This is a genomic window from Paenibacillus sp. J22P51 (genome assembly GCF_059692215.1).
On the sequence record NZ_JCAUAZ010000011.1, the window covers coordinates 57,672 to 115,342 of the forward strand.

Sequence of the window (57,671 nt, forward strand, 5' to 3'; positions counted from 1 at the left end):
GTTAATTTCCTGAATGAATTCCGTTATTGATTCGTTCAAGCGTGTGGAGATTTCATCATCCAGAATCGCTTGCCCTTGGTCGCCCCATGTTACTTGTTTATCAAGAACATACACACCTTGCAGAATGTTCTGTGCGCCTAGAACAGATAATACTGGTTTGAGAGCATAATCGATGGCCAGCAAGTGTGCGTAGGTTCCCCCAACCGCTAGTGGAAGTACGATTTTACGCTCGAGTCCTTTTTGCGGCAACAGATCCAGGAATGCTTTCAATACGCCTGTGTAGGAAGCTTTGTAGACTGGCGTAGCTACGAAAACAGCGTCAGCTTCTGTTACCCGTTTACTCGCATTGACAATAGCCTCACTGTCAAACTTAGCATACAACAAATCCTCTGCTGGAAGGTCGCGAACCTTAATCCAGTCTACTTCAAGACCAGCTTGCAGAAGTTCGCTTTTGGCGACTTCGATCACACCATGCAATCGGGAGGTTGGGGTTGGACTTCCTGAAATGATTACTACTTTAGCCATGTGATTCACTCTCCATTTGCAATGTGGTAAAAAAAGAGACTCCGCTTCCTTTGTTCGCTACAAAGTGGGAGTCTCCTGCTGTTGGGTCGACTTTTTTAATCCATAGTGTTTCACTTGGGATTATATTACCATGGCTTATTGGGGACGTCAATGCGTTCGGCTCAAAAGAAATTCCAGCCTGGCATCCACCGTAAAAAGAACGAGTATTTAGACGGTATGATCATTCCCGATAGAATTGGGTAAAACAGTGCGAACAGCACGAAGACGGCGGCAAGGTAACCGTACACCCATCTTCTTTTGTGCAGAGTACCTTGCTCCAGATAGTCTTTGATGTAATAAGTTAAGATCAGAACTAGGAACGGTACCATAGCAAAATAGTGATAAATAAACGTCAGTCTGGGTACCAACATCCACGGCAAATACTGTGAGCAGTAGCCAATTAACAGCATTCGCAGTAATTTATCTTTGCGTATGATTGCGATATAGAAGGACATCACCACCGCTATAAAGCCTGGCCACCAAACAAGCGGGTTACCGAATGAAACGATGCTCGAGAGCATGCCCTGCGGCATAAGCTTCGCTTGGTAATACCAGATCGGACGCAGCATCATCGGCCATTCCCACCAAGGTGAGGAGAACGGATGCGTTGCGACTAAATCCTTATGGTATTTGTACATATGAACTTGGTAGGTCACAACATCCTTCAGATTATGTCCTGGACCCGGAACCATCATAAAAGGAATATAAGATAGCGTATAGACACCCAGCGGTACGATGACAAACATGAGTACACACCAGAGTAAGGTGAGTAATGTATTTCGGACGAAAAGCTTTTGCACACGTTGGAGCTTCGTAGATTCGGCTTCGGTGAGATCGATACTTTCCTCTTTTGCATCAACTACATCTTCACCTTCTATTTCACCTTCGGGCTCATCTCGCCTGTTCAACAGTAATCGCTTGGCAAATAGGTACTCTCTGTATCTTTCCCATAACGAGATGAATAATAGCACCGCTAAACCAGCACCGCCGTAAATCACAATCCATTTGGACGCAGCGCCGATACCGAAAAACAATCCGGAAAGTCCAAGTGGAATTAGCGTCGCCCAAAGCTTTTCTCGGTAGAAGCTCAAAGTTGTGTAGCGATACATGAAATAAAACATCAGCATGATGAAAAACACACCATACACATCAATCGTGGAAATTCTCGTCTGCGCAAAATGCATGAAATCAAAGCTAAGTAAGAAGGCAGCAATGAGTGCATATTCAGAACGCCCAAACATCCGCTTAGCAAACACATACATAATAGGAATCATGCCGACGCCGAATAAAGTACCGATAACCCGCCATCCAAACGGATTTAAACCGAACACGTAAATACCGATGGAAATCAGTATTTTGCCTAGAGGGGGATGCGTGCTTTCATAGGGTTCAATCTTGTGGAGATGCTCATAGGCCGTTCTTGCATGATAAATCTCATCGAAATACGTGCCATTCATATACGTAGGTGTATAAGGGACGACACTTGCTTCATCAAATAAATGAGCTGTTTTCCCCTCATCGGAAGCGTTGACATCTAGTTCCTTCACACTGGCGATCGGTAATGGTGTCGTACCTCCATCTCCGAATATCCCGATTTCATGAAGATGCAGCTTGGCACTCTCTTGCGCGTCGATCACAATCTTCACATACCGTGCTTCTTTATTCGCTTCAACGGTATGCCAAGTGAACACCTTCGTATGGTCAGATTTTACCGCCATGGCATCTTGCCACTGCTCACCATCTTTGGAAAACCAATACGAATAAGCACCTTCCCCAACACCAGCAAAGCTATTAATACGTGAAATCTGATGCGTGCCACCGAGATCAGCAATAACCGACTCTCCTGCACTCGTTGGTTGCCAGAACGTCGTCGGATCCTTATGCCCGCCAAGATGGAACAATGCAATGATCGCATAGACCACCACAAGAGCGCCTAAATACATGGCATCCTTACGCGAGAAGAAGCGTCCGCGCTTACTTCGTTCTATATGATCCTCCGCAGGCAGGATAACCGCCTTCCACAGAGAGGTCTCTCTTACATTCGTTGCTTTTGCTTGAGGCTCATCTTGCACTGGAAGCACTTCAACATTTTCATTACCTGGAGGTGTTGTCTCCTCCACAGTCCCGTCTTGATCTGATTTCACGAAAAGCCTCCATCCCAATATACATGCATAGACAAACATCATAACGTTGATCGCCGAAACCGTCAGCAGCAAAGGATTATAACGCGGAATGTGATAGTCCTGATGAAAGCTGCGCAAAAGCACATCGCCGATATTGATAAAATGCGTGATGCTGAAGCCTATAAAAAGCCATAAAATCCGGCGATCCTTCATATAAATGAAGCTCGTTAAGGCTAGCAATAAGCCATAGTGTAAATAGCGCTCGTGCATTTTGGTCATACACATAAAAACGGCTGTGATAAATAAGAAGGAAATGTATAATACAGCACCTCGTCGATGCTTACCCATCACATACAGGAAACAGACATATAGAATGGACAGAGACATCAATACAAGTCCAATTAATTTATAAGACAAGTGCCCAAAACCGCTGTTCATGTCCACGAAGTTTCCGCCGAGAAGTGAAAACAGATTAAACGCGTTGAGCGACGCATATGGATAGGAAGCTAACGTGCCCGAATACAAATCGATCATCCACCCATAGCCTCTGCCAACTGCAAAAGGAAGTGAAAGAACGACCATTGTAGCTACGCCAGTCAAAACGCTTAGCAGCCATACCATCGCGTTGCGTGCCCGTATGACATCGATCAATAGAAATACGCCAAACAGCAGCGCTTGAGGCTTAAGTAAAAGAGCAAGTGCGATAAAGAAGGCCGCTTGAGGTAGTTTGCCCTTCATTTGCAGCAACAATGTCGCAACAATACAGAGCATGAAAAAAGAATCCACCTGTCCCCATACCGCAGAATTCGCCCAAATGGCTGGGTTAAAGGCAAATAAGGCCGCAATCCAGAGCGCCTGCTTCCAGGTACGTGCACCCTCTTGTTTGCTAATCGCTAGACGGAATAGCAGATAGACGGTCCCGAGATCCGCAAGAATTGCGGGCAGCTTAAGGATGATTAAGGAGCTCCCACTCTCCCAAGGAATTGAGAACTTATGATGTAAGAAGCCAACAACGTATAAGACGTACATATAGCCAGGGGGATAATCCAGGAAATAATCTTTGGCATTCGTATATAAGTCCTTTAAACCTACCGTATAGGCGCGATCCGCCCATGCCATGAACGTTCGCACGTCCGTATCATAGCCTACCCACGTGGGGGCCAAAACTAGTCTAAGTATGAGGGCAATCAAAAGCATGATTCCTAAGAGTAAGAATGAGTAGGGAGCCAATCCCCGTTGTTTGAACCAACTTAGCATGCGACATCTCCTTAGCATTAAACTCTCCCTATTATACCTGTCCACACGCATCCAGAAAAGGAAAAAAGCACCGACGCTAAGGTCAGTGCTTGGGTTCAATCTTTTCAATGCGCTCACATATGTCATGCAACCAGTCATAGTCCCCTGTCATAGAGGCGCAGAGCGATAAATTTTCTAGTTTTAATCGGTTCCATACATAAGTCGCGTTAGCTTCCATGCACAGCATTAATTCCTCTTGCTCGCCTCGAGTTAGCTCTCGGGCTCTGCGTAGTGTCCATAATTCCGCCATACGTTGATGAACGGCTAACATGGTTCTTAGCCCCCTGCTCCGTGGAGTCGCTTTCATTATGTAGTATGGACAAAGTAAAGGGACTCGAAACAGAAGGCTTTTACGGTAACAGGAAAAAGTTCTAGACCCCATGCGTTTATTTTCTTATAATTAAACTAATATAAAGGCAATGCTACCTAACAGGTACAACCTCGGATTCGAATTTTTCGAATGCAGGTCAGTACCTGTTTTTTGCGTTTACTTTTACCACTACCCAGAGGGGGCTTAATTTATGTCGATGGTCATTGAAGCGGTCTATCACCGCCCGAAATTAAACTGGTCTTATGCCTATGATGACAAAACCGTACATATCCGAATTCGTACAAAGCGCGATAATGTGAAAAAGGTTTATGTGTACGCTGGGGATAAATATGCTTGGGAGCGTACCTCCGATTATTTCGAAATGCGTATTTTAACAAGTGATGCGTTATTTGACTATTGGGAAGCAGCCATTCAGCCGCCTTATCGGCGCTTACGATACGGGTTTAAGCTGCAAAACGGGAAAGAAAAGCTCTGGTTAACGGAGCAAGGCTTTTTCCCTAAGGAGCCGGAGGATTCCAACGGAATGTTTGAGTATCCTTTCCTTAATCCCGTAGACATCCTCAAGCCGCCAGCTTGGGTGAAGGATGCTGTGTTTTATCAGATTTTTCCTGAACGTTTTGCAAATGGCGATCCAAGCTTAGATCCTTCCGATGTTGAACCTTGGGGCGGTAAGCCGACTCCTACGAATTTCTTTGGTGGGGATTTGTTAGGTGTGCAGCAGCACTTGGATCACTTATCTGAGTTAGGCATTACTGCGATTTATTTCACACCCGTATTCGAAGCGACGACCAATCATAAGTATGATACTAGGGATTATAGGAATGTAGATCCTCAATTCGGAACCAACGAGACATTGAAAGCATTAATCGAAGCTTGCCATAGTCGGGGGATCCGCGTGCTGCTTGATGCAGTATTCAATCATTGCGGGCATACCTTCCCACCGTTCGTTGATGTCATGGAAAAAGGAGCCGACTCTGCCTATGCAGACTGGTTCCATGTCAGAGAATGGCCGCTTCGTGCTGATGACAACGGTATTCCGACTTATGAAACATTTGCCTTTGAGCCAATCATGCCCAAGCTTAATACAGAGCACGAAGAAGTCAAAGCCTACTTGCTGGAGGTCGCTGAATTCTGGGTAAAAGAAATCGGTATCGATGGCTGGCGCCTCGATGTTGCCAATGAAGTCGATCACCACTTCTGGCGTCAATTCCACGACAAGGTGAAGCGCATCAATCCGGATGCTTATATCCTCGGTGAAATTTGGCACGATTCCATGATGTGGCTGCAAGGCGACCAGTTCGACGCTGTCATGAACTATCCTTTCACGACGGCGGTGCTCGACTTCGTAACCACGGGCAAGCTCGACGGCTATGGCTTCGCTAATGCAATCGGTGCCCAGCTGGCCAGTTATCCGCAGCAAGCTAACGAAGCTGCGTTCAATCTGCTGGACAGCCACGACACACCTCGCCTGCTCACGCAGTGTGGCGAGGATAAACGCCGGATGAAGCTGGCCGCGCTGCTTCAGTTCACTTTCCCTGGGACGCCGTGTATTTACTACGGCGACGAGGTAGGGCTTAGCGGCGGCGGCGACCCCGATTGCCGCCGCTGCATGGAGTGGGACGCGTCCTTGCAGGACCGCGACCTGTTCGAGTTCTACCGCAGGCTCATCGCCCTGCGGCGCAGTTCCGAAGCGCTGCGCACCGGCGCATTGCGCTTCCTGCACGCCAAGCCGGGCGATGCGCGGCTTGTGCTCGAGCGCGTTAACGAAGATGGTGAGCATCTGCTCATCTTCGTTAACGCAGGCAGACGCTCTGCGCAGCTGAGCGTCAAGGTCGCCTGCGAGCGCCGCTGGCGCGATGCGCTCGCGGGCGGCGCCGCGGCCGAGCCGGTCGGCGGCAAGCTGCGGCTGCAGCTGCCGGCGTACGGCTACGCCGTGCTGCGCGCGGAGTAGCGTATGCTGCTAAGGTAGCTACGGAGATTTACTGAATTTGCACCTCTCCCCCCTCTGTAAACTGAGGGTGCGATAGAGATGCCCCATGTTCGACAGTTAGAAAATGTGAACACTCTAATGGACAGCAAGGTCGTTATTTGATCAGATACATCACCATGCAGATACTATCGGACACAGCTGCCGTTATTTTGACCTTTAACGATGATTTCCGCCTGATTATCGCTTAATAGCGTATTTGGTGTCCGATAAATAATCAGGATTATTGATTTCAGCTATTTAACGTCGTCTATGTCCGTTAGGCACCACCGCAACACAAAAACCCCCTCACCGCACAAAAAGCGGGGCAAAGGGGGCTCCTATTCTCTACTTCTTCAAAATCACACTCGAATAAGCAGGCACAACCAGCTTATTCCCCTCAAGCTTCCAACCCTTAACCGTGAACCGTTTTACCTTTGTAAAACCGGTATTCACTTGATCCACACTCAGATCCAGCACTTGTTCCTTACCCGAGAGATTATGAACAACAAGGAGCGCTTCCTTGGACTCTCCTCTCACATAAGCTGCGATGTGCTCATTACTCGCCTTAAACTCACTGATCTTCCCGCCTTGCAGAGCAGGCTCCTCATTTCGCCATTGAATCAGCTTCTTATAGTGATTCAACAATGAACTCCCGTCTTTCAGCTGATCAGCGACATTCGTTGCACCTTCTTTATTGTAGCGCGGAGCTTCCCAAGTGGTCTGCCCAGCACCGCCCGCAGCGGTCCAATGCATCGGCTCACGCAAGTACTCGTCCGGCTTCATTCCGAGCATGCCGATTTCCTCGCCGTAGTAGAGAAACGGGTTGCCTGGCATGGTGAGCAGCAGGGCTGCCGCCATTTTGGCATGGTCCACATTGCCTTGTAACGCACTCATCACCCGCGTCTGGTCATGATTGGACAGGAATGGCGCATCAATGAATTTGCCGCCAGAGGTTTTGTCATATAAGCCGTATGCCCTTTCAAGGGTAAACGCGATGTTCCCTGCGTTCTCGGAATTCGCCGAGCTAATCAGTGTTTTCGCCAAATCGAAGTTAAACCCCGAATCCAGCGCATTGTCCAAGTAAGGCGCAATAACGGCAATACTATCCCAAATTTCTCCGACTACATAAGCATGATCTTTCACTTCCCGCAGACCCGCACGGAATTCTTTCCACCAAGCTACATTTTTCAGCGAGGTTTGAGGATCCTTTTTGGAATCAGTGAAATCTTCATAGACATGCTTAGCAGCGTCTAATCGGAAGCCATCGGCACCTTGCCCAAGCCAGAATTGGCCGACCTTGATCATTTCCTTGCGAACATCCGCATTGTCAAAATTCAAATCCGGCATGCCTTCCCAGAAAATACCGAGGTAATGGCTGCCATTCTTAAGATGCCACGCCTTGTCTCCAGCGGCGCTTTGCCCTGAAGCAGGTTTGCCTTGATCCTCGGCCCACGTATACCAATTGCGATAAGGACTGTTTTTATCTTTTGCAGCTTCAATGAACCAAGGATTCTCGGAACTAGTATGATTTACGACCAAATCCATTATGACCTGAATGCCGCGCTTGTGCGCCTCTTTGGTTAATGCCTGAAAATCAGCCATCGTACCAAACTCAGGATTAATTTGATAATAATTCGTCACATCATAGCCGTGATAGCTAGGAGAAGTCATGATCGGCGTTAGCCAAATCCCTTTGATCCCCAGATCCTTTAAATAGTCGAGTTTGGCCGTAACCCCATTCAGGTCACCGACCCCATCGCCATTCGAATCTTGAAAAGAACGAACAAAAATCTCATAAAACACGCCATGGTTTTGGCCGCTCGCCTCGTTCCCCATGTCTTTCGAGCATCCTGTCACCATCAGCACAAGAGCCATCCCGAGCATCCAGATCAGATTCAGCCTACGAAATCTACTCATCCTTTGGAAGCTCCTGCCGTTAAGCCATCAACGAGGAAGCGTTGCAAGAATACGAATAGTATCGTAATCGGTAAAGCAATTAAGACCGACCCAGTCGCAAATAGGGCAAAGTTACTGCTTTGTTCCTTATCCACTAAATCGAACAAGCCAACAGCAACGGACCAGTGATCTTTGGAACGTAATACGACTTTTGCCAAAATAAAATCAACCCACGCACCTGTAAAGGACATTAATGCGACATAGGTTAGCATTGGCCGGGACAACGGCAACATGATTCTTGTGAAAATTTGCAGGTTCGATGCGCCATCAATACGTGCCGATTCCTCCAAACTCCGCGGAATGGTGTCAAAAAATCCTTTCACCACAAAAGCTTGCAGCAAGCCCGCTGCCGAATAAATCGCCACCAGCGCATAAATGTTATCAAATAATTTGAGCTGCAGCAGTAAGACATAGAAAGCGGTTAAGCTCATGAACGTTGGAAACATGCTTAAAATGAGTACACCCGTCATGATTGTTTTTCTGCTTTTGAACCGGAACCTGGACAGGGAATAACCACTGATCGTCGTTAGAATCGTCGAGAAGATCATCGTCAATGTGGCGATTTTCAGCGTGTTCCAATACCAGGTTGTAAATTTAAATCGCGTCGAAGTTAATAGCTCGTGGTAATGGTCTAAGGTTAAACTTTTCGGAATCAGAGTTGGACTATACAGCGCAGCACCAGGCCGGAATGAGGCTAAGACGACCCAAAGCGCGGGATAAATGCAACAAATCGCTATAATAACCAGCACGATATAGCTTAGAAGCAGGCCGAAGGTGAATTTGGATTTTTTGCGAGTTGTAGTCATTGGATCATATCCTCCTCTTTGAATGAGCGCGTCTTCCGATAGCTCCAGATGGAAAGCGAAGCAATCATAAAGAAGATGATAATCCCGACCGCTGCCGCGATATTGTACTTCTGTTGATCCAACGTCAGCTTATACAGCCAAGTCACTAGCAAATCTGTACTTCCGCCATATTGGAATTTACCGTTAACCGGATCTCCTTTGGTCAGAAGAAAAATAACGTTGAAATTATTGATATTTCCAGCGAATTGAATAATGAGTAGTGGCGCTGTTGTAAATAAAATGAACGGCATCGTGATGAGACGGAATTTCAGAAATGAGGACGCCCCATCCACTTCAGCAGCTTCATATAGATCTTTGGGAATCGCGGTTAATACGCCCATAATTAGGATCATGGAAACCGGAATACCAACCCACATGTTGACTATAATTACCGTAATCTTCGCCATCGTGGGATCTGTCAGCCAAGGAAGCTTACCTAAGCCGAAATAGCCCAAGTATTGATTAATCGGTCCAAACTGTCCGTTGAACATATTTCTCATAACCAACAAGGAAACCAGCTGTGGGATCGCATACGGAATGATAAAAATCGTTCTCCACATGCCTTTTAGGCGAATGCCTTTTTGATTCACAAGTAAAGCTACCAGAACCCCGCCCATGTAAGTAGTAAAGGTTGCAACAACTGCCCATATAATGGTCCATCCTAAGATATGGAAGAAGGAGTAGCTCCATGTTTTGAACATAATCAAATCATGAAACGTTCGGAAGCCGACCCATTTCAGCACCTTCGCAGGCGGTAGATTATCGGGGCCTGAATAATTGGTAAAGGCAATCAATATCGTGAAAATAATCGGCAAAATCGTAACGAACAATACGCCAATAATCGGGATCGAGAGGAAAATCTCAGGAAATCTCTTATCAAGCACATACCGTAATGACTGCGCGATATTCGCGGGTTGCTTTCCTTCTTCCCGTTTCTTCCCCGTTAAGTAAGCATCTTTAATATTCATCACATACACGACAGCGAAGAGGAAAAGCAGCAGCAGTGTAATCAATCCACCCAACATTAAGAAGATGGAATGATCCCCTTTCACTGTTTTGGCAACACCATTTATAGTTTCAAAATGTGTTGGAGTTTTACCCAGTGTAAAGAGCCCCCAGATCGCGTGACTCAGGTTTTTGACAAAATAATTGATTCCTACAACTTCGATGAGAAGCAGGAGGAGTCCCTTTATATACTGCCGATTATACAATTGTCCAAGGCCAAGACTAATCACAGATAAAGCAGCCGCCATGCGACGATGAGTACCCATTTTCTTCAGCCAGCTCCTTCCGTATCCTAGAATGGAATCACCCGCCGATTCCTCGACGGGTGTCCGCTACCTATACAAGTGGTATTGCAAATCTTTATTTTGTTGCTGCGTTCGTATCTTTAATTTGTTTTACCGCATTGTCTAGTGTCGCTTTAGGATCTTTGCCATCGTTCCAGATGTCGCCAAGTGCTGCGCCCATTGGTGTCCAGATATTGCCCATTTCAGGAATGGATGGCATCGCTTGGGATGTTTTCAATTGTTGCAGGAAGCCGTTAGCCAACTCATCGTTTTTCACGCTAGCATCATCAGCTGCTGCTTTATTAGAAGGAAGCTGACCGGAAATTTTGAAGTTTTCCAATTGCGCCGCTTGGGAAGTTGCAAAGTGCGCGAAAAGTTTAGCTGCATTCGGGTATTTCGTATATGCGTTAACGCCTAGAATTTTGATACCTGCAAAGGAAACAGCTGGCTTCCCATTAATTGTAGGAATAGGTACTACGCCAATGTTGATTTTTGCATTTTTGTAATCAAGAATGGTCCATGGTCCGTTCAGATCCATTGCGAGTGTACCGCTTGTGAAGAGACCTTTTTTGATGTCATACGTTACATCACCGGATTTAACAGGTAATACATCCTTTTTCAAAGAAGCAAAGAACTTCGCTCCTGCAACGGCACCCTCATTGTTAAGGCCGATATCCGTTTTGTCAGTACCATTTTTACCAAATACATAACCACCAGGACCCGCTAGGAACGCATAGTCAAAATAGAAATTGCCGATATCAAACATGAAGGCGAATTTGTTTTTCCCAGGGTCATTGTACGTTTTTGCAAAAGCAACAACGTCATCAAATGATTTTGGAGCCGTTTTCACTAAATCTTTGTTATAGATCAAAGCGTAAGTTTCAACGGATTTCGGGTAACCGAATAGTGTATTATTGAAGGTCGCTCCTTGTACAGCAGCTTCCGCGTTGTCTTTTTTAGTTTGATCTGCGAACACATCATTCGGCAGATACAACCCAGCAGATACCATTTTACCTAAGTTATCATGCGGGATTACAGTTACGTCAGCCGCTACACCAGCTGGACCGTCTGCTGTTAATTTAGCCGGTTGATCCGGTGGGTTAACTTCTTCGAATTTAACAGGTACTTTATATTTCGCTTCGAATTGCTTCGCAACGGATTCGATGAATGCTTTCTGATCTGGTGCATCCCATACTACTAATTTGGCACCAGCTTCTGGTTTAAGTCCCATGTCGTTATCAGTTGTTGCTGCTGCTGTCGTTGCCGCTGCAGTAGCTTTAGGCGCTTCTGTTGCTGCAGCCGCTGAAGGCTTCGCTGTTTCCTCTGGTGCGGAAGAACATGCCGTAACAGATAAGGCGACAACGGATACCGCTGCAATCATGGATAGTGATTTTTTCATTTTTGTAAAACCCCTCTCATATTAGGTAAATAGTCAATCTTAGCGTAGTATTGCTGGAGTGCGAATAAATGTAAGCGACCTCATAAACTTGTGCAAACGTTTGCTCAATTTCGTCTAAGAGTAGCTTTACGACTTCTATTTCATCGAATAAATGCTTTACATTTATGAAATCATTCTTTGCAAGCGCTTTATTCATGAGTAATCATACAACACAGTTCTTCATTTGTAAAAACGTTTGCACAGATTAAAATAGGCCATTTTTCCGGATTTATAGTATAATATCTTCTATTTACTCTTATTTTCGAAGTATCTCAAAATAATTATGAATGACAACTCTCAATATTTTGCACAGTACTCAATGCAAATTGCACAGTTGTTATACGAAGCTAGCAGAACTAAGCTTTTCTGAGACATCTACAAGTTACAACCTCTAGGTATCCCCACAAAGTAATTGGAGCTTGTTTCAGAGATTATGTTCATCTTCTGAGGTAGAATAGCGGTCGTTCATTGACGAATGACTTAGATAAAAGCTATTCTCATACAAATGATTTACTTTTGCTTTAGAAATAGCTAACATAGAAAATAACGCATCACGATCCGTGAGCACAATCGTTTGCACTGGAGGTTCGGACCATGTCCGTTACGATTATCGATGTCGCCAAAAAAGCAGGAGTATCTCCTTCTACCGTATCCCGTGTTATATCCGGACATTCTCGTATTAGTTCTGCAACGATCCGCAAAGTGAAAGAAATTATGGACGAATTGGGTTATCACCCGAATGTGATGGCTAAGAGTCTCGTATCCAAAACTACGCAAACGATTGGTATTCTCCTGCCTCGTTCTGCAGAAGAGCTATTCTTAAATCTCTTTTTCTCCGAAATCATCCGCGGCGTCGTGACACAATCTACGCGCAGCGGCTATGACCTGATGATGACCACAGGTACATCTGAGCGTGAAGAAGTCGAAGCGATTACGAGACTTGTCAAAGGACGCAGAGTCGACGGCATCATTCTGCTCTATTCTCGTAAATCCGACCCTGTGATCTCCTTCTTGCAAGAGATGAAATTCCCATTCGTCCTTGTGGGTAGAAGCGAGGATTTCCCTGAGGTATTATCAGTTGATAATAATAACGTACTAGCAGCCTATGATGCGACGCGGCATCTGATCGCCCAAGGCCATAAGCGCATTGGCTTCGTGAGCGGTCCTCCAAATCTCATTGTTTCACGAGATCGGATGGATGGATATGTACAAGCCATGCGTGAAGCCAAGCTGGAGATTCAATCCGAGTGGATTGTTGAGGGTGAATTCCTCCAAGAGAGCGGCTATCGCGCTATGTCTTTTTTCATGAATCTGCCTGAGCGCCCGACTGCGCTTGTCGTCATTGATGATATCGTGGCCTTCGGCGTCCTTCGCGGGGTGACCGAGCTTGGCTATAAAGTACCATCTGACCTGAGCTTGGTCGGTTTCAATAATATTCCTATGTCTGAGCTATCCTCTCCACCAATCAGCTCTATCGATATCGGCATCTATCAGCTCGGTTATACAGCTTCACAAACCTTGATTAAAGCCGTGAAGGGGGAACCGATTCATCACAATCACATCATCATTCCACATCGATTGATGACAAGAGAATCGTCTCTTCATTCCATTCATAGTTGATGTGATTACTAGTCTTATACGAAGAACAATAAGAAAGCAAGAGAGCTCGTCCGCTCTCTTGCTTTCTTATCTTACATTTTGGTACGAATATTAAGGAATATGAACGACAGAAATTTTATCGATGGCAACAAAGAAAACTGTACCGTTATTAGATGCTAGAACAGCATTTCCATGTTCAATACCAAGAAATCTACCTGTATGATTCGGTTGAGTACCAGCATGAACTGTGATGACCGTACCAAGTCCGATGCGAGCCAAAGTAGCAAATACGGAGCAACTCATTGTATTTTCCTCCCTTCAAGCTTTATATGATATCGTATGCTAGTTTTATACTTTTGATATAGACGGATGCAGAAGTGGATGCGTATATTTTAAGAGTCTGTCATAATAACACAAAAAAACCTTTCTATCTCTCAACTTCCATTGAGATAGAAAGGTTTTCCGTGTCTCCGCTTATGCGGAGGATACTTCTTCGGAATCGCTAGCTGAATCCGTGCCTTCAAGGAAGAATTGCACGAGTTTCACATGCTTTTTCAACGATTTCTCGTGAATGAGATTGATTTTGCCATTATCCAACGAGCCGAATACATAGATCAACTCTTCATTATCATGTGACCAATCGAAGCCATCTAACAGCTGTAAGGACTGCGTCCACTCTTCGTTATATTCTCCATTTGGGAATAGGAAGCGATTCGCATATAGCGCAATACTCTCCTGAATCACGCGATTCGCTGATGTATATTGCGCCAACCCTGGCTGTTCTGGCATCATTGGCAGGATGGTATTGAAAAACTGATGCAAGATTTCAACATACGTTGATGGATCATGTCGAATTTTACGCTGCAGCTCGTAAGAAGGCTGCATTCTGCCTGAGAACAGCATTGTCGCCGTCGCATACAACCAGCTGAAGCATGTAAAATTACGGTTAAAGGAGGTCAAATTACTGCGTCTCTCCACTCCTGCTGCCTTCAGGTACACATTGTGATCCACAACCTGTTGAATAACCAAATTAAGCGGATCAATGGAGTCGAAGGAATGTCCGAGTTCCTTACTAACAAGCTGTACCTTGGAGTTGATGTCGCCGAATAGCTGCTGCTCTTCTTCTTCCGTCAAACCGATATAGATTTGCACAGCAAGCTGTGTTTCCATGAGGTCTAAGCGTCTTCCCTCAAGTTGATTAATCGTACCTTCTGTTTCCTCAACCTCTTGCTTAATCTCCGCATCATCACTAAACTTCCGTTGCTTAATCTTGAGCAGAGCCAGCTTCTTCTCAAAGCGTCGTACTTCCTTTTGCATCTGATCATTCACATAACCAAGAGCTAGAATACGATGTTGGCCATCAAGAATCGATAGCTTCGAGCCATGACGTAAGAGAAACTCTTTCGCCCCTTTGGAAAGCTGGTTCACCTCGCGCAGCGATAGCGTAACAGGGCCGAAGAAAACATGATCCAACTCACGTTCTTGCAAATAAGTTGAGATCTTCCGGCGCTGCATATTACTCAGCTTCCGTTGAACCATAGGATCGATCATTGTATAGTTCAGCAGGTCCTGAACGCGTAAGGCAACAGTCGCTAGACCGAACCTTTCGCAGAAAGGATGGATGGTCATTTTCAGGCGTAATCCTTCCATTAGCTCACGTCCTCCTTATTCGCAAAACTAGCTTTGTAGGCTTCTGCGTCACTGATCAGGAACGCATTTTGCTCTTGATAGAAGTTCTTAATATGGTTGTAAGCCTTCATGATACGTGTACGTCTTGGCAAACGATCCTTCTCTTCTCCTGCGTAAATACTATTCCAATTGACATGCGGTAATATTTTCAAAGCATGCTCAAGCGCATAGCGATTGAAGCTGCCTGTTTTCGTTGCTTCTTCATGCATGAACAGGGCTAAGGCAATTTGGATATTCTCAGACCACACAATTTCACCCTTGGTCGGGGACGGCAAATGTGTCAATAACCCATTAAAATAGCCGCCTGCTAGAGAGATTAGCTCCTGCAAATCTTTGTCGGCATATTGATAGTTGTTATTACGAGCGGCAGATTTCATACGCCCTTCAAACAATCCCACTAGAATCTCAATTAACAAGTGGTAGGAGAACAAATACTCCGGCGATTTCCCGCGCTCTGAGAACATATCAACGGTTAGCTTCTGCATGGCAGGCGCTTTCGCCGCTAGCTCAGTCGCAGCCACATGATAGAACCGACGCTGATCGCGAAGTACAGCCAAGTTACCTCCAAGTTTACGAGGAAGCTTATTAATGTCGGAGAACAATTGACGCTCCTGACGTGCATTGATATCCAGATACGTCATGGTTGAGATTGGGAAAGCATATAATCGGCGCAGCTTTTCCGTAATTTCTTCCATTTTGTCGTATTCCCGACGATCTTTCGCACGTGCCATCTGGCTTTGCAGCGTTTCCATAATCCGTTGGAAAGCAGCTAATCTGTGCTGACCGTCAACAACGTACAATTTCTCAATCGGCTGTAATCGAAGGGCTTGATGCTCCTCATCGTAATGCCCTGCACCTCTTGCTGAGAAAATAATGCCAGGGAAATAGATAGGTTGGCGATCCTCTAAATATAAATTCACATAGTCAATTAACTTGGAGAGGTTACGTGGAATAATCGCACGTTGTACTTCTAAATCAACCTCAAAAATAGAAAATAGTTTGCTAATAGGTAATGTAGCAGCTATAGTCGCTTGCCCGAACGTCTGTCCTAAAATTCCGGGAATTTCAACGAACGATGACGGCTTCTGATCAGCTAAAAGCTCAGATAGTGAAGAAATGGCATCCATATGCTTACCCCTTTCAACGTATAAATTTTCGTAAGACCTTACATCTACATATGTCTCTCATTCTCCTATTTTTACCAATATCTCTAACTTTCATTCTAAGGATCGTAGCCAATCTCCTATACGCCTTGCTGCCTCAAGTAATCGAGCCTCATCTTGCACTAAAGCAATACGGACAAATCCTTCTCCTTCAGCGCCAAATGCATCGCCAGGAATAACAACAACGCCTGTCTGGAATAACATTTCCCGGGAAATTTGTCGAGACGTCCAACCCTTGGGTATGGGAGCCCAAATAAACATCGTTGCTTTCGGTGGTGGAATGATCCAACCCGCATCATTTAATGCCGAAATAAATGCATTTCGTCTCTTCTCATAAATACTTGAGACAGTGTGATCGTTTTCCATGTCTTCTTCTAAAGCTGCAATACCTGCTGCCTGAATAGCACCGAATACCCCATAATCAATATTCGATTTGAGAGTCTTGAGAGCTTTGACCGCATCTGCATGACCGGTTAGAAATGCGATACGACAGCCTGCCATATTGAAGCTTTTGGATAAAGAATGGAATTCAACGGCAACCTCCTTAGCACCTTCAATTTCCAAAATGCTCATTGGCTTATAGCCGTCAAAAGCCATTTCGGAATAGGCAAGGTCGTGTACAACAAGCAAATCTTGCTTCTTGGCATAGGAAATCAAATGCTCAAAGAAAGCACGATCTGCAACAGCAGACAACGGGTTGCTTGGATAGTTAAGCAGGATGAATTTCGCCTTAGCAGCCACGTCATCTGGGATGTCCTCTAATTGGGGTAAGAAATGATTAGCTGCACGCAGCGGAAGTAAGTAGGGCTCAACGCCCGCTAACACGAGACTTGCCGAATATATGGGGTAACCTGGATCGGGGACAATAGCGATATCCCCAGGATCACAGAGTGAAAGCGCTAAGTGAGCAAGCCCATCTTGTGAGCCCATCAAGGTTAATATTTCAGTTTCAGCATTGAGCTCGACACCGAAACGATAGTGATACCATTTGGCTACTGCTTCGCGAAACGCTAGGCTCCCTTCGGATGTGGGATAACCGTAATATGATGGGGTGCGAACGGCTTCCGCCATTGCTTCCAAAATTCGATGAGAGGGGGGTAGGTCAGGACTTCCTATACCTAAATCTATGACGTCCACCCCTTGGTTCATAACCTCTCTCTTCCATTCTGCCACTTCAGAAAAAATGGCCGAGCCCAGCTGTTGCAGCCGCCTAGATCCTTTAAATGTCATGGATAACTTCCTCATTATGTAATTGTCATCAAATAATGCCGACCTGATGAACGAGTCTAATCATATACAGTAAAAATAAGATTAATACCAAATACGAAATACCGAACTTCCAGCGTGTCTTGACTGGCACGTCATAATAGTTCTCTTGCAGCCCTAGAGGGGAGTATTCCACTTGAACTTGGAGACCTAGGTGCAAGCCATCCTCTTTATTCATACGTTCCACTTTTACCAATTGGACTCTCTTGACGACCGCCTGTACAGGCAAATAAGCTTGCCCCTCAAATCCAATACCCTGCCAAGACATCGTCAAGGTTTGTCGGCCAGCGCCTGGGCCTTGTAATTCTGAGTATGTGATATAGTCCAAGTCACGCGTGTGACTCTCACCTGGGATCATATAACCTTGCTGTAATAAATGATTGGCTGGAAATTCAAATCGTGTAGCGACAGTAACGCGCTCTTCTTTATGTCGATACCGTACATATTTCTTATACAAATCCCAAGCAAACATCGCCCAGATGATAAAGAAAATAACTTTACTCGAAAAATAACTATCGATGTAGATAATAAATACGAGCCCGCCAATCAAACCAAGTAACCATAACCAGCGTGTTACCGCAGTCGAAATTCTCCCACCGTCCAAGGGATGAATCGGAAGTAAATTAATCAAATTGAGGTAAAAGGCAGCATAAGCAACAGATACGATTACAGCTGAATCGAAATACACGCCTACGCCAAAAGCGGCAACTCCCCCAAGGGTACCTAGAATAGGGCCACCAATTCCGATAAAAGCTTCTGTCGCCGCATCGGTTGGATTCTTCTTCATCGTGATTAGCGCACCGAGGAAAGGAATAAAGACTGGCGCAGAAACCGGAAGCCCTTTCATCTTCGCTGCAACCACGTGGCCAAGCTCGTGAATCAGGATCATGATTACGATGCCAATCGCGAACGGCAATGGCGCCAGAAAGGCGTAAGCCCAGATCGTGATGAACATCGAGATGACGGCCCCGCCAACTTTGCCAAGCTTCAAAGCGGCAAGCAGCAGCTTACCTTGTGATAAGAGGACAGCGATGAATCCGCCAATGGCTAGTGGTGACTTTTTGCGTGCTGGCTTCTGATTGTCTCCCACGAACACATCACCCTTTCGCCCATATATCCTCAAATACATCTTCTTTGAAGCCGACGGTAACTTTATGGCCATCCGTTACGATAGGCCGCTTGATTAATCGCCCATTTGAGGCTAGCAAATCAAGCATTTGTTCTTGTGACATGCCCGGCAGCTTGTCTTTCAAATTCATTTCTTTGTAGACTTCACCTGATGTATTGAAAAATTTCTTAATCTCAAATCCGCTTAACTTAAGCAATTCCGCTAGTTCTTTTGCTGTAGGCGGTGTTTCAAATAAAGGGACTTGATCTGTAATTTCAACATCGTGCGCTTTTAGCCACTTTACTGTACTCCGGCACGTCCCACATTTATCGTAACCATACACTTTAACTCCCATGTTGTAATAACTCCTTTATGCTGTATGATGCTCTCATAGAACTACTTAAAATTTTGGGCTAATTGCCTTGGAAAGTCAAGTAATTGCAAAGAAAAACCACCCAAAAATTGGAATGGTTTTTAATTATTTACCTCATATCGGTCAACCATTGCTCAAGTTCAGATAAATCTACAGGTAAAGGTGCATTAAATTCTGTCCATACCCTTGTGCCTGGATGCACAAAGCCCAATTTGTACGCATGAAGCGCCTGACGTTGCAACCGTTCGCTAGCTTCAAGTTCAGCCGCATAGCCCTCGAACTGAGGCAATGTGTACATTTTATCCCCCAATAGCGGGTGACCTAAGTGTCGCATATGTACGCGAATTTGATGCGTACGCCCCGTTTCCAGCCAAATCCGAACGAGCGCGGCCTTCTCGAATTGTTTCACAACCTCGTAATGAGTCACCGCAGCGTATCCGTCAGGCCTAACGATGCGCACATGAGGCTGATCGTCATCACGATCAATGGGCTCATTGATTGTTCCAGTAGGTGAGGTTACTTGGCCCCAGACGAAGGCAAGGTACTCTTTTTTCACCTGATGCTGAATCATTTGCTCGGAAATTTGCTGATGCACATAAGGTGTTTTCGCGATGGCTAGAACGCCAGAGGTTTCTTGGTCCAGTCGATGCACAGGGCGGAAACGGCACGTAATCCCCGCTTGCTGCCAATGGTACACGACCCCATTCGCAATCGTATTCACATAATGACCATGTGTCGGATGGACGATGATGCCCGCATCCTTAGCTAGGATGAGCAGATGCTCATCTTCATGAAGAATGTGCAGCGGAAGATCCTGAGGCAGAATATCCTCAGATTGCTCTTCCTCCATCCGAATTTCCACACGGTCGCCAGCCTTTACTTTGATATTGATGTACTGCCTTTCCCCGTTTACTGTAATCCCACGTTCAGTAAGTTTGATGCGGGATAACAATTTACGTGAGACCATCAATCTTTTTTGCAGCACAGTTTTGAGAATAAAGCCCTCTTCCTCTGGCGGGACAACGTACACTAATGGTTCATAATAGCTCATGATTTACGTTTAAACACCTCAGCACTGCGTATATATTCCACATCTGCAATCCCCTCACGGAAGTTCGCTGTGCGGGCAATCGTGAAAAAAAAGTCGGACAATCGATTCAAATATCGGCGTACCTCGGGATTAATCTCTTGTGTGCGAGCCAAGGTAACGACTAAGCGCTCAGCTCTTCGGCATACCGTACGACATACGTGCAAAGTCGATGACACGGTCCCGCCTCCCGGCAAAATAAAGCGCGTAATATCTGGCGTCTCTGCATCATATTTATCAATCCAAGCCTCTAAGGCATCCACCATGTCTGCCGTTACTTTATAGGGACGCAAATCCTGCTTCAGCAATGCAAGATCTGCACCGCAATCGAATAGTTCATGCTGAACCTGCAGCAAATCAGGTAATAAGTCCGTGTATTTCTGCGGATCCATGAAGCTCATCGCTTGACCTAGGAAGCTATTCAGCTCATCGGTCGTCCCATAGGCTTCGACTCGATCATCATCTTTGTCCACACGCCCCCCGATCACGCTGGTTTGGCCGGCATCTCCCGTACGTGTATATATTTTCATCTCAAAACCCCTCCCGTTTCGTAGGATGTGTTACTCCCATCATCGCATAAATTCGCTTCATATCCAAGTGAGCTCTTACATGCTCAGCCAATCGATCAAATGCAGCTTCCCGGCGCTCCTTATAACGAAGTCCTTGTGAGATTGGGGTTAAGCCCTTATGTAATCGAATCTGATTTAGCCAAGCTCTACGGAAATCATCATTGTGCAAAATGCCATGGATGTAAGTTCCCCACACATGCCCATCTAAGGAGACTGCTCCGTCATGATGAAGAGGAGTTTCGGTTTGAATGGAGGTAATTGCATTTGTTTCCGCGATTCGGAATGGAGCAACGATATCTTGCAGGTATTGCGTCCGCCCCATGTGGATTTCGTAGCCGTCGATGTTAAGCTCATATCCTTCTTCTACGAAAAGCGAGCTGACACCCTGTACCCGTACCGTTCGCTTATCCGGTGTAAATACTGTCACTGTCGGCAGCAGCCCTAAGCCTTCGAGCTCCGCATGCTCCGATTCGTACCGCCCAGGATCTGAAAGTGTGACACCCAGCATCTGATAACCCGCACAAATACCAACAATCCAACCTTTTTCCTCTTGGGCAAAGGAGATTAATCGGGCAGCCAACCCCGACTCCTTCAGGTAGTGCAAGTCTTCCATCGTATTCTTACTTCCAGGAAGTAAGACCACATCCGGCTCTCCCCAGTCAGTGAGATGCTCGATGTAACGAAAATGCACATCCGTTTCCTCTTCTAGCGGATCAAAGTCCGTAAAGTTAGAAAGGCGTGGAAAGCGAATAACGGCGACATCCAGTTGATCGGATTTTTTTCCAATACTGTTCGGAGACCTTCTGCTTTGTGTCCGTTTGGAATCGAGTGATGCTGAGTCTTCGTCCTCTATACCCAACTGCTGCAAATAGGGAATAACGCCGAGAACTGGCTTCCCTGTGCGCTCTTCCAACCAATCCAAGCCAGGCTTCAGCAAGCTGACATCCCCGCGAAATTTATTAATGATAAAGCCTTGCACCCGATCTCGTTCCTCTGGGGTCAAGATTTCAAGCGTACCCACAATCGAAGCAAAAACCCCGCCACGATCAATATCAGCAACCAGCAGAACCGGTGAATCTGCCCAACCAGCCAGTCGCATATTGACGATGTCGCGATCCTTAAGATTGACCTCAGCCGGACTTCCTGCACCTTCCAGAACAACCATATCATATTCGCATCGCAAGCGTTCTAATGCATCTTTCACGATCGCTTCCGCTTGCGACAAATAGGATTCTCTATATGTTCTTGCATCCAAATCTGCATAAGGCTTACCATGAACAACAACTTGGGCGACCATGTCTTGCTTAGGCTTGAGCAGAATCGGGTTCATATCTGTCGTAGCGACAATTCGACAAGCATCTGCTTGCACACCTTGCGCTCTGCCTATCTCTTTGCCGTCGAACGTGATGTAGGAGTTGAGGGACATATTTTGCGATTTAAAAGGGGCCGTCAGCCAGCCGTCCTGAACAAAAATACGGCATAGAGCCGCCGTAATAATGCTTTTGCCAACATCAGAAGCTGTGCCTTGAATCATAAGAACGGCAGACTTTGATTCACGCATGGTCTGAACCTCCATTCCTAGATAAGTCACTCATCATGTTGTGTAAGGCTTGGAGTAAACGCTCGTTATCCACCCGAAGTCGTATTGCTACGCGACAATACCGTTCATTCAGACCTTCAAATAACGAAGCATCCCGAATAAGAATCCCTTGATGACCCATATACAGTTGAGCTTGCTTAACGTTAATCCCACTCGACGCTGGAAATGAAAACAACAAAAAATTCACATCACTCGGTACAACTTCCAACCCTAAATTACTCAGTTGTTCAATAAGCCAAGGCTTCTCGACGCTCAGCCACTCCCTTGTGGACTGCTCAAAGGCCTCATCCTCCAGAACTGCTGAGCCAATACGCTGGGCGAGGTAATTCACACTCCACTGCACCTGTTGCTGTCGCAGTTGCTGAATGAGATCTGGGTGAGCCACCATAAAGCCTAAACGAATACCTGGGATCGAGTAAAACTTCGTCATTGAGCGGATCACGATTAGATCGTGACTTGTTGAAGCAAGCTTTAGAAGCGAATGCTCCACCTCCTGAGGAACAAAATCCATAAAAGCCTCATCAAGTACAAGCTTACGCTGACTCTGGAGCAAACTGCTTAACACGTGGCGAGGAAGTAGTTTACCTGTGGGATTGTTGGGATGACCGAGGAAAAACAAGTCAACAGCTGGTAATACTGCTTCGATGTCAGGCCATTGAAGTTCAAATTGGTTCTGAGGGTTTAACGGGATATTGGTTAGCCCACCACCCGTTTTGTGAACCGCTTCTTCATATTCGCTAAAAGATGGCCTCGCAAGCCCTGTCGCTCTTGGCTTCAACACGCGAATGATCAAATCAATCAGCTCTGCTGCACCGTTTCCAACTAGAATACTCTCGGGATCGATCTCATATTTCAGCGATAGTTTTCGACGTAGATCACGAACAGCAGGATCTGGATATTTGACGATATCACGCCAGCTCGCTGTCAGAATCTCTTTCACCACTTCGGGAGGTCCAAGAGGGTTCATATTAGAGCTGTAATCCAGAAACTGCTCCTTCGGCCGATGAAAAGCTTCCTCCGCCGTCCACAGATCGCCCCCGTGTCCATAACGCTCTAACATAATGGTCATTCCTTTCCTTCTAAGGGTTACACGCTATGCATTTGAATGACGATGACTCCAAGCAAGAGCACACTTTCCAGAAGCTCGTTTAAAGCGCCGTAAGTATCTCCTGTAAGGCCGCCTAGTTTGCTGCTGATGTAGGCCGCAATGGCTGTTCCTGCAAGAGTCGTAATGACAGTGAAGCCTAAGACAATGCTCCAGCTGGGCAACGAGGTTGGGTTAACGAAGTAAACAAATAGCGTAGTAGTCAGCAGAGCTACTATCAGGGAAAAGGTGACATACTTGTTGTTTACGCCACGGAACAAACTGCCTAACCCGGAATTCGGCCGTGCATAAGGCCAATTTTTAATCGCCGCAACCATGAACCAACGGCTCCAAATCGGGATAATGGCCAGCAGGACAAGCAGACTACCTCGTTCACCCAGTTGTTCCGCTTCCAGCAAGGTGTACAGAAATGAAAATTTGAGCAAAAGATGTAGAACACACACAATAACGCCCATCGCGCCAACGCGACTATCCTTCATAATCTCAAGCATTTGCTCGCGTGGTCTATGACTCAGAATGCCATCTGCTGTATCCATCAGGCCATCCAGATGCAGTCCGCCTGTTAGGACCACCCAAATTGTAAGCAGCAAGACAGTTGCAGGCATGGTTGGCATCACGTAGGAGAGCCCTTCTCCTGACAATAGGAGTAGCAGACCGATCACGAAGCCCACAAGCGGATAAAAGACCGAACTGCGTTGAATTACACGCTCCGTATAGTTAATCTGCACCGGAATCGGCAGACGAGTCAGAAATTGAAAGGCGGCTAGACCGGCTCCCAGCCAGTCTACCAAAGTACGAGTATGACGCACAGGAGTCCTCCCATCACGAGATAACTTACGCCGTAGAGCATGCTCACGGCGTGCACAATATCCCGCTGCGTCCGCGGACGCAGCGGCAAGCCTAGGCGGGCACGCTCACTCGCAGCGCCGCCATAGACGTTCAGCCCGCCAAGCTCGATCCCGAGTGCCCCGGCTACTGCCGACTCCGGGATCCCGCTGTTCGGGCTGGGGTGTAGATGCGCGAAGCGGCGAATCGCCGCCGCTGCGCGTGGAGCTGAGAGGCCCGGCTTCACCAGGGCCACGAGGATCAGCAAGATCCCGGTCAGCCGCGCCGGGATCCAGTTCATGGCGTCGTCCCAGCGGGCCGACGCGGTGCCGAAATGACGGTATCTGTCATTTCGGTAGCCGACCATCGAATCCAGCGTATTCGATGCACGGTAAAGCATCGTAAGCGGCGCACCGCCGATGAGCGCGTAGAACAAGGGCGCGATGACCGCGTCCACGATGTTCTCCGCGACCGTCTCCACGACGGCTCGCGTGAGCTCCTCCTCGTGGAGCGCATCCGTATCCCGGCCCACAATGTAGCCGGTGTACTTGCGAGCATCCGCGAGATTGCCTTCGCGCAGCGGATTGTAGACCAGATACGCGGCATCCTTCAGGCCTTTGATCGCCACCGTAGTGGAGATGAGCCAAGTTGAAACTGCGTACCCTAGCCATGGATGAATATCGTTAGCGAAATGTACCAGCACAAGAACCACAATAAAGCTCAATGTGATTGTGGAAAGAGTGAGCAGGATGCCTTTCATTCGAAGCCTTGTAGGATGTTCATCCTCTTTGTTGCTCAAAAAATCATTTCTTGGGTGTAGCCTATCCTCCACCCAGCGAATCCAACGACCAATGATAATAACAGGATGAGTGGGCCACTTTGGGTCGCCAAGCATCAAGTCCAATGCGATCGCAGCAGCCGTCATCCAGACGATTTCTTGCCATGTATATATCCACATAAGGGCTTCACCATTCCATACTTGACTCTCACTACTGGTAAGAGCCTGCAATTATACATCATTCACTTGTAAAACGCGTGTTAAAAGGGATATTCCTGCGATAATGCAGTTTTTTGCTTATCTCGGCAGTTTTCGGACTATTTCCGGTTAATTTCCTGCACTTTTGCAGGAATGGTGCTTCAGATTAAGTATTTTGCCACAAAATCCTGCACTTTTGCAGTTCTTAGCTTTTTTGACCCAGATACGGGATTGACTACCTATTTCGGGGTACGTGAGTAGTACTACTAGTCTAAAACATAAGCTCTACTCTTTAGTTCAATTGGGATACCAGCCGTAACCAGGAACACTTGCTGACAGACTTCAGCTAATCGCTGATTCATCCGTCCGGCCAAATCTCTAAATTGACGGCCTAGCGGGTATTCCGGCACAATGCCGTCACCCACTTCATTCGTAACCAGGATGAGTTGTCCACTGTAGGTAGACACGGCTTCCACAAGCTCATCAATTTGCTTCGTTACAAGCTGAACCGCGTCGCTAGCTTCTTCGTAATGAAGCAGCCAGTTCGTCAGCCACAGGGTTAGGCAGTCGACCAACACCACAGCCCCCTCGCCGCTCTCGTCCAGCTGCTCGAGGCAAACCCGCAGCGCATACGGCTCCTCCCGGATTTCCCAAGGGAATCCCGAGCGAAGCCTCTGCCGCTTGTGCAGACCAACCCGCTCCCTCATTTCCTCATCGTAGATGTGGGAGGTCGCGATGTAAACCCCTCGCTGGCAGCGATGCATCGCCAGCTTCTCCGCGAAGGAGCTTTTGCCGCTGCGCGCGCCACCCGTTACCAGAACCGCCATGGTGTCTCTCGCCTCCTTCTCTCTGCTTCTATCCGTTTGCTGCTTTGTTTGCAGCTTCGCACGTACTCGCATTACAGCTTCAGACTTGCCGCCACCACACTTAACCCCGCGATACGCCTGCGCTTTCGAATGTTGCCATTTCCTTCATGATCTTGCCTGCGGCATCGATCAAGTTGAATACAAGCACCGCTCCTGTGCCTTCGCCAAGTCGCATATCCATCTGCAGCATCGCTGCGAGGCCAACCGACTCGAGCAGCTTCGTATGTCCCTGCTCCTGCGATAAGTGCGAGGCGAGCATGTAGGACGCGCTTAGCGGAGCTAATCGGCTCGCCACGAGCGCAGCTGTCGACGAGATGAAGCCGTCGACGACAACCGGGCAGCGATGCTTCGCCGCGCCCAGGATCACCCCAACGAGTCCGGCGATCTCCAATCCGCCGACCTTACTTAATACCTCAAGCGCAAATTCCGCGCTTGAGCTTTCTTTTGCACTTGCACTTGCACTTGCACTTGCACTTGCACTTGCACCCGCACTTGCATTTGCACTTGCACCTGCTCCCGCGCAATCTCCCCGCCCGCGCAATCCATTCACATCCAGCGCCGTATTCACAACCGACTGCTTATGCAGCCAAGTCGCATCATCAATTCCCGTTCCACGGCCGACAGCAAGGCCAGCGTCCAACCCCGTCAACGCGCACAAAATCGCCGCGCTAGCGGTTGTATTGCCAATTCCCATTTCGCCCGTGGCGAAAAGTCGATACCCTTTTGCCACCAAATCATCCACGATCTCGCTCCCTGCTAGTACCGCCTGAATCGTCTCTTCCAGCGTAAGAGCCGCTTCCTTCGCCATATTGCGCGTGCCCATTCTTACTTTGCGCGAGACGAGATTCGGATGCTCCAGCTCCGCATTGACTCCCATATCCACACAAACCACATCAGCTCCGGCATGTCTAGCCAGTACATTAACAGCAGCACCGCCATACAGGAAATTGAGTACCATTTGGGGTGTCACTGCCGCAGGGAAGGCACTGATGCCTTCCTCACATACACCATGATCACCTGCCATGACGATAACAGCTTTTTTATCAAAAGTCGGCATCACCTCGCCTGTAATTCCTGCGACTTGGCGAGCAATATCCTCTAGCTTTCCTAAGCTGCCTTGTGGCTTTGTCAATTGGTTCAAATGATCATTGGCTTGAAACGCCACCTCCTGATGGATAGGCTCAATCGAGTTAATCAAGGTATGTAGTCTGTTCATCATTATCATCCTCCGGTTTTCAATTATTTCCCAGGTTGTAATATAATCTGCGGCACTTCACTCACAGGGTGCTTCAGTACAATCGGCTCTGTTCCGTACACGTCTGCAATTCGTTCACTTGTAATGATGTTTTCTGGCGTTCCTATGGCGGTTACCCGCCCCTCATGTACGATCATCAATCGCGTGCAGTATTGCGCAGCCAAATTCAAGTCATGCAGCACAGCTACAACCGTAAGCGCCGACTCTTGCTGCCAGCTTCGGATATAATCCATCATTTGTATTTGATAGCCGATATCTAGAAAGGTGGTTGGCTCATCCAACATGAGCAAGCTTGGCTGCTGCGCCATCACTTTGGCTAGCGCAACGCGTTGACGCTCTCCTCCGCTTAAACGCTCTATTGTTCGATCTGCGAGCGCTTCCAGTTCAAGCTTTGTAATAATCGCATCTATAAGTCCATCTGCTTCAGCCATATCCTCGCCAAGCCAATTCTGGAATGGATACCGCCCCATCTCCACGACTTCACGAACCGTGAAACCAATGGGGGGCAATGCATCCTGCTGAAGAACAGCGAGCCACTTAGCCAGTTCTTTTCGCGAATACGAGGATACCGTCTTTCCTTTTATAAGCACATTCCCCTGCCTAACAGGATCCATGCCTGAGAGGAGTCGAAGCAAGGTAGATTTACCACTGCCGTTGGGTCCAATAATCCCGAAAAACTCCCCCTGCCGAACCTCAAAGCTTATCCGATCCAGGACTTGTTGTTCCCCAAAACTCTGAAAGAGCTGCTCCACTTTAATCATCGTTATCAACCTCTTAACGTTTTCTTATCTTTATGGAGCAAGTAGGCAAAAAATGGTGCACCCAGAAACGCCGTTATAACCCCTAATGGAATTTCCGTAGGACTAAGCAGCGTACGAGCCAGGGTGTCAGCCCATAACACATAAATCCCTCCGCCAATCGCGGATAAGGGAATAATCAATCGATAATCTGGACCAACCAGCAGACGCACTAAGTGCGGAACGATCAGCCCAACGAAACCGATGACCCCTGCCACAGATACAGCAGCAGCTGTAATCAATGTTGAAGCGATCAGTACGATCAACTTCGTACGCTCCACATGAACGCCGAGATGGGCGGCTTGGCGCTCACCCAATGCAAGCAGGTTTAACGATCTGGCATAACTTAGCAGAACTACGAGGCCAATTAGGAGATATGGTGAAATCATATACGTATATGACCATCCTCGCATCGCTAGACTGCCCATGAGCCAAAAAATAATCTCATTTATCGTTTGGTTCGAAATGGAAACCAAGAACGACACGAACGCACCTAAGAATGCTTGCATCACGACGCCGGATAAAATCAGCGTTTCCATCTTCAGTTTCCCATCAATCATGGCCAGCTTCAAGACCAGGAACAGGGAGATTAGCCCCGTCACGAAAGCTACAATCGGGATCGACCATTGTCCAAACCAGGCAAATTGCAACCCGAAATAGATAAGAAATGCAGCCCCTACGGAAGCCCCTGAAGATACGCCTAGCGAGTAAGGATCGGCGAGCGGATTGCGCAGAACTCCCTGGAAACCAGCGCCTGCTATGGAGAGCACTGCCCCAACAAGAATACCCAGCAGCACACGTGGGATTCGTACTTTATTCATAATTTGTTCGGATGACTGCGGCCAGTTCACCTCGATGTGACTTCCTATCCAAGGTAGATGCTTGGCCAGAATCCCCACAATATGCGAAATAGGAAGCTGAGCTGAACCAATAGATAAACTCACCACAATAGAAAGAAGAAGGAGTATAACCCCTACTCCTCCCCCTAGCATCAATTTTCTTTTCATTATTTCACCAATTCAGGATAGATGCCTTTCGCCATTTCCAATAGACCATCCGTCAATCTCGGACCTGGGCGGCTTAGCGAGTTTTGGTCAAGACCTACCACACGTTTATTTTTCACGGCGTCAATGGCATCCCACCCACCGCGTGTACGAATAATTTCTTCTAAAGGTTTTTTGCTCTTGGTGTCGATGATGCCATTGGCGAATAGAATGACGTTCGGATTCTGCTGAATGATCTTCTCTTCACTGATTTCATACCAACCCGCTTTGTCGCCAGCTACGTTAATCCCACCTGAGAGCTTGATCAATTCATCCATGAATTCTCCGCTTCCCACAGTCCAACCTGGTGCAAACTCTATGTACACCTTTTTCTTGTTCTGTTCCTTCACGTCTTTCACTGCATCGACGACCTTCTGACGATCCGCTTTCATTTTAGCGACAACTTTTTCCGCTTGCTCCTGATGATCTGTAATTAGTCCAAAGGTTTGAATGTTATTAATGGCATCGTCTAGCGTTTTGGGCTCTACTTTAAACACATTAATGTTCAATGCGCGAAGCTTCTCTACGGATTCTGCACTCATGGAAACACCTGTGAACACAAGATTTGCATTGGAAGCAATGACTGCCTCCATGTTTGGTTTTGTGATGCTGCCTAGCTTCGGCTTTGATTTAACCGCTTCTGGATAATCATCGAAATCAGATACGCCCACGATATTCGCCTCAAGACCAATCGCAAACAATGCTTCTGTCTCTGACGGGGAAACCGAGGCTATACGTTCTGGCGCTTTATCGAATGTAAATTCTTTGCCTGTTGCATCCTTCACTTTCAAAGGATAGGTCGTCTTCTTCGCTGCGACAGGTACTGATGACGATGAGGTTGTTGTTGGCGCCTTCGTCGCCTCACCGCCAAGCTTCGATGGATCCGAGATTTCTGTTTCCTTTTTGGCACATGCCGCTAAAGAAATGGCTGTTGCAACCGCTAATGTTAAAATAAGACCCTTCTTGATCCTGCTTTGTTTCATCAAATAAACCCTCTTTCTTCATCATTTTTTTCGATCTCAAGCCAAAATAAAAAGTCCCCTTGTTCACTAGGAACGAAGGAGACGATAAATCGCGGTATTGGGCAACGAACCTACGTACGCTGCTTCCTGATTTAACGCGATCCTTTTCCTCGAAGGATGTTGTAACGGCACCATAGGCAGGTATCCTGACTCTCCAGACTTTCGCAAGCCTGAATTACAGTGGCGGGACCGTGCCGGATTTGAACCGACTTCCCCTAAACTAATAACCTTCTAATTGGAAGCTTACTAGTACCTATGATTGCTAATTATACGATCAAGCTATTTGTCGATTATAGACGTTCTCTTACTTTTGCGCAATGATTTTGAGGACTTTCAAAGCCTCGTCCATTTTCGGAGCATTCTGAGGAATGAACGCGTACAAACCTTTACCTTCATAGCCTTGGTCTTTCATCCATTTATTCCCTGCAAGTGGAATACCATATAGATGCTTTTCTGCGGCTTTGCCTTCTTCTTTGATTTCGATAACCCCTTCAGGGTAATCTGCCGGATTAATCGTGTTGTCTAGTGAAACGAATCCCGCTTGGTTACTCAAGCCTTTGAACTGCTCTTCACCCAAGATGAAGATCCCATTCCCACCAGCAGCTAGCTCGACAATCATTTTTTCCATTGAAAAAATAGGGGATGTATTCAGCTTCACAGTAGGTAATTCGCCTACCTTAGCTTTCAAGGAAACTTCCATCTTCTCTGCCGCTTCACTTGGAAAACCATTAGGTCCCATAATAAATACGGAAACATCTGCTTTCGGTCCACCACATGCAGTAAGCGCCAGCATCATGCCTAACAATACAACGAATAGCCATTTCGCCTTCATGTAAGTATTTCCCTCCGTCGTGTACTCTCTCTTATCGATAGTCGCCAGAAAAGTCGGTTTTCACCGACTTTTCTTTCCAGATGTCATATATTCATTTATTTTTCGATCCAGCAACGTGCTTAATTCTACAACTTCATCAGATGTCATTTCTCTGCCTTCCATGACCATCTGTTCCATTTTACGTCGCAAGGTGTTGATCTCTTCTTCTAGTAAAGTTAGGGAATTTTGCTTCTTGGCATGTCTGGTCAGCCAACGCTGTCCGAACTCTTGCTCGCGAATTTGAAATTGCTTCTGAAAGTTAGTAAGCTGATATTCCATAAAAGCCATGCTCATCCCTCCTTACTATTAGAATACCAGTTTTCGTTACCTATGAACATATGAATATATTACAAAAATTTATTGCAAAAGTCATAATTTCCTTAAGAAATTACCAATTCTCTCTAAAGCTTCATTAAGTTGGGAAACACTGTAAGCATAAGAGCACCGCAAGAAACCTTCCCCGCCTAATCCAAATACATCACCAGGTACAGCAGCAACCTTAGACTCGTACAAGAGACGCTGTGCAAATTCATCGGATGTTAATCCCGTAGCCACAATACTTGGGAACGCATAGAATGCGCCCTGTGGTTCATGACATTCGAGTCCAACCTCACGGAAGCCTTTGACAACCAATCGTCTCCGTTGATTATAGGATTCGATCATGCGATCTTTCTCTTCCAATCCATTCGTCAACGCTTCATGTGCGGCTACTTGCCCCATGACTGGTGCACACATAACCGTATACTGGTGAATCTTGGTCATCGCCGAGATTAGCTCTCGGTGACCGCAAGCATACCCCATCCGCCAGCCTGTCATTGCAAAAGCCTTGGAGAATCCGCTAACGAGAATCGTCCGATCCTGCATCCCTGGAACTGCAGCGAAACTCACATGCTTCTGACCGTATGTCAACTCTGCATAAATCTCATCGGAAATGACGATCAGATCGTGCTCTTCAACAACTTTGGCAATCGGCAGCCAGTCCTCATAGGTCATAATGCCGCCTGTTGGATTGCTTGGGTAGCAAAGAATTAATATTTTGGAACGTGGCGTAATTGCATCACGAAGTGCCTTTTCCGTTAGTTTGAATTGATCCTTAGCGAACGTTTCGATACCAACCGGCACACCACCACTAATGGCTGTGATTGGCGAGTAGGAAATATAGCACGGCTCTGGAATTAGAATTTCATCCCCCGGTGTAATCAGTGAGCGCAGTGCCAAATCGATAGCTTCACTGCCGCCAACCGTAACGAGCACTTCATTCGATGGCTCATATTTGACTTTAAACGAAGTATACAAATAGTTCGCAATTGCTTCGCGGAGCTCAGGAATACCAGAGTTTGGCGTATATTTGGTTCTGCCTCGCTCCAAGGAATGAACAGCAGCTTCACGAACGTGCCACGGTGTGGAGAAGTCCGGCTCGCCAACACCCAATGAGATAATATCCTCTTTGCTATTGCTTACGAGATCAAAAAACTTACGAATACCTGACGGTTTCATTTCACGTACAGCAGGAGCGAGGTAGTCCTGCATGGATTTTTTACTTGTTTGAATCGTAGTCTCATCCTTGATCATGGCGCTACCTCTCCCTTACGGCGAAACAAGCATTCGATGATCATCTTCCTGATCTTCGAAAATAATGCCGTCTTGTTTGTATTTTTTCAAAATAAAATTCGTTTTCGTGGAAAGAACTCGGTCAATCGGCGACAACTTGTTGGATACGAAAGAAGCAACCTGTTTCAATGAGGTTCCCTCAATCTCGACAAGTAAATCGTACGCCCCTGACATGAGATAAACCGATTTGACTTCTGGATATAAATAGATCCGTTCCGCAATCGCATCAAACCCGCGCCCGCGCTCCGGCGTAATTTGCACTTCAATTAGGGCGGTAACCTTTTCGTCATCTACTTTGCTCCAGTTTACGACTGTCGCGTATTTGACGATGACCTTATCCGCTTCCATCTCGCTTATCGCTCGCGCAACTTCGGCCTCCGCCGTTCCTAACATGGTGGCGATCAGATCCGCGCTCCTGCGGGCGTCTTCCTTCAGTAAATCGAGAATTTTAAGCTTCAAAGTATCCATGGTTAAACCTACCTTTCTGAAATATGTTTCATTCATCCATTCATCTTACAATGAATCACTGTCCTAATTCAATTACTGATCGCAGAAGAAAGGCAGAATATTTATATATATTTGAATATTCCACTTCCATTGGCAAAATAAAAAGCCACTGGATGACGCTCCATGTGGCTTTCTGTCTTCCTAACTCGCCTCATTGCGTAGTTAAAAAAGATCCATACTTAAATAGCGTTCACCCGTATCTGGTGCAATGCAAAGTACTCGTTTTCCTGCCCCCAGCTTCCTCGCAACCTGAATACCTGTCCACACTGAGGCTCCTGCAGAAGGGCCGACCAGGATGCCTTCCTTGCTTGCTAGATCCCTCATCGTTTGAATCGCATTCTCATCCGACACTTGTACAATTTCATCGTAGACGCTTGTGTTCAAAATAGCTGGAATAAAACCTGGACTTGTTCCAACCAGCTTATGAGGCCCCGGGCTTCCACCGGAAAGCACAGGTGATCCCTTGGGCTCTACGACATAAATTTGGATATTCGGCAGATGTTCCCGAAGCACTTCTCCAGTCCCCGTAATCGTACCGCCCGTTCCCGAGGTCGCTACGAATGCATCTAACCGGCCCTCCATTTGCTGCAAAATTTCTGGTGCAGTTGTTATCCGATGAATACTCGGATTTGCTGGATTTTCAAACTGCTGTGGAATAAAGCTGCCGGGAATTTGATCCCGCAGCTCCACAGCCTTGGCAATTGCACCTGGCATCCGCAAAGCGGCTGGCGTCAGCACGACTTCGGCACCGTAGGCCTTCAAGATATTTATGCGCTCTTTACTCATATTATCAGGCATTATCAAAATCGCTTTATATCCCTTAGCCGCCGCGTTCATCGCAAGACCAATGCCTGTATTTCCGCTTGTAGGCTCAATAATCGTCGCACCTGGTTGAAGGAGTCCTGACTTCTCAGCCTGATCAATGAGATTCCATGCAGCTCGATCCTTCACGCTTCCACTCGGATTGAAGTACTCCAGCTTCACATAAAGCTCAGCAGCTTCCGGCTCCAATAAACGGTTAATCCGCACTGCGGGGGTATCTCCGATTAGCTCTGTGATGCTGTTAACCATCTTTTTGGACATTGGTGCCCCCTCCTCATTCCACAATTCTGTTACTCACATTTTCATGTGGAAACCTAGTCCCTGTCAAGACTTGGCTGAGGGCAACTGATTTCTAATGAACACCCAAGAGAAGAAAGTCGAGCTTCCGATTACCAATAGCAGCACATTGATTACTATCGGCTCTTTGCTCCAAGAGATCACACATATAAATAACAGCACGCCGCATACGCGTCCCACATTCAGTGACAGCTCACGCAGGACAATGTATTCCTCTCTTTGCTTTGCACTCTCATCATCGGATCCGATTAAATCAAAGACAACTGAAATCATAGGTATTGAGTACATTGGGAAAAAGAGGGCAGACCCTATCCCAAACATCAGTAAAGTACTGTATGTTACCTTCCAAAAGAACGGCAGTATCACGAGAACTACCATAACCGAGCCAATGAACATACTCATTTTGCGGAAAGATGGCCGAATGAATCGACCTGCTGCCCAGAAGCTAACTAGCGCAACGGATGACGTAATTAGAGCGAAATTTCCTAAGCTTGCTTCACTTGACGTGGATATGTACACCAGTAACCCAATCATAAAACCAAATACACCCTCGCGTACTCCTTGAAAAAGTAATGCCAGACTTACTCGCTTCCAAGGCGTTTCAGGTTGTCTAAGTATACGCAGCGGCAGCAGCCATTCGTAAGTTCCGCTTAATTTTCTCTTTTTCAGAAAAAAACTAATCACAACGCCTAACACAAATATGCCTAGTGAAATTGAAAAGATGAGTCGATACCCTGCTCCATCGCCTAAACTAACAATAAGTAAACCTGAAATCCACGGAGCAATGATGCCCGCACCTGCGCCTAGAAGGCCAACCCAACCATTGAATCGATCTCGGTTGTCTGGATCCGTTACTTCAAAGTAAACGACGTTGAAGGCAATCCAGAACAAGCCTACGGAGATCCCTTGTACTAATCCCAGCCAAACGAAATAGTGGACGCTGCTCGTCCCCATCCAGAGTACCAGCATGTAGAAACACGCTGAAATGGAAACACCAATGCGCAAACAATTCATCTTGTTGTGTTCTTTCACCCACTTGCCTGCTAACCAAAAGGTAATCGCCATGGTCAAATGAGTCGTTAACGTAAACCAGCCAATTAGGGTAAAATCATTTTTGGCTTTCCACAAATAAACGCCGACAAATGTACCTGATAAAGCATTCGCTCCACCGAATAACGCATGAACAATAAGCAAAAGGATCGCTTGAGCATCCAGCTTCCCTTTGCTTTTCTTATTCGTTTGATTACTTTGCATACTCCTCCTCCTACCTTAGAGTGAATATTGGCTCTTGTTAAGCTTCCCCTTTGGAGTGAAAATATGAGGCGAGTGCACGCAAAAAAACCGAATCCATCAGGACTCGGTTCCATCTCAAACGTTATTATTCCGATTTGATTCGTTCCACCATCAGTAAACGGTCGGTATCCGAAAGCACTTTTTCCACCCGGAAACAGGATGGGCACACATAAACATCTGTCGTGAAAGGACCTGTTAGGAATGCACTTCCTAACGTCTTAGGAATACTAGGCGTGAAGGAAGCTTCACTCGTCACTTCCGTTCCAGCAAGGAGCAGGAATTCATGACAATTCGAGCACTCTGGCGCTTCTTCCTGTTCATCGGTCAATTGTTGAACCTTCTCGCCATACTTATCAAGCGGTTCATCAGAGTCATCCCAAGCCAATGATAAATCCTCATCGGATTCAGCGTATTCTTGTTCATTGAAACGCAGCTTTTGACCCGTCTGTTTGACCTTCAAATCTATACTGCGGTAGTCATTCAATTCATTAAAACAGTGTGGACACTCATCCTCAGGTCCGATTTCCGGATCCCAAACGATTTCTGTTTGGCACCACGGACACACAACTTCTTCATTGCTGCTCATTGCGAAATCCTCCACCTAATTGCATTCATGCATATTTCCATACATAATAAACCCCTGCTGATACAAACACAAGTGCGATAGCAAACAAGGTCCCCCACAGGTATTTCATTTCTCAAGCCTCCAAGACTATGTATGATACTAAGTTACACATGCTCCGACCACATAGGATAAGGAGACAGATAGCGTTAAGGACAGGAAGCCTACCGCGCGGTTATCTTTCTTAATTTCCTCATCTATTTTGAAGTAAGGTGTGAGGAATTCAAAAATAAAGTATGCAACCAACAACAGCACGAAGCCATAGCCAGCCCAAACGAGAGAGTGAATCATGGTGTCATTGTTTAAAATGGCAAAGCGGAACAAGTTACAGATCCCAAAAATTTTCCCACCCGTTGCCATGGCTACCGATAAATTACCTTTTTTAATTTCAGCCCAATCGTCATATTTCGTAACCATTTCAAAGATGGTAAGAAAAACAACTAACGCGACTACTGCTACAGCAAAAAATGCAAGCGTTGATAAATACGGGTTACTTAACAAGACATCCACCTCTTCGTTCATATCATCTCCTGCCTTCCTTTACACAAGTCGAGACTTTAATTTCGATTAAAGATCCCTTAATCCCTATATATGGTAGTAGAGACTGAGTATGACTCAGTCTCTCGCAGGTACAACTAGTATAACATTAGGATTGTTTTTTTTCAGCAAGCTTTGCTCTCATAGCTGCTAGCTCATCATCGATTCCGCTGCTGCTTCCGCCTAAGCTATCTAGCTCATCGTCTAAGCTGCGGTTTTTAGCACGAATTTCTCCGCTTGCTTGCGCTTCAGCTTCCATTTGAAGAACCTTTTCGCTCATGCGATCGAAGCCTTTAGCAGCGTTGTCAGTACCAAAGCCAGACATCGCCTGGTTGATTTGTTTTTGTGCTTTCGCCGTTTCAGCGCGAGCAATTAACAAATCCTTTTTGTTCTTCATTTTTGTGAACTCGTCTTTCATCTCAGTCAATTGCGCACGAAGCTGATCCGCATTTGTTTTGGCAAGATCATATTGGCGTTTCAATTCATCATAACGACCTTGATGCTCTTTCTTATCCTCAAGTGCGCGGCGGGCCAAGTCTTCATTCCCTGCTTCAAGAGCTTTCATAGCCTGCTCTGTACGTTTCGTTACCATCTCTTCAGACTCTTCAAATTGCAATTTGAATTTCTTCTCGATCGCAATTTGCTTCGCTACTGCAGCTTCCGCTTCCATGATATCTTCTTCCATATCACGTAAAAACTGATTTAACATTTTGACAGGATCTTCTGCCTTATCCAATAAATCATTGATTGAAGCCATAGTCATATCACGAAGTCTTTTGAAAATTCCCATCTAAAATTCCTCCTAAGGTTTATTACTCTTTTATACCTATTTCATACGTAACACCAAAGAATGAGTTTCAAAAAGGTTGAAAAATTTAAAACTTATTTCAATTCGACAACTGTAACCCCAGCTCCACCTTCATTGTAATTCCCCATCCGGTAGCTCTTCACATGCTTATGACGGCGCAAATAATCTTGCATTCCTGTTCTAAGCACACCTGTACCTTTGCCATGGATTAAATACACTTGCCCAAAATTACTCAAGAAAGACTCATCCAAGAATCGATCTGCCTCGATTAATGCTTCCTCCATGTTCATGCCGCGCATATCCAATTCCATTTTAACATTGTCATCACGAGTACGCTTAAGCGTGGTTGCCGTTTTTTGGGGTTGTTTGGCCTGCGGTGCGTTACCTGTTTTCTCTAGATTGGATAACTGCACCTTCATTTTCATAATGCCTAGCTGAACATTAGCTTCGGTTGTTCCCACCAGCTCGACAACGTGACCCTTTTGTCCCAATGAAATGACTCGCACTTCATCGCCTGCTTCAATCTGCTCTGGGCGCTTCTTCAATGCGCGAACTTGCTTGCTGCGCAGCTCTGGCGTCGCTTGATCAAGACGCCGCTTCGCTTCCACTAGGCGGTGGTCCTTAACCCCACCCGCTTCCTCTTGTGCCATGCGGCGCAAATCGCCAATCACTTCGTCCGCTTCGCGACGAGCTTTGAGAACAGCCTCGCGTGCGTCTCGTTCTGCTTTTTCTAGCAGCTTATCACGCTGCTCGTCGAATTTAAGCTGTTGGGCTTCCAGCGATTTGCGCATCGCTTCCGCTTCTTTTCGCAGCTCTTCTGCAGCGTTTCGCTCCGTTTCTGCGATCAGACGATTCTCCTCTAAGGAAGCAATCATGGACTCTACGCGTTGATCTTCCTCACCCACTTGTGTGCGAGCGTGATCAATAATACGTCGTGATAGTCCAAGCCGCTCGGCAATCGCGAACGCGTTACTACGCCCAGGTACACCAACTAATAAACGATAAGTCGGGCTAAGCGTTTGAATATCGAACTCCATACTTGCGTTAATCGTACCTGGCTTTTGATAAGCATACGCCTTAAGTTCGGAATAATGCGTTGTTGCGATGATGCGGCAACCAATTTGATGAATGTAATCCAAAATCGAGATCGCCAATGCAGATCCTTCCGCTGGATCCGTTCCCGCCCCTAGCTCATCAAGCAATACTAAGCTCTTAGGCGTCATATCCCGTAAAATGCTAATGATATTCGTCATATGACTGGAAAAAGTACTTAAGTTTTGTTCGATACTTTGTTCATCGCCAATATCCGCATAGATAGCATCGAACACACACAATTGCGTGCCTTCCTCGGCTGGAACAAACAGCCCCGACATCGCCATCAGACTTAAAAGACCAACTGTTTTAAGGGAAACCGTCTTACCGCCTGTGTTTGGACCCGTTACAATAATTTGAGAGAAGTCATTGCCCAGCTCCAAATCCAGGGGTACAACGGCATCGGCAGCAATTAGCGGATGTCTTCCTTTTTTAATTTTGATAAAGCCGCGGTCATTCAATCTTGGCATAGTTGCCTTTAACTCTCTTGCTAAACCCGCTTTGGCAAAAGTAAAATCAAGCTCTGTCAACTGATCAACATCCAAAACAAGCACTTCCACTTGTTCGGCAACGAGCTCAGTCAGTGCTCTCAAAATTTTCTCAATTTCAGCTTCTTCTTTAAATTTGAGCTCACGAATTTTATTATTTAATTGCACGATGGCATCAGGTTCTATATAAAGTGTCGCACCAGAAGCCGATTGATCATGAATCATCCCGCCAAAGCTGGAGCGGTATTCCGATTTCACTGGAATTACGAACCGGTCATTCCGAATCGTAATGAGCACATCTTGAAGCATCTTTTGAACAGAAGAATTACGGATCATCTGCTCCAATCTCTCGCGAACTCTTCCTTCACCAGTGCGAAGCTCACTTCGAACTCGCCCTAGTTCAGGACTTGCTCCATCAACAACAACCGCGTTTTCATCTATGCAGCTATTAATTTTATCTTCTAATTGTTTGTTTTCTGTTAGCAATTCCACTTGCGATTTCAACATCGGAATTGCATATTCCTCATGAGCAGCGAGAACAAATCTCTTTAACCTACGTGTTCCAAACATCGTCGTTGAAATTTCCAGTAATTCTGTAGGATTCAACATCCCACCAATACGAGCCCTATGTAAAGGAGAGCGAATATCTCTGATTCCACCAAAAGGGGCATTTCCTTTTAAGCGCTCTACATTCACAGCCTCGTCCGTGGCTTGCAGGCGCAGCTTGACGAGTTCAAAATCCCCTTTGGGCTCGAGCTTCTCCGCCGCTTCTTTTCCAAGTGATGTGGACGCATGATTAGCTACTTTATGTAAAATCTTCTGATATTCTAATGTTTTTATTATTTTCGGATTCAAAGTTCCCAACCTCTTTTCTCTACCCTATATTATAAACCAATTTGAACCCGATTAGCTATGGAGACAATGATTATATGGAAGATTCTGCCCACCATAAATATCACAATTTTGGATACACTAAGTTGTGCATCTACTCCTCTGCCAAAGGAATTGCAAATCGTCACTATCAAAGCAATTGCGTCAAAAAATCGATTCTTGTCAATGGATGCTTTTCCATGACAGAAAGAAGGAGGTTCACGGGACATGCATCTTCTTGGACATCTGGTAAGGTTTATTGTTTCAGCTTTGGTTTTAATGTTTGTAAGCTGGCTAGTCCCAGGGTTTAAGGTCGGTGGTTTTTGGAGTGCCTTTTTCTTGGCGCTGGTCATCGCGATCGCGGCTTGGGTCATTGAAGGGATCTTCGGCAAACAAATCACTCCGTTTGGCAGAGGTATCGTAGGGTTTATAGTGAGCGCACTAGTCATTTGGGCCGCTCAATTTGTAGTGACCAATGTGTCTACGAGCATGATAGGTGCCATTTTAGCTGCTTTAGTCATTGGGATCATCGACTTATTCATTCCAGTGAAAACCCCTTTCGAACAAGGGATCACGGGCAGAGAAGATCGTCGATAAACCTGTCAGTTTCTATAACTGACAGCCAAGGTAAAGCCCAAAAAGATCGGCCTGCAGCGTTCTTACTCGCCGGGCCGATCTTTTCTATGTGTATTCACCAGTTTGTCACTGTAATTTGGAAAAAGGTCGTGTACAATAATGAGGATATCATTATGTATACGGAGGGGTACCCATGAAAAAACTTACTATTCTTATGATGGGACTAGCAGTCATTATTGCCATCACAGCATGTGGAAACAAAGACTCCAAAACAACAGAAGCAACAACTACACCAGCTGCATCTGCACAAACTACTACAGCGCCAGCCGCGTCAACGACAGCTGCTGCTTCTCCAGCTGCGACAACGAAAGCCGCAACAGGTGGACAACAAGTCGTCCTAAAAGCTACAAATTTTCAGTTTGATAAGACCGAATATCGCGTCAAAAAAGGTGAAGCGGTCACAATTACACTCGATAATTCCCAAGGTGTTCACGGCGCAGCCATTAAAGAGTTTAACATTAACCTCAACAACGGTAATAAAACCGTTACCTTTACACCAGATAAAACAGGTTCATTCCCAATCAACTGCTCCATTATGTGCGGAAATGGTCATGCCAATATGAAAACAACACTTATCGTTGAATAATTAATATTTTTGTATGGAAAGCTTTATCACGAGTTTGGTGATAAGGCTTTTTTATATTCATTTGGCTTCATTGCTGTCAGACAACTTGAAAATATCGCAAAAAATGGGGATATAAATACACAGAGAAGAACGCATCCATCCATTTTCTAAACATATCTTGTTCAGCAAATCTAACGTTTCTAGCAGTCTTAAACAGGAACGTTGCTAAGATACTCGTATTCTTCTTCGTTTTGACGCTTTTCACTTCACTCTGCTGCTCTCCAATTGTTTCTTCCAAGGACCCTTCCGTTGGTTTTCCATGTTTTTTGTTACCCATACGTGCGTATTGCTTATGCAAAGCTAGTTGAAGCTTTTCTAAAATCAACTTAGCTGTTCGATAATTCACGCCTAGTAAATTTGCAAACGATGGAATTGAATAGGTCATTTCATCTTGAATCAACACTCGAATGGCTTTGAACCAGAGTAATAAAGGTAACTTAGATTTATGCATAACGGTACCAGCTGTTATCGATATTTGTGTACGGCACTCCTTACATTCCAGTAAGCTGCGCGTCTTCACTTTATAAAATGAATCATGGTCACATCTTGGACAAAAGAACCCATTAGCCCAACGACTTTTCATTAAGAACTTCTCACAATCTTCCTCTGTTTGAAAAGCATCGTCCATTGAACCTATAAGATGCATATCCATTCTCAGATCCACCTCACCTATAGAACTTATGTTCCTATAATTTATTATATCGAACATTTGTTTCCATGTAAAGAAAAAAATGGTTTTTGAGAGGGGCATTTCGAATTTTTGTAATTTCTGAGATAACTACAATTAACTTTGCGAATCGTTCTTTACTTGCTGCATCACTCTTTGCTTGTCCAGAAAAATAGCGGAGGAGTTCGTATTTAATACATGTGAGGGTTAACAACTTGCCATCTAAAATCAACCGGAAATTCGTTGGCTGGGCTAGGCTGATGCGTACTCAAAGTTGTAGTAGCTTGCGCTAAATTGGAGCTCGCGAGGAGCTATGTCGGTTTTTCGGAAGTGAGCACTTCAGCGGGGGACACAACGTGAGTACTTACTAGGACTTCTGGAATTACGGAGTGCTGGTTAACAAGAGCATTTGAGAGACTGTATATATACGGAGCATGAGCTCCAACAGGACCGATTGGGCATGTGCTTACAAGCGCATGCGAGGAACTATATTTTTGTACGGAGTAAACCTCAACTGGTCAGAGCTGATTACTATGGGTGTTGTAGATACTTCAGAAAAATTGTTTTGCGACATACTTGCCCCACTGCACCCTCGCCTACAATAAATAAAAAACTACCGCTTTCTTTTCGAAAGGCGGTAGTTTCTATAAGGAGATTCCTTGTTTCCACAGGTCATGGAGTTTACCCGCTACCTGCGGCAGCTCGTTAATCAAATAAGGAGCAAGGGAAGAGCTTGCTAATAGTTTCTGAGGGCCATCGGATGGAATGATGGTCATTACATTTACTGCAATTACAATGATAAGCAGCGCTTCTGCAAACCCCAATAATGCACCACTCCAACGATTAATGGCATTGAGTCCTGGCGTTTTGGCTAGAATATTCAATGCTCTGCCAATGATCATAAGCGAGAGCTTAACACCGAAGAATAGAAGTGCAAAGGCAATGGCATTTAAGATATAAGCCTCTAAGTTGAGGCCTTTAACGATGAATTCATATTTTTGATAATTTTGATACGTTGGTAGTGATATTGCGTTCTTCAATAAGGGAGCTAAGTCCTTGTAAAAATAAAAGGCAACGAGATAGGCAAGGATCATGCCCGAAATGGAAACGATTTGAGCGATAAATCCTCTAAAGTAACCAATGAGCAACCCTAAGGCTATAACCGACATTAAGACGTAATCTAGTGTATTCAATGTCACTTAGGGCTACCCGACTGGGCTATCAGCTTCTACAAGCTCAATCCATTCGTTATATTCGATTTGTAACTTGGCATATTCCTCACGTAATTTCCTGTATTCTTCTTTGACAGCGTGCAGCTCATCTTGGTGAGCTTCGTCGTTCATGCTCATCTGAAGGAGTTCTTCTTTTTCCTGTAGAGCTCGAGCTAAGATAAGTTCTTTCTCTTCTTCAAACTGTTGTGTACGTGTATTTCGCTCAGCCTGAATTTGTGCAAGCAACTCTTCTATTTTCCCTTGATAGTGCTGAATGATTGATGCTTTCTGTTCCTCAAGCTGTTGCTCGAATTTCGACTGTTGTTCTTGAACCTTAGCCTCTTCCTCTTCCTGATAAAGCAAAGCTAGTGAGTCAATATCCTCTTGATGTGTGCTAGCTGCAACCTGGAGTTCGGCTTGATGCTTCTGTTTAATAGCATGAACTTCAGCATGATGTCCACGTACGATGGCTGCGATTTCGTTATGATGTTTCGTCGTGTTAGACGTTAATTCGTTATGATGTTGCTCAGAGAGCGATTCCAGTTCGTTTTGATGCTTCTCTGAAATAGAGCTCAATTCGTTCTGGTGCTTTTCTGAAATAGCATTCAGTTCGCTTTGGTGGTTTTCTGAAATAGTATTCAGTTCCCTTTGATGGTTCTGTGCGATAGAAGCGATCTCATTCTGATGACTCTCTGTCAAGGAAGCAATCTCGAAATGATGCTCATCGGTTTGATTTGCTATTTCATTTTGAAGTTTCTCTGCGATTGCTTGTATCTCAGTTTGGTATTCATTTGAAATCGTCTCTAATTCACTTAGATGACTATCTGAAATAGCTATTAATTCTGCTTGGTGTTCTTCCGACATGAGCGCAATTGCAGCTTGTTGATCTTCAACCACTAGCGCTAATGCTACTTGATGCTCTTCTGCCAAGAGGGATATTGCAGATTCATGCTCGTCTTTAAGGTTCACCAATGCGTCTTGATGCTCTTTTTTCAAGGAAGCTAGTTGGGATTGATGCTCACGTGCCATGGAGGCTTGCGCCTCTTGATGTTGTTTGGTTATCGATTCGATTTGCGATTGGTACTGCTTATGGATGCCGGCAATATCAGAACCGCTTTGCTTGGTAGCTAACGCCAGTTCTTCTTGATGCTGAAGTTCAGCGCTTTCTTTGTCTTGAATATGTAACTGGATAAGTGAGTTTTTCTCTTCTTGCAGTTGGTGGTGCAGGCTTTCATTTTCTTTACGATGCGTTTCCGCTATGGCAGCCAATTCAGCCTTATGCTGTTCAGCCAACTTCAGAAGCTGTTGTGATTTCTGCTGTTGCGCTTGCTCGAGTTGTTGCTTACTTTGTTGATGCTGTTGTTTTTCTTGATCTAGTAGTTGTTTTACTTGCAGGTTTTGTCGCTTTTCCTGGTCTAGCTGCTGCTTGAATTGATCAATCTGTTTATTAACTTGATCTTGTTGTTGTTTTGCTTGATCTAGCTGCTTGTTGGCTTGAATTTGTTGTTGTTTAGACTGATCTAGCTGCTGCTTGGCTTGGTCTAGCTGTTGCTTGGTCTGATCTAAATGTTGTTTCCCTAGTTCAACCTGCTGTTTCATTTGCAGCATTTGCTGATTTGTTTGCTCTTGTTCTTGTCTGACCTTTTGAATTTCATGCTTATGTTGCTTCTCTTGTTCTGCGATTTGTTGAAGCTTTCCGGTTTGCTCCGTGAGAAGGACTTGATTCTTGTCATCCTCTTGTTTCAATTCATGATAGCGGGTAGTTAGCTTCTCGTAGGCGATTTTCGTCGCTTCCTGCTCTTTTTGCACTTTACTAAGCTCTTCCAAAATTTCATTCATTCGGAAGCACTCGTCCGCCATGTTTACCGCGGCCAAAACGGCGATTCGCTGCGAATCCAAGCGCGGATAGCCTTTGGCAATGCGAAACATCTGGTCATTAACATATTCAGCAACTCGCTTCATATGATTCGTGCTTGTATCTGCTTTGAGCTTATATTGGTGTCCATATATATCAACAGTAATTCTTGTTTTATCTTCAGTAGTCACTTTAAATCCTCCCTTAAGATGAAAGGCTGGTCCTATCGAGAATAATTTCGATAAGACCAGCCTATATTCCTGCAACCTATAAGGAAAGTTACACTATTTTCTTAACTCCGCCTCAAATTGTTGTTCAAGTGTTGCCACAACTTTGGCATGGAGTTCAGTTACTTCTTCATCAAGCAAGGTTCTGTCCGCATGACGGTACACGAGTGCGATAGCTACGCTTTTCCGATTAGCTCCAAGACGCTCTCCTGTGTAAATATCGAATACCTGAATGGACTCCAACAATTCCCCAGCAACATCGGCAATTGCTTGCTCCATAAGTCCAACAGGAACGCTTGTATTCACCACAACAGCAATGTCACGTCCGATAGACGGATAACGCGGCAATAATTTATATACGATCTCATCGCCAGCGGCTTCCAAGATCGGAGACAGTTCAACTTCAAGCACATACGTATCATCCAAATCACGCTGTTGTTGCGCAGTTGGGTGCAGTTGTCCAACTCGGCCAATAACCTTCGGCCCCTCAGCGGAAGCCAGTAGAATTTCGGCTGTGCGACCTGGATGGAAGCCCTCTGGTGCTGCTGAAGTATACGTTAGACCCTTAATTCCTAGGTACCCAACTAAACGATCGAAAATCCCTTTGATGTCATAGAAATCAACAGCTTCTGACTTCTGAGCCCAATGAGCTTGACGGCGTTTGCCTGTCAGCACGATGGACAGCAATAGCTTTTCTTGCGGCAGAGCCGTAAGTGCCGCTTCGTCTGTAATGAACGCTTTGCCGATTTCGAAAATGGCCACATCATCCATCGTACGATTGCGATTATAGCTAACAACATCAAGCAAATGCGGTACTAGGCTAGTACGCAGCTGGCTGCGATCTTCGCTCATCGGCATCGCGAGTGGGATTGGTTTCGCCGCAGGGTAAAGGCCAGGAATTGCATCTACTTGCGCTTGTTGATTCACTTCCGCACTTGCTCCACCGTGTGAGCGAGGGTTTGTGAAGGTGTACGTAATCACTTCATTCAATCCGCTCTGAGTCAGGATATTCCGTGTAATGCGGCGGATGGATTGCTCCTTGGACAAAGACCCAGGCGTTGTAACGCCGGTCATTAAAGTTGTCGGGATGTTATCATAGCCGAAGAGACGTGCCACTTCTTCGATCAAATCGACATCACGCGTAATGTCTCCGCGGCGGCTCGGCACATGCACGAGCAGCTTGCCTTCGCCAGCTTGCTCGAATGTGAAATGCAAGCGCGAAAGGATTTGACCCATCTCGGCTAAGGAAAGCGCTGTGCCGAGATAGTTGTTCACGCGGTCAGCCGCAAGCTCGATGCTGACCGACTTGTGTGTGCCGCTAACGGCTTCTACGATGCCGTCAGCGACGTTACCGCCTGCGTATTGCGCAATCAGAGCAGCAGCACGGTTCAGTGCCGGAAGCACCGCTTCCGGGTTCACTTCTTTCTCGAAGCGAAGGCTCGCTTCTGAGCGTAGACCTAGCTGGCGCGATGTGCGGCGCACAGAACTGCCTGCGAACTTAGCGGATTCAAGTAAAATCCGCGACGTGCCCTCAGTCACTTCGGAGTTAGCTCCGCCCATGACACCGGCGATCGCAACAGGCTTTGTGCCGTCCGTGACGAGCAGCATGTGCGGCTCAAGGGTACGTTCCACATCGTCAAGTGTAACGAGCTTCTCACCAGCCTCGGCGAGTCGTACGTCGATGTGTCCGTTATTCAGCTGCTCCGCGTCGAACGCGTGAAGCGGCTGGCCGTATTCCAGCATCACGAAGTTCGTGATGTCGACGATATTGTTGATGGGGCGGATTCCCGCAGCCATCAATCGGTTCTGGATCCACAGCGGAGAAGTGCCCACGCGTACGCCTTCGATGAGGCGAGCCGCGTAGTGTGTGCACTGCTCAGTCGCTGTGATCTTTACGCTGATGCGGTCTGCAGCCTTGACTGCGGCAGAGCCTGCCGCTCGCAGCGCAGCTTCCGCATCAGGCAGCTTAACTTCGCGGCCAAGGATCGCCGCGATCTCGTAAGCCGCGCCGAGCATGCTCAAGCAATCGGAGCGGTTTGGAGTCAGATCAAGCTCCATGACTTTGTCGCTGATCGCTAATACATCAAGAATGGAGCTTCCGATTTGAGTGTCCTCAGGTAATACCAAGATACCTTCTTGGATTTCTTTCGGCAGCAGCTTGTCGTTTAGTCCAAGCTCCTTAGCGGAGCAGATCATCCCTTGTGATTCTACGCCACGCAGCTTAGCACGTTTGATTTCAAGTCCGCCCGGCAGGACGGCACCGATCATAGCGACAGGAACCTTCTGTCCAGCATCAATGTTTTTGGCGCCACATACGATTTGCAAGTCTTCGCCTTGCCCTGCATCAATTACACATACGCTTAATTTATCTGCGTCTGGATGCTTCTCACGGGATTTTACAAATCCAACAACGACGTTTGATACACCTTTATTGCGATCCTCGACGATATCCACTTCGATCCCGCTGCGGGTTAATTTTTCAGCTAATTCCTCGGCTGTAAAGCCTGTTACATCCACGTATTCGGATAACCATTGATAAGAAACGTTCATGCTTATACCCTCCTTTTCCTAATGCTTACACATGTAAAAATTGCTTTAAGAAACGCAAATCATTCGTATAGAAATGGCGAATATCTTCGATACCGTATTTCAACATAGCAATACGCTCAACACCCATACCGAATGCGAAGCCCGTATATTCTTTCGGATCATAGCCACCCATTTCAAGCACGCGTGGATGTACCATACCTGCTCCGAGAATCTCTAACCAGCCTGTTTGCTTACATGTACGACAGCCTTCGCCGCCACACATTGCACAGCTCACATCGACTTCAACACTCGGCTCTGTGAAAGGGAAGAAGCTTGGACGCATGCGAATTTTCGTCGTTGGGCCATACATTTCTTGTACGAACTGAAGCAACGTCCCTTTGAGATCACTCATCCGCACGTTGCGGTCAATGACCAGACCTTCAATTTGTTGAAACATGTGAGAGTGAGTAGCATCATCGTCATCGCGGCGGTATACTTTGCCTGGGCAAATGATTTTGATCGGAACTTCGCCTTTACGCTTCTCCATTGTTCTTACTTGAACAGGTGATGTCTGCGTACGTAACAAAATCTCTTCCGTAATATAGAACGAATCCTGCATATCACGAGCCGGGTGATCCTTCGGCAGATTCAACGCTTCGAAGTTGTAGTAGTCTTGTTCAACCTCTGGTCCCTCAGCAACGGTGTATCCCATCCCGATGAAAATGTCTTCAATCTCCTGAATGACTTTACTTAAAGGGTGTACTGCACCTTGCTGTGAAGGACGTCCTGGCAACGTAACGTCGATCATTTCAGCGCGAAGTCTGTTCTCTGTTTCTTGCTTCGTGTAAGCTGCTTGTTTCTCTTCAATGACAGCTTCAATGGCTGCGCGAACATCATTCGCTACTTGGCCGATGACCGGTCTTTCTTCTGCGCTTAACGCGCCCATGCCGCGAAGAACCTCGGTTAACGGGCCTTTTTTACCTAAGTATTTAACTCGTAAATCGTTCAATTCCTGCTGACTTCCTACGCCGCTAAGCTCCTGCAGCGCTTCCTGCTTCAAAGCCTCTAACCGCTCTTTCATCGAAATCCCTCCTGAATTAGGCCTCTGAATCGCCCTTTATGAAAACACAAAAAAGACTTTCCGCTCCCTCGCAAGGGACGAAAAGCCGTGGTACCACCCTAATTAGATTCGTCTATGTACAGATGCCAAATAAACGAGTCTCACTTCATTCCAGATAACGGACGATGTGTCCGGTTCCCTCTAATGAGAAGTGATAAAACTTCTGTTCAAAGGACTGCTCGGGAGCGAACTTCCACAGCCTGATTCTCGGGGCCAGCTCTCAATCAACGGCTTTCCCTCCCTGTCAAGAAGCACTGCGTACTCTTCTCCGTCAAAGCATTTCCACGTATATGTACCAGTTATTATATGCAAGATACAAAGGATATGCAAGTACATCCAACCTTCTTTTCTGAAAGTTTCAGAAATATCCCATTGACTTCATACTTCGACAGGTATATATTTTACTTAAATAGTTTAAATGTTATTCAATTTAATTATTATATCATTTAATTATTAGACAATTCTAATAATTTGTTAGGAGGTTATGGCTTGGAAGATGAATTGACAGCCTATACCAATCGCTTCCGCACAACATTTGAGCTGGCTCACCGTAAGATTACGCAAAGTGTCCTCAGTGAACTCAATTCAGAGTTAACAGCTCCGCAATTATTCATGTTAGCAATGATCGCCAAGGAGAACACACCGAAGCAATCCCATCTTGCTGATAAATTAGGCGTTAAGCCAAGCGCAATCACCGTCATGATTGATCGACTTGTCCAAAGTGGCCATGTAATACGTAAACATCATGAAACAGATCGACGCATTGTACTGGTTGAAAATACAGCAGAAGGTGCCGCAGTTCTTGCTAAGGCCCATGAAGTGCAAAAGAAAGTGATCGCACGTGGTTTATCACAGCTTCCTCCAGATGAACTTCATATTTTCGTAAATGCGTTTGAAAAGTTTACTTCATTTTATTAATTTTCACATCAAAGGAGTGGTCACACATGGAAAACATTCAAAAAGCAGCGCCTAAGGATATCTCCGAAGCGGCTGCACCAGAGCTCAAAAATCGCGGGCTCCTTCTGACCGGTTTGATTATCGCCATGCTTTTCGGCGCATTGGACGGTACGATTGTAGGAACAGCGATGCCGCGTATTGTCGGTGAATTCGGCGGACTCGGACTGATGACATGGTTAACAACAGCGTACATGTTGACATCGACCGTTATCGTGCCAATCGCTGGTAAACTGGCTGACTTGATTGGTCGCCGCGTCATTTATGTAACAGGACTTATTATCTTCATCGTTGCTTCAGCCCTCTGTGGGATGTCACAGAACATGACGGAGCTCATTTTGTTCCGCGGTCTGCAAGGTCTTGGCGGTGGTATTATGATGCCAATGGCCATGATTATTATCGGGGATTTATTTACAGGTAAACAACGTGCCAAATGGCAAGGTGTTTTCGGAGCGATCTTTGGTTTATCCTCCGTTATCGGCCCACAAGTTGGGGGCTGGATCGTAGATGCTTGGGACTGGCGTTGGGTGTTCTACATTAACCTGCCTGTTGGTATTCTAGCTGTTGTTTTGATTTCCATTGCCTTACCGAAGCATAAATCAGTAGGAAAAGTTAAATTCGATATTCCAGGCATTATCACTATGATCGTCGGGGTTGTGAGCTTACTTCTTGCTCTTACGTTTGGTGGTAAAGATTATCCGTGGGGGTCTTGGCAAATTATTGGACTGTTTGTACTTGCAGTCATATCGCTAGTTTCCTTCGTATTCATTGAAACAAAAGCGCAAGAACCTATTCTTCCTGTTCGTTTGTTCAAAAATAGAACCTTCTCCACCATTAACGGTGTAGGTTTCCTAATGGCGGTTGGTATGTTCGGTGCCATTATGTTCGTACCTCTATTTATGCAAGGTATCGTCGGTATTAGCGCATCTGCATCTGGTACCGTCATGACACCACTTATGATTACGATGATTATTGCCAGCGTCATATCTGGTCAATTCATTGCCAAAATCGGTGTTCGCAAGCAAATGCTCATCGGGATGATTGTTATGGCGGGAGGCTTCGTATTCCTAAGCACGATGGGTATTTCTACAACGAAGTTGATTGCATCTAGTTACATGATCCTTCTAGGTTTAGGTATGGGTCTTGTCATGCCGATTCTTACACTGGCTCTACAAGAAAGCTTCCCGAAATCGGAGCTCGGTGTTGTAACGTCTTCCAGCCAATTTTTCCGTCAAATCGGTGGTACCTTTGGGATGACGATTCTCGGAGCTATCATGAACCATAAATCAACCGTTTTGCTTGAACAAAATCTAGAACCCGTTGTGAAGCAGCTTCCCGCGGAAGCAAGTGAACTTGCCACTTCAATGACCGATATGATTCATACGAATCCGCAAGCCTTGTACTCCTCACTTCTAGTTCCAGAGTCGCTAGCCAAAATGCCAAAAGAGTTCGTGGAACACATGGTACCTGTGCTTAAAAATGCGCTTGTTACTTCCCTTCATCAAGTATTCATTTATGGCTTAGTGTTTGTGCTCCTCGGTGCGATTCTTACGCTCTTCGTTGGGAACATCAAGCTTTCTGACCGTAAATCGAAGAAAACCGAAGATGGTGAAGATGAGAAACAAATGTCAGGTCATCTCGTGTAAATCATGAAAAAGCTCCCTTCCTCTACTGAGGTTGGGAGCTTCTTTTATACCACGATTATTCGATTGTACCCATTTGACTTAATGGGAAAATACGAAACACAGCTTTACCGATAATATCTTTTTCAGCTACAAAAGGTGTTGTCGGCCACAGATGGGAATCATAGCTGTCGTTGCGATTGTCCCCGAGGAAGAAATACTTCCCTTCGGGCACTGTAACCTGATGGTAAGTATATGTCATAGGTGCTTGGATATAAGGCTCATCGACTTTGGCTCCATTGCGATATAAAGCGCCGTCCTTGATTTCTATGGTATCGCCAGGCAGTCCAATAAGACGCTTCACATAGCGGTCCTTATTCCCCTCAAGTGGCGGCCAGAACACAACGATATCGCCGAATTCAAAGTCGGTTAATGGCTTCATTTTCTCAACAATCAGCTCGTCTTGTAATTGTATAGTAGGCAGCATGGACCCGGTTGGTACAGTCATCGCTTGTGCAACATAGGTATTGACGACAAGCGCAATGATGAGCGCGAATGCGATCGTAGGCACCCATTCTTTCAATAGGCTTAGCACATAATTTTTGATCAATCGAACCAACTTCCTTTCATTTTGAATCATTCCTCTTTACACCGTAACCCATTTATGGAAAGCTTACATTAAGTTAAAATAAAATGTTGTTGTATAATGAATTTGGATACCCTATTAAAGGAGAGTGCGCTGCATGAAATATCGTAGACTTGGCAAAACAGACCTGAAAGTGTCCATCGTTGGTATTGGCACTTGGCAATTTGGCGGTGAGTGGGGATTAACGTATACGCAAGCAGAAGCAGATGCGATTCTGGATCAAGCGGCTGAGCTTGGTATCAACTTGATTGATACGGCTGAGTGCTATGGTGATCACCTTTCCGAATCATTTATCGGTAATTATTTATCCCGCCGCGATCGTGATAAGTGGGTTGTAGCAACAAAATTCGGACATCATTTCCATGATTTATTCACACGGACTGATGAGTTTAGTGCTGAATCCGTCATCAAGCAGCTTGATGCTTCACTACAGGCTTTACATACGGACTATATTGATTTATACCAATTCCATTCCGGACCTGATGCTTTATTCGATAATGATGATCTATGGACGACGCTTGATAAACAAGTACAGGCTGGCAAAATCCGTCACTTGGGTACATCAATCGGCAGCAATGCCAATATTCATCAGACCGCAGCTTCCACGAAGGTGAATTCCAAAGCGATTCAGGTTGTCTACAATCGGTTGGATCGTGCGCCGGAAGAGCTCGTGTTCCAGTCTTGTATCGATCAAGATCTTGGCGTACTCGCGCGTGTACCGCTGGCAAGTGGTTATTTGAGCGGAAAATATAAACCAGGTGCTGTATTCAGCAATACGGATGTACGTCATCGTCACGATGCGGAAAGCGTCAGACTAAAGCTAGAAGAAGCCCAGCGCATTCAGCAAAATGAAGTGCCAGAAGGCATGGATATGGCTAAATGGGCATTAGCATGGTGCTTGAAGCATGATGCCGTCACTTCTGTTATTCCAGGCTGCAAAAACCCTGAGCAAGTAATTGCGAATGCAGCAGCAACGGAGCTTATCAGCGACAATCATCCGCAAGCTTGGAAAGCCTAGAGAAGAGGAAGGACTGACTTCGCAATGCCTCACCGACAGCACGATGAAACCTGGAAGAAGCTTCAAGCTCACATCGACGAATGGGTTGCTATAAGTAAAACACATACATCGGAAGGTCAAGTTGCTTCCTATATCCCTGAATTAGCTAATGCTTCTGGGGATATTCTCGGCATTTGCATTATGGATAGCGAAGGGCACATCACAACCTCTGGGGATTCTGACTTCCGCTTCACCTTGCAAAGCATTTCGAAAGTTTTTTCTCTGATCCTAGCGCTCATGGATAACGGCGAGGAGATTGTGTTCTCAAAGGTGGGGATGGAGCCGACGGGTGATGACTTCAACTCCATGTTGAAGCTCGAGCTTATCGAGCCTGGCATCCCTTTCAATCCGCTAATCAATGCAGGAGCGATTGCCATCTCCTCATTAATTGCGGGAAACAGCACGGTTGAGCAGGTCGATCGTATCCTTCAGTTCTTCAGGCATGTAGCAGATAATCCAACGCTTGCTATCAATCAAGACGTCTTCAAATCCGAGTCCGATACGGCTCACCGCAATCGTTCTTTAGCCTATTTCCTCAAGGATAACGGCGTTTTGGACAAAGAAGTGGACGATGTCCTTCGCGTTTATTTCAGTCATTGCTCCGTTGAGGTAAATTGTACAGACCTGGCTAGAATGGCTCTCGTTCTCGCTCATAACGGCGTAGATCCGATTCGCAAGCAACGCCTCATTCCGAGGCGCTTCGTGCAAATTGCCAAGACATTCATGTTTACCTGCGGGATGTACAATGCCTCTGGCGAATTTGCGATGAATGTGGGGCTGCCTGCGAAAAGCGGCGTGTCCGGCAGTATCTTGACGATGGTGCCCGGACAGTTCGGTATCGGCCTTGTTGGGCCTGCGCTGAACCGCAAGGGAAACAGTACAGCTGGTGTACATCTCCTTGGCATCCTCTCCCAAGAATTCGACTGGAGCTTATTTTAAAAAAAGAACCTTCCCTTGTGACTGTCTCTCAGTCGAGGGGAAGGTTCTTTTGCTCATACATATACCATTATTGCATCGATTGTTTGATACGTTGGAGGGCTTCGATCAACTCATCCACTTCATGCTCTTTCAGTCGGATCGTTACATAGTTCGGTGAAATGCCTCCATCATTGATTTCAATTAGAGCGGAATCATCTTTGTCATCTAGTTTGACTGACAGATGGTCTTTATCTAGAATTGGAACCCAAGCCATGGTCATCCTCCTCACAAATCTAATCAGCCTATTTCTGGCTTAATAAACAATGAAGTCTTTGGTATACACTGTCTCATTATCTTCTGTATCCATAACACGCATTTCTAACTCCCAATTCCCTCTAAAAGGCAAGTAAGGCCCTTCCGATTTGTAGCTAAATTTAGCAAAACCGTACGACTCCTCTTCCTTACTATCCGTGAATCGTGTTAATGGAACAGAAATCGGTGCAATCTCCTCATCACCCTTGTTGTGCAAAATCAAAAGAACCTGCTTGGGTTCACCCGATTTCTCAGGCAACCAAACTTTGGCTACAAACGTGTTATTACCTGGGACTTTTGGCGTAATATCCACCGAAACGTGGACCTTCTCTCCCATTTGGTGCCACTGAAGCGGCTCGTTAGCCGGAATCGGCGCCATATACGTAAGCAGTCCGACAAGTACAACAATGACGACCATGAGAGACAGATCTAGCTTTACCCAGACGATCGATTGATTCACTTTTTTTCTGCGCAGGTAGAGTCGGATTACGAAACCAATGAGTGCAACAAGCACCACCACGCCAATTTTTACAAGCAAGAGAATTCCCCAATTGGTGTACAACAAGTAACGCAGATTAGGCAGGAATAACAAGACCGAAAGGGATCCAGAAACGGTTAAAACAAGGATCGAAATCAGTGCGAATTTTGAAAACTTCTGCATATAGCTGCCGAGATCCATCTTGTTATGACACCATTTCGCATAGAGGAGTATTAATCCGCCTACCCAACAAGCTGCGGCAACAAGATGAATAAAGTCGAGCCCGATCGTCGCCCACAGAGGTGAAAATGAGGCCGCGTGGCCGCTAAAGCTTTTGACAGCCAATAGCGCCAAAGACCAACTCACATCGACCCAAGCCAACCTGCCTACTAGAACAAAGCCTAGGAAGGATAATACGAGAAGCAGTGCCCAAGAAATCCCGATATTCGTTGAGCTTAGCAGCTGTACGATTTCATTCACACCGCCGCCGCCCAATAGATCCTCGATATGCGTAAAAATCAGCAGCAACAGGGCAACGATATGTGCGCGTTGAAGATTGAGCGTCCAAGCGGAAGCTGATTTCTGCGCTTCTTCGCCTTGCGATCTCACCAAACGAAGCCAGAATGCCCAGCCTGTCAAGGCTAGCAGCATCAGGAACCATAGGCCACGAGAGGCGTATTGCAACAAGCCTTTTGTCGTGAGCGGTCCTGAGCTATGTTCGTGCCCCGTATGAGCGGATGGCACATCAAGAACATCCTCCTGCGGCGGATTTCCGATCGTAATCGGATAGCTTCCACCCACGGGATGACCGTCTGCCGAAATGACATGATAGCTAATCAAATACACGCCCTCTGCGAGCTTAGGCAGATCAAGCTTGATGCCCATCTGATCTTTATTCATCGTCGCTTTGCGCTTCGTTATCTCAGCTCCGCTATGATCATACACCTTGATATAGAAAAGTCCGCTATCTAATTGTTCATTGAACGTGACGGAAACCCCAGCAGGCGAGCTTTCGAGCTTCGCTCCCGCTTCCGGAGTCGCTTCCACTAATGAGGCATGCGCAGAGGCTGATTGTGGCGCAAGGACAGCGCTAAATAGCATTATCGCCAACACAGCAATCAAGCCGATTGGCAGTCGTAGGAACCAAATCTTCATTCGTTGATTATCTTGTCTCATGATCATCCCATTAATCCGCTATCGGTCTACGGCCAGCAAAGCCATCTTGCTCCCCGTGATAATAACGAATCCGATCCTCTCCTTGCTTCCAACACAGCAACACTTCTTGTCCATTCATGACAGCTGGAAAATCAACAAGTCCCGAGTCGATATCCTTCAGCTCAATACCTGTCTTTTGAAAACTTTGAATAAGTCCACGGGCTTCAATTTGAAGAAATTCAAGCGCAGCTTCCATGACAAAAAAAGGGTCCTTTTCCGTGCCAGGCTTCTCCGCGTATTCATTCTTCTTATGGCGCAACTCCATATATTTGTCCTCAAACTCACTCTTCAAGGCTTGCATTTTCTTCAGTTCCTGATCAACATAAGGCAATAAGCCATTGGCCTCTTCCAAAGAGAACCATTTCTTCTCAGACATAACGCACCTCCATGTCCTTTATTTTAGCAAAAAAAAGAAAGAACTACGAATTCTACTCATGTGTATGAGGCTTTTCGTGAACGTGATGATGATGTCCGTGTCCGTGTCCGTGACTATGCCCATGGCTTTGGCTATGCTCGTCCACATGCGTAACTGACAGCTCCGCGTAGCCAACTCCTTTTAACACTTGAATGCGTTGCTGCAGCTCTCGAAGCTCCTGTACCTCACCTCGAACTACAAGTATTTCCAAGCATTGCTGATGGTTTAAATGGATATGCATGGTGGAAATGATCGCATGATGATAGTCGTGCTGAAGCTCCATTAACGTAATAGGTAAATCTCTAATTTCGTGGTCGTATACCATAACAATCGTACCGGCGACCATCTCATTGGGCTGCATACTGCTTGAGGTTAATAGTGCCTTTCGGGCAAGATCTCGAATCGCCTCTGAGCGATTATCATACCCTTGCATCGCAATCAACCGGTCGAATTGCTCGATAAGGGATTGCGGCATCGAAATTCCGAAACGCACCAGACTCTCTTTATCCGACATTCATCTTGCTCCTTCATAGGTAACTTCGTCTATATTCCTACTGTAGCAGAAAGTGCTGGCGTCGCAAACCTCCTTCAGGGAGATCACCACCTCACATAACTTTCCTCTAGGCAAAAAGCAAAAAGGAGAGGGCAGCCCCCCTCCTTCCTAGACGAGTTTCATTAATTGTTTGACACGGTTCTCCAACTCCACGAGTGAGAATGGCTTCGTCATATAATCATCGGCTCCCATTTGCAAGCCCTTCGCTACATCCGCTTCCTTCTTCTTCCCAGAAAGCATGAGAATCTTCATCTCTTTGGAGAGAGAATCAGCATCTGTCTTTACCTTCTCCAATATCGTAAATCCATCTAAACCAGGCAAGATTCCATCCAAAATACAGGCATCGAAAGCTTGACTAGTCAGCAGTTGCCACGCCTGTTCACCATCGGAAACTTGCGTAATCACAATAGGCAAGTGCTCCAATTGTGAAATCAAGATGGCTCGCAGAATCGGATCATCATCAACAATTAGAAGCTTTTTCTTCTGAAGCTGTGCATGCGCATGTGCGACAAGCTTAGTAAATTGTGCTCCCTCATCCTCTAGATCCGCAAGAATAATACGATTCTTACCCTGCTGTTTCGCTTGGTACATCGCATCATCGGCCTTAGCTACCCACTCCGCAATCGTCATACCGACTTGCCATTCGGCTACACCGGCCG

At 46.0% G+C, this 57,671-nt stretch carries 53 protein-coding genes and 1 riboswitch (2 of these 54 cut by a window edge); of the genes, 8 read left to right on the top strand and 45 right to left on the bottom strand.

Going from position 1 to position 57,671, the window contains the following annotated elements:
- The 3 genes from ssuE to AC58QC_RS21475 all read right to left on the bottom strand — a co-directional run.
- Positions 1-525: the 5' portion of an NADPH-dependent FMN reductase gene (gene ssuE / locus AC58QC_RS21465; protein ID WP_497417117.1), read on the bottom strand. It extends 18 nt beyond the left edge of the window; 525 of the gene's 543 nt are visible here — the first part of the coding sequence; it begins with the start codon at positions 523-525; the stop codon falls past the left edge of the window.
- 161 nt (positions 526-686) lie between these two features.
- A complete protein-coding gene (locus AC58QC_RS21470) occupies positions 687-3,944 on the bottom strand; it encodes a glycosyltransferase family 39 protein (protein ID WP_497417118.1) in 3,258 nt (1,085 codons plus the stop codon).
- An 82-nt stretch (positions 3,945-4,026) separates the two neighbouring features.
- Entirely contained in the window at positions 4,027-4,254 is a 228-nt protein-coding gene (locus tag AC58QC_RS21475; RefSeq protein ID WP_497251909.1) for a DUF7667 family protein, read from the bottom strand.
- 256 nt (positions 4,255-4,510) lie between these two features.
- Here AC58QC_RS21475 and AC58QC_RS21480 point away from each other — a divergent pair, with 256 nt between their 5' ends.
- Entirely contained in the window at positions 4,511-6,265 is a 1,755-nt protein-coding gene (locus AC58QC_RS21480) for an alpha-glycosidase (protein WP_497417238.1), read from the top strand.
- A gap of 363 nt (positions 6,266-6,628) precedes the next feature.
- Here AC58QC_RS21480 and AC58QC_RS21485 read toward each other — a convergent pair whose 3' ends face one another.
- The 4 genes from AC58QC_RS21485 to AC58QC_RS21500 form a co-directional block, all read right to left on the bottom strand.
- Positions 6,629-8,200, bottom strand: a complete 1,572-nt coding sequence (locus tag AC58QC_RS21485; RefSeq protein WP_497417119.1) for an alpha-amylase family glycosyl hydrolase — start codon at positions 8,198-8,200, stop codon at positions 6,629-6,631.
- Complete coding sequence (locus AC58QC_RS21490) at positions 8,197-9,045, bottom strand: sugar ABC transporter permease (protein ID WP_497417120.1); 849 nt, start codon at positions 9,043-9,045, stop codon at positions 8,197-8,199. The genes AC58QC_RS21485 and AC58QC_RS21490 overlap by 4 nt, the downstream gene beginning before the upstream one ends.
- The gene (locus AC58QC_RS21495; RefSeq protein ID WP_497417121.1) at positions 9,042-10,355 is read right to left on the bottom strand and encodes a carbohydrate ABC transporter permease; all 1,314 of its coding nucleotides are present in this window, start codon (positions 10,353-10,355) and stop codon (positions 9,042-9,044) included. The genes AC58QC_RS21490 and AC58QC_RS21495 overlap by 4 nt, the downstream gene beginning before the upstream one ends.
- Before the next feature lie 94 nt (positions 10,356-10,449).
- Entirely contained in the window at positions 10,450-11,772 is a 1,323-nt protein-coding gene (locus tag AC58QC_RS21500; RefSeq protein ID WP_497417122.1) for a sugar ABC transporter substrate-binding protein, read from the bottom strand.
- A gap of 633 nt (positions 11,773-12,405) precedes the next feature.
- Between AC58QC_RS21500 and AC58QC_RS21505 the strand changes: the two genes are divergently transcribed.
- The gene (locus AC58QC_RS21505) at positions 12,406-13,431 is read left to right on the top strand and encodes a LacI family DNA-binding transcriptional regulator (protein WP_497417123.1); all 1,026 of its coding nucleotides are present in this window, start codon (positions 12,406-12,408) and stop codon (positions 13,429-13,431) included.
- A gap of 90 nt (positions 13,432-13,521) precedes the next feature.
- On the opposite strand, the gene AC58QC_RS21510 is transcribed toward AC58QC_RS21505, so the two are convergent.
- From AC58QC_RS21510 to AC58QC_RS21640, 27 genes are all read right to left on the bottom strand, one after another.
- On the bottom strand, positions 13,522-13,713 hold the full coding sequence (locus tag AC58QC_RS21510) for a hypothetical protein (protein WP_497417124.1): 192 nt from the start codon (positions 13,711-13,713) through the stop codon (positions 13,522-13,524).
- 171 nt (positions 13,714-13,884) lie between these two features.
- Positions 13,885-15,060, bottom strand: a complete 1,176-nt coding sequence (locus AC58QC_RS21515) for a DNA sulfur modification protein DndB (RefSeq protein WP_497417125.1) — start codon at positions 15,058-15,060, stop codon at positions 13,885-13,887.
- Positions 15,060-16,226 carry a DNA sulfur modification protein DndB gene (locus AC58QC_RS21520; protein ID WP_497417126.1) on the bottom strand — a complete coding sequence of 389 codons (1,167 nt, stop codon included), beginning with the start codon at positions 16,224-16,226 and terminating at the stop codon, positions 15,060-15,062. The genes AC58QC_RS21515 and AC58QC_RS21520 overlap by 1 nt, the downstream gene beginning before the upstream one ends.
- 90 nt (positions 16,227-16,316) lie before the next feature.
- Positions 16,317-17,492, bottom strand: coding sequence for an aminotransferase class I/II-fold pyridoxal phosphate-dependent enzyme (locus AC58QC_RS21525; RefSeq protein ID WP_497417127.1), 1,176 nt, complete (start codon positions 17,490-17,492; stop codon positions 16,317-16,319).
- A 28-nt stretch (positions 17,493-17,520) separates the two neighbouring features.
- Positions 17,521-18,618, bottom strand: a complete 1,098-nt coding sequence (locus AC58QC_RS21530; RefSeq protein WP_497417128.1) for a site-2 protease family protein — start codon at positions 18,616-18,618, stop codon at positions 17,521-17,523.
- Positions 18,619-18,625: 7 nt separating this feature from the next.
- Positions 18,626-18,991 carry an arsenate reductase family protein gene (locus tag AC58QC_RS21535; protein WP_497417129.1) on the bottom strand — a complete coding sequence of 122 codons (366 nt, stop codon included), beginning with the start codon at positions 18,989-18,991 and terminating at the stop codon, positions 18,626-18,628.
- A gap of 127 nt (positions 18,992-19,118) precedes the next feature.
- Positions 19,119-20,060, bottom strand: coding sequence for an RluA family pseudouridine synthase (locus AC58QC_RS21540; protein ID WP_497417130.1), 942 nt, complete (start codon positions 20,058-20,060; stop codon positions 19,119-19,121).
- A complete protein-coding gene (locus tag AC58QC_RS21545) occupies positions 20,057-20,626 on the bottom strand; it encodes a cob(I)yrinic acid a,c-diamide adenosyltransferase (protein WP_497417131.1) in 570 nt (189 codons plus the stop codon). The genes AC58QC_RS21540 and AC58QC_RS21545 overlap by 4 nt, the downstream gene beginning before the upstream one ends.
- A 1-nt stretch (position 20,627) precedes the next feature.
- Positions 20,628-22,226, bottom strand: a complete 1,599-nt coding sequence (locus tag AC58QC_RS21550) for a cobyric acid synthase (protein WP_497417132.1) — start codon at positions 22,224-22,226, stop codon at positions 20,628-20,630.
- Positions 22,219-23,334, bottom strand: coding sequence for a threonine-phosphate decarboxylase CobD (cobD, locus tag AC58QC_RS21555; protein WP_497417133.1), 1,116 nt, complete (start codon positions 23,332-23,334; stop codon positions 22,219-22,221). Before cobD ends, AC58QC_RS21550 begins: the two co-directional genes overlap by 8 nt.
- Positions 23,335-23,351: 17 nt before the next feature.
- Positions 23,352-24,179: an adenosylcobinamide-GDP ribazoletransferase gene (gene cobS / locus AC58QC_RS21560; protein WP_497417134.1), complete on the bottom strand. Its 828-nt coding sequence runs from the start codon at positions 24,177-24,179 to the stop codon at positions 23,352-23,354.
- On the bottom strand, positions 24,155-25,153 hold the full coding sequence (cbiB, locus tag AC58QC_RS21565) for an adenosylcobinamide-phosphate synthase CbiB (protein WP_497417135.1): 999 nt from the start codon (positions 25,151-25,153) through the stop codon (positions 24,155-24,157). Before cbiB ends, cobS begins: the two co-directional genes overlap by 25 nt.
- Positions 25,154-25,437: 284 nt before the next feature.
- Entirely contained in the window at positions 25,438-25,998 is a 561-nt protein-coding gene (gene cobU / locus AC58QC_RS21570; protein ID WP_497417136.1) for a bifunctional adenosylcobinamide kinase/adenosylcobinamide-phosphate guanylyltransferase, read from the bottom strand.
- A gap of 100 nt (positions 25,999-26,098) precedes the next feature.
- Positions 26,099-27,256, bottom strand: coding sequence for a nicotinate-nucleotide--dimethylbenzimidazole phosphoribosyltransferase (locus tag AC58QC_RS21575; protein ID WP_497417137.1), 1,158 nt, complete (start codon positions 27,254-27,256; stop codon positions 26,099-26,101).
- A gap of 20 nt (positions 27,257-27,276) precedes the next feature.
- A complete protein-coding gene (locus AC58QC_RS21580; protein ID WP_497417138.1) occupies positions 27,277-28,053 on the bottom strand; it encodes a heme ABC transporter ATP-binding protein in 777 nt (258 codons plus the stop codon).
- 5 nt (positions 28,054-28,058) lie between these two features.
- Positions 28,059-29,096, bottom strand: a complete 1,038-nt coding sequence (locus AC58QC_RS21585; RefSeq protein WP_497417139.1) for a FecCD family ABC transporter permease — start codon at positions 29,094-29,096, stop codon at positions 28,059-28,061.
- Positions 29,096-30,115: an ABC transporter substrate-binding protein gene (locus AC58QC_RS21590; protein ID WP_497417140.1), complete on the bottom strand. Its 1,020-nt coding sequence runs from the start codon at positions 30,113-30,115 to the stop codon at positions 29,096-29,098. Before AC58QC_RS21590 ends, AC58QC_RS21585 begins: the two co-directional genes overlap by 1 nt.
- Positions 30,116-30,273: 158 nt before the next feature.
- A riboswitch (cobalamin riboswitch) is annotated at positions 30,274-30,426 on the bottom strand.
- A 32-nt stretch (positions 30,427-30,458) separates the two neighbouring features.
- Entirely contained in the window at positions 30,459-30,986 is a 528-nt protein-coding gene (locus AC58QC_RS21595; RefSeq protein ID WP_497417141.1) for a hypothetical protein, read from the bottom strand.
- 60 nt (positions 30,987-31,046) lie between these two features.
- Positions 31,047-31,313, bottom strand: a complete 267-nt coding sequence (locus AC58QC_RS21600; RefSeq protein ID WP_497417142.1) for an aspartyl-phosphate phosphatase Spo0E family protein — start codon at positions 31,311-31,313, stop codon at positions 31,047-31,049.
- 81 nt (positions 31,314-31,394) lie between these two features.
- Positions 31,395-32,597 (bottom strand): aminotransferase class I/II-fold pyridoxal phosphate-dependent enzyme, encoded by a 1,203-nt coding sequence (locus AC58QC_RS21605; RefSeq protein WP_497417143.1) that lies wholly within the window; start codon positions 32,595-32,597, stop codon positions 31,395-31,397.
- 15 nt (positions 32,598-32,612) lie between these two features.
- Entirely contained in the window at positions 32,613-33,104 is a 492-nt protein-coding gene (locus AC58QC_RS21610) for an Lrp/AsnC family transcriptional regulator (RefSeq protein WP_497417144.1), read from the bottom strand.
- A gap of 201 nt (positions 33,105-33,305) precedes the next feature.
- A complete protein-coding gene (gene cysK / locus AC58QC_RS21615; RefSeq protein ID WP_497417145.1) occupies positions 33,306-34,226 on the bottom strand; it encodes a cysteine synthase A in 921 nt (306 codons plus the stop codon).
- Positions 34,227-34,289: 63 nt separating this feature from the next.
- Positions 34,290-35,516: an MFS transporter gene (locus AC58QC_RS21620; protein WP_497417146.1), complete on the bottom strand. Its 1,227-nt coding sequence runs from the start codon at positions 35,514-35,516 to the stop codon at positions 34,290-34,292.
- Between the two features lie 124 nt (positions 35,517-35,640).
- A complete protein-coding gene (locus AC58QC_RS21625; protein WP_497417147.1) occupies positions 35,641-36,141 on the bottom strand; it encodes a hypothetical protein in 501 nt (166 codons plus the stop codon).
- A gap of 138 nt (positions 36,142-36,279) precedes the next feature.
- Positions 36,280-36,699, bottom strand: a complete 420-nt coding sequence (locus AC58QC_RS21630) for a DUF350 domain-containing protein (protein ID WP_497270081.1) — start codon at positions 36,697-36,699, stop codon at positions 36,280-36,282.
- A 124-nt stretch (positions 36,700-36,823) separates the two neighbouring features.
- Positions 36,824-37,504 (bottom strand): PspA/IM30 family protein, encoded by a 681-nt coding sequence (locus tag AC58QC_RS21635; protein ID WP_497417148.1) that lies wholly within the window; start codon positions 37,502-37,504, stop codon positions 36,824-36,826.
- A gap of 92 nt (positions 37,505-37,596) precedes the next feature.
- The gene (locus AC58QC_RS21640) at positions 37,597-39,957 is read right to left on the bottom strand and encodes an endonuclease MutS2 (protein WP_497417149.1); all 2,361 of its coding nucleotides are present in this window, start codon (positions 39,955-39,957) and stop codon (positions 37,597-37,599) included.
- Between the two features lie 243 nt (positions 39,958-40,200).
- On the opposite strand from AC58QC_RS21640, the gene AC58QC_RS21645 reads away from it, so the two are divergent.
- Positions 40,201-40,569: a phage holin family protein gene (locus AC58QC_RS21645; RefSeq protein ID WP_497417150.1), complete on the top strand. Its 369-nt coding sequence runs from the start codon at positions 40,201-40,203 to the stop codon at positions 40,567-40,569.
- Positions 40,570-40,741: 172 nt separating this feature from the next.
- Positions 40,742-41,194, top strand: a complete 453-nt coding sequence (locus tag AC58QC_RS21650) for a cupredoxin domain-containing protein (RefSeq protein WP_497270087.1) — start codon at positions 40,742-40,744, stop codon at positions 41,192-41,194.
- 76 nt (positions 41,195-41,270) lie between these two features.
- Here AC58QC_RS21650 and AC58QC_RS21655 read toward each other — a convergent pair whose 3' ends face one another.
- From AC58QC_RS21655 to pheS, 5 genes are all read right to left on the bottom strand, one after another.
- Positions 41,271-41,885, bottom strand: a complete 615-nt coding sequence (locus AC58QC_RS21655; RefSeq protein ID WP_497417151.1) for a transposase family protein — start codon at positions 41,883-41,885, stop codon at positions 41,271-41,273.
- Positions 41,886-42,544: 659 nt separating this feature from the next.
- Positions 42,545-43,099 carry a CvpA family protein gene (locus AC58QC_RS21660; protein WP_497417152.1) on the bottom strand — a complete coding sequence of 185 codons (555 nt, stop codon included), beginning with the start codon at positions 43,097-43,099 and terminating at the stop codon, positions 42,545-42,547.
- 6 nt (positions 43,100-43,105) lie between these two features.
- Entirely contained in the window at positions 43,106-45,157 is a 2,052-nt protein-coding gene (locus AC58QC_RS21665) for a hypothetical protein (protein ID WP_497417153.1), read from the bottom strand.
- 93 nt (positions 45,158-45,250) lie between these two features.
- Positions 45,251-47,743 carry a phenylalanine--tRNA ligase subunit beta gene (pheT, locus tag AC58QC_RS21670; protein ID WP_497417154.1) on the bottom strand — a complete coding sequence of 831 codons (2,493 nt, stop codon included), beginning with the start codon at positions 47,741-47,743 and terminating at the stop codon, positions 45,251-45,253.
- A 25-nt stretch (positions 47,744-47,768) separates the two neighbouring features.
- Positions 47,769-48,803 (bottom strand): phenylalanine--tRNA ligase subunit alpha, encoded by a 1,035-nt coding sequence (pheS, locus tag AC58QC_RS21675; protein WP_497417155.1) that lies wholly within the window; start codon positions 48,801-48,803, stop codon positions 47,769-47,771.
- Positions 48,804-49,331: 528 nt separating this feature from the next.
- On the opposite strand from pheS, the gene AC58QC_RS21680 reads away from it, so the two are divergent.
- Together AC58QC_RS21680 and AC58QC_RS21685 are read left to right on the top strand one after the other, a co-directional pair.
- The gene (locus AC58QC_RS21680; RefSeq protein ID WP_497417156.1) at positions 49,332-49,760 is read left to right on the top strand and encodes a MarR family winged helix-turn-helix transcriptional regulator; all 429 of its coding nucleotides are present in this window, start codon (positions 49,332-49,334) and stop codon (positions 49,758-49,760) included.
- A gap of 26 nt (positions 49,761-49,786) precedes the next feature.
- Positions 49,787-51,442 carry an MDR family MFS transporter gene (locus AC58QC_RS21685; RefSeq protein ID WP_497417157.1) on the top strand — a complete coding sequence of 552 codons (1,656 nt, stop codon included), beginning with the start codon at positions 49,787-49,789 and terminating at the stop codon, positions 51,440-51,442.
- 55 nt (positions 51,443-51,497) lie between these two features.
- On the opposite strand, the gene lepB is transcribed toward AC58QC_RS21685, so the two are convergent.
- Complete coding sequence (lepB, locus tag AC58QC_RS21690; protein WP_497417158.1) at positions 51,498-52,058, bottom strand: signal peptidase I; 561 nt, start codon at positions 52,056-52,058, stop codon at positions 51,498-51,500.
- 103 nt (positions 52,059-52,161) lie between these two features.
- Here lepB and AC58QC_RS21695 point away from each other — a divergent pair, with 103 nt between their 5' ends.
- Positions 52,162-53,082, top strand: coding sequence for an aldo/keto reductase (locus AC58QC_RS21695; RefSeq protein WP_497417159.1), 921 nt, complete (start codon positions 52,162-52,164; stop codon positions 53,080-53,082).
- 24 nt (positions 53,083-53,106) lie between these two features.
- Positions 53,107-54,060 (top strand): glutaminase A, encoded by a 954-nt coding sequence (gene glsA / locus AC58QC_RS21700; RefSeq protein WP_497417160.1) that lies wholly within the window; start codon positions 53,107-53,109, stop codon positions 54,058-54,060.
- 67 nt (positions 54,061-54,127) lie between these two features.
- On the opposite strand, the gene AC58QC_RS21705 is transcribed toward glsA, so the two are convergent.
- The 5 genes from AC58QC_RS21705 to AC58QC_RS21725 all read right to left on the bottom strand — a co-directional run.
- A complete protein-coding gene (locus AC58QC_RS21705; protein ID WP_497417161.1) occupies positions 54,128-54,313 on the bottom strand; it encodes a hypothetical protein in 186 nt (61 codons plus the stop codon).
- Positions 54,314-54,352: 39 nt separating this feature from the next.
- Positions 54,353-56,011, bottom strand: a complete 1,659-nt coding sequence (locus tag AC58QC_RS21710) for a copper resistance CopC/CopD family protein (RefSeq protein WP_497417162.1) — start codon at positions 56,009-56,011, stop codon at positions 54,353-54,355.
- Between the two features lie 4 nt (positions 56,012-56,015).
- Positions 56,016-56,420: a DUF2203 domain-containing protein gene (locus AC58QC_RS21715; RefSeq protein ID WP_497417163.1), complete on the bottom strand. Its 405-nt coding sequence runs from the start codon at positions 56,418-56,420 to the stop codon at positions 56,016-56,018.
- Between the two features lie 52 nt (positions 56,421-56,472).
- The gene (nikR, locus tag AC58QC_RS21720; RefSeq protein WP_497417164.1) at positions 56,473-56,973 is read right to left on the bottom strand and encodes a nickel-responsive transcriptional regulator NikR; all 501 of its coding nucleotides are present in this window, start codon (positions 56,971-56,973) and stop codon (positions 56,473-56,475) included.
- 147 nt (positions 56,974-57,120) lie between these two features.
- Positions 57,121-57,671, bottom strand: the final stretch of a protein-coding gene (locus tag AC58QC_RS21725; protein ID WP_497417165.1) for a response regulator. 1,213 nt of this gene lie beyond the right edge of the window; the window shows 551 of its 1,764 coding nt (coding positions 1,214-1,764); its start codon lies beyond the right edge, outside the window; its stop codon occupies positions 57,121-57,123.

Bases quoted from the DNA above. Each gene is read 5' to 3' on its own strand.
- AC58QC_RS21600 (WP_497417142.1), bottom strand. From the start codon at position 31,313: ATGGCTTTTATGGAATATCAGCTTACTAACTTTCAGAAGCAATTTCAA.
- AC58QC_RS21605 (WP_497417143.1), bottom strand. From the start codon at position 32,597: ATGATCAAGGATGAGACTACGATTCAAACAAGTAAAAAATCCATGCAG.
- cysK (WP_497417145.1), bottom strand. From the start codon at position 34,226: ATGTCCAAAAAGATGGTTAACAGCATCACAGAGCTAATCGGAGATACC.
- AC58QC_RS21580 (WP_497417138.1), bottom strand. From the start codon at position 28,053: ATGATTAAAGTGGAGCAGCTCTTTCAGAGTTTTGGGGAACAACAAGTC.
- AC58QC_RS21500 (WP_497417122.1), bottom strand. From the start codon at position 11,772: ATGAAAAAATCACTATCCATGATTGCAGCGGTATCCGTTGTCGCCTTA.
- AC58QC_RS21575 (WP_497417137.1), bottom strand. From the start codon at position 27,256: ATGATGAACAGACTACATACCTTGATTAACTCGATTGAGCCTATCCAT.
- AC58QC_RS21695 (WP_497417159.1), top strand. From the start codon at position 52,162: ATGAAATATCGTAGACTTGGCAAAACAGACCTGAAAGTGTCCATCGTT.
- AC58QC_RS21535 (WP_497417129.1), bottom strand. From the start codon at position 18,991: ATGGGAGTTAAAGTGTATGGTTACGATAAATGTGGGACGTGCCGGAGT.
- AC58QC_RS21470 (WP_497417118.1), bottom strand. From the start codon at position 3,944: ATGCTAAGTTGGTTCAAACAACGGGGATTGGCTCCCTACTCATTCTTA.
- pheT (WP_497417154.1), bottom strand. From the start codon at position 47,743: ATGAACGTTTCTTATCAATGGTTATCCGAATACGTGGATGTAACAGGC.
- glsA (WP_497417160.1), top strand. From the start codon at position 53,107: ATGCCTCACCGACAGCACGATGAAACCTGGAAGAAGCTTCAAGCTCAC.
- AC58QC_RS21495 (WP_497417121.1), bottom strand. From the start codon at position 10,355: ATGGGTACTCATCGTCGCATGGCGGCTGCTTTATCTGTGATTAGTCTT.
- AC58QC_RS21630 (WP_497270081.1), bottom strand. From the start codon at position 36,699: ATGAACGAAGAGGTGGATGTCTTGTTAAGTAACCCGTATTTATCAACG.
- AC58QC_RS21620 (WP_497417146.1), bottom strand. From the start codon at position 35,516: ATGCAAAGTAATCAAACGAATAAGAAAAGCAAAGGGAAGCTGGATGCT.
- AC58QC_RS21525 (WP_497417127.1), bottom strand. From the start codon at position 17,492: ATGACATTTAAAGGATCTAGGCGGCTGCAACAGCTGGGCTCGGCCATT.
- AC58QC_RS21715 (WP_497417163.1), bottom strand. From the start codon at position 56,420: ATGTCTGAGAAGAAATGGTTCTCTTTGGAAGAGGCCAATGGCTTATTG.
- AC58QC_RS21485 (WP_497417119.1), bottom strand. From the start codon at position 8,200: ATGAGTAGATTTCGTAGGCTGAATCTGATCTGGATGCTCGGGATGGCT.
- pheS (WP_497417155.1), bottom strand. From the start codon at position 48,803: ATGAAAGAGCGGTTAGAGGCTTTGAAGCAGGAAGCGCTGCAGGAGCTT.
- AC58QC_RS21595 (WP_497417141.1), bottom strand. From the start codon at position 30,986: ATGAAGGCGAAATGGCTATTCGTTGTATTGTTAGGCATGATGCTGGCG.
- AC58QC_RS21635 (WP_497417148.1), bottom strand. From the start codon at position 37,504: ATGGGAATTTTCAAAAGACTTCGTGATATGACTATGGCTTCAATCAAT.
- nikR (WP_497417164.1), bottom strand. From the start codon at position 56,973: ATGTCGGATAAAGAGAGTCTGGTGCGTTTCGGAATTTCGATGCCGCAA.
- AC58QC_RS21480 (WP_497417238.1), top strand. From the start codon at position 4,511: ATGGTCATTGAAGCGGTCTATCACCGCCCGAAATTAAACTGGTCTTAT.
- AC58QC_RS21610 (WP_497417144.1), bottom strand. From the start codon at position 33,104: ATGGATACTTTGAAGCTTAAAATTCTCGATTTACTGAAGGAAGACGCC.
- AC58QC_RS21710 (WP_497417162.1), bottom strand. From the start codon at position 56,011: ATGATCATGAGACAAGATAATCAACGAATGAAGATTTGGTTCCTACGA.
- AC58QC_RS21585 (WP_497417139.1), bottom strand. From the start codon at position 29,096: ATGAAAAGAAAATTGATGCTAGGGGGAGGAGTAGGGGTTATACTCCTT.
- AC58QC_RS21550 (WP_497417132.1), bottom strand. From the start codon at position 22,226: ATGCGTGAATCAAAGTCTGCCGTTCTTATGATTCAAGGCACAGCTTCT.
- AC58QC_RS21515 (WP_497417125.1), bottom strand. From the start codon at position 15,060: ATGGAAGGATTACGCCTGAAAATGACCATCCATCCTTTCTGCGAAAGG.
- AC58QC_RS21685 (WP_497417157.1), top strand. From the start codon at position 49,787: ATGGAAAACATTCAAAAAGCAGCGCCTAAGGATATCTCCGAAGCGGCT.
- cbiB (WP_497417135.1), bottom strand. From the start codon at position 25,153: ATGTGGATATATACATGGCAAGAAATCGTCTGGATGACGGCTGCTGCG.
- AC58QC_RS21475 (WP_497251909.1), bottom strand. From the start codon at position 4,254: ATGTTAGCCGTTCATCAACGTATGGCGGAATTATGGACACTACGCAGA.
- AC58QC_RS21540 (WP_497417130.1), bottom strand. From the start codon at position 20,060: ATGAGCTATTATGAACCATTAGTGTACGTTGTCCCGCCAGAGGAAGAG.
- AC58QC_RS21655 (WP_497417151.1), bottom strand. From the start codon at position 41,885: ATGGATATGCATCTTATAGGTTCAATGGACGATGCTTTTCAAACAGAG.
- AC58QC_RS21705 (WP_497417161.1), bottom strand. From the start codon at position 54,313: ATGGCTTGGGTTCCAATTCTAGATAAAGACCATCTGTCAGTCAAACTA.
- AC58QC_RS21490 (WP_497417120.1), bottom strand. From the start codon at position 9,045: ATGACTACAACTCGCAAAAAATCCAAATTCACCTTCGGCCTGCTTCTA.
- AC58QC_RS21545 (WP_497417131.1), bottom strand. From the start codon at position 20,626: ATGAAAATATATACACGTACGGGAGATGCCGGCCAAACCAGCGTGATC.
- AC58QC_RS21520 (WP_497417126.1), bottom strand. From the start codon at position 16,226: ATGGATGCCATTTCTTCACTATCTGAGCTTTTAGCTGATCAGAAGCCG.
- lepB (WP_497417158.1), bottom strand. From the start codon at position 52,058: ATGATTCAAAATGAAAGGAAGTTGGTTCGATTGATCAAAAATTATGTG.
- AC58QC_RS21510 (WP_497417124.1), bottom strand. From the start codon at position 13,713: ATGAGTTGCTCCGTATTTGCTACTTTGGCTCGCATCGGACTTGGTACG.
- cobD (WP_497417133.1), bottom strand. From the start codon at position 23,334: ATGACCATTATGTTAGAGCGTTATGGACACGGGGGCGATCTGTGGACG.
- AC58QC_RS21505 (WP_497417123.1), top strand. From the start codon at position 12,406: ATGTCCGTTACGATTATCGATGTCGCCAAAAAAGCAGGAGTATCTCCT.
- AC58QC_RS21650 (WP_497270087.1), top strand. From the start codon at position 40,742: ATGAAAAAACTTACTATTCTTATGATGGGACTAGCAGTCATTATTGCC.
- AC58QC_RS21625 (WP_497417147.1), bottom strand. From the start codon at position 36,141: ATGAGCAGCAATGAAGAAGTTGTGTGTCCGTGGTGCCAAACAGAAATC.
- cobU (WP_497417136.1), bottom strand. From the start codon at position 25,998: ATGGCGGTTCTGGTAACGGGTGGCGCGCGCAGCGGCAAAAGCTCCTTC.
- AC58QC_RS21645 (WP_497417150.1), top strand. From the start codon at position 40,201: ATGCATCTTCTTGGACATCTGGTAAGGTTTATTGTTTCAGCTTTGGTT.
- AC58QC_RS21590 (WP_497417140.1), bottom strand. From the start codon at position 30,115: ATGAAACAAAGCAGGATCAAGAAGGGTCTTATTTTAACATTAGCGGTT.